Here is a 55,693-nt window from a genome sequence, read left to right as displayed (position 1 = left end):
CGTCACGGGCCGGGTTGTCCGGCCTGACAGACGTCATGTGCACGGCCTGCGTGTCGTCAGTCGCCGCGCGAGTGCCATGCGATCAGGCTGGCGATACTTCCCATATCCATCGCGAGGCTGCGCCGATGTCGCCCCACCTGATGAGCTACGCCATCATGGTCCCGCTGGTGCTGCTGATCCTGTGGCGTCGGATCAGCCGCCAGTTCGGGCGCCAGCCGATCCGGCGCAAGCGGATGATCGTGCGAGTCGCGATATTCGCCGTGATCGGCTGCGTGCTGTTGCTGAGCGGGCTGCGCGACGTGCGCCTGGCTGAAGGATTGGCCGGAGGGATCGTGCTGGGCGCGGGGCTGGGGCTGCTCGGCCTGCGCCTGACCCGCTTCGAGACCGACCCGGAGCGCGGCGACTGCTATGTGCCCAACCCGTGGATCGGCGCCGTGCTGGTGGCCCTGCTGCTGGGGCGGTTGATGTGGCGCTTCCTGGTGCTGTGGCCGCAGATGCAGCACGCCGAATCACTGGCCGCAGCCCAAGCCCCTGGAACAAGCATGACGATGGGCTATCAATCCAGCCCGCTCACCTTGCTGGTTTTCGGTTTGCTGATCGGCTACTACATCGCCTATTACGCCGGCCTGCTGATTCATCACCGGCGTTTTCAGCGCGCGCAGGCGCGCTGAAAACAAAGGAACAAGACCTGGTCTTGCGGTAGCGCCGTTTTCGCTTCCTCTCCCCTTTGGGGAGAGGATTGAGGTGAGGGGCGGGTGCTCGCGGGGACGTCCCATCAAAAGCGCGCTTCGAATGTACGGTCGTCGCGAGGTTGCCCCCTCACCCCGACCCTCTCCCCGCAGGGGAGAGGGAGAAGATGCCTACAGCGCGTCGCCGTCCAGCTCACCTGTGCGGATGCGGATCACCTGGTCCAGCGCGCTGACAAAGATCTTGCCGTCACCGATCTTGCCGGTGCGGGCCGATTGCGAGATCGCTTCCAGCACGCGATCCAGCTGGTCGTCGGCCACTGCCACTTCCAGCTTGATCTTCGGCAGAAAGTCGACCACGTATTCCGCGCCGCGGTACAGCTCGGTATGGCCTTTCTGGCGGCCGAAACCCTTGACCTCGGTCACCGTGATGCCCTGCACGCCGACTTCCGCCAGCGCTTCGCGCACATCGTCCAGCTTGAATGGCTTGATGATCGCCACCACCAGTTTCATGCATCTTCCTCGTCAGGTCGCGCGCCCGGCGACGCCGTAAGGCCCATTGTGCCCTTCGCGCGCCGGGCTGTCGCCATGGGCGGGGCATGATGTAGGAAAATACCTACACACTTCAGTGGAGCATGCCGATGGCGACCGCCCGTACCCCCTCCCTACACTTTGCCCTGACGAGTTCGAGGTGCCTTCCATGATGGAACGGCTGGACATCGACCAAATTGCCCTGCGACTTGCTTCGTTGGTACCGCCAGGATTGGCAGACGCCCAGAAGGATCTGAGCGCCAATTTTCGTGATGTCCTGGCACAGGGATTGCGCCGCCTTGAGCTGGTTACCCGTGAGGAATTCGACGTTCAGAGCCAGCTGCTGGCGCGCACCCGCGCCAAGGTCGACGAACTCGAAAAGCGTGTCGCCGAACTTGAGGCTGTCGCGCATTCTCGCGAGTCGTAGCAGCCGCCCCCGATCCGTCACCCTCACCCCGAGAACGATCGGGGGCGGTCATTTTTCCTCAGCAGTCCGATGGAGTCGCATGATGGATACATTGATCAGCGACGCCCTTGGGCCCCGTCACCACCGGGCATGAGTCTCGCTGTTACCCTCAGCCGCGCCCAGGAAGGCGTGGCCGCGCCGCAGGTGATGGTGGAGGTGCATCTTTCCGGCGGCCTGCCGGGCACCAGCATCGTCGGCCTGCCCGAAGCGGCCGTGCGCGAAGCACGCGATCGCGTGCGCGTGGCGATCCAGAACACCGCCTTCGAATACCCCAACCGCAAAGTCACCGTGAACCTGGCGCCGGCCGAACTGCCAAAGGACGGTGGCCGCTTCGACCTGGCCATTGCGCTGGGCATCCTCGCCGCCGGCAACCAGGTACCGCGCGAGCGGCTGGACGAATGCGAGTTCCTCGGCGAGCTGGCGCTATCGGGCGATCTGCGTGGCGTCTCCGGCGTGCTGCCGGCGCTGCTTCGCGCGCGAGCTCGCCGTCGGCGCGTGGTGGTCCCGCGTGCCAATGCGGCCGAGGCGGCGCTGGTCTCCGATGCCGACGTGCGCGTGGCCGATACCCTGGCCGAAGTCTGCGGCTGGTTGCGCGGCGGCCAGGACCTGGACACTCCGGAAACGGCCAGTGCCGGTGGCGACAGCACCTTCGGTCCCGACCTGATCGACGTGCGTGGCCAGTTGCAGGCGCGACGGGCACTGGAGATCGCCGCCACTGGCGGTCATCACCTGTTGATGTCCGGGCCGCCCGGTACCGGCAAGACCATGCTGGCCGAGCGCCTGCCGGGTATCCTGCCGCCCCTGACCGAATCGGAAGCGCTGGAAACCTGCGCGGTACGTTCGGTGGCGGGGCATGCGGTCGATCCGGCCCTGTGGCGGCGGCGTCCGTTTCGCGCGCCGCACCACACTGCCTCGGCGGTGGCGCTGGTCGGTGGTGGCTCGCAGCCGCGCCCCGGCGAAATTTCGCTGGCCCACAACGGCGTGCTGTTCCTCGACGAACTGCCCGAGTTCAGCCGCCACGTGCTCGACGTGCTGCGCGAACCGCTGGAGTCCGGCAGCATCGTGATCTCGCGCGCGGCGCGGCAGTGCACGTTCCCGGCGCAGTTCCAGCTGGTGGCGGCGATGAATCCGTGCCCCTGCGGCTATGCCGGCGACCCGCGCCCGCGTTGCCATTGCACGCCGGACCAGATCGCGCGCTACCGCAGCCGCATTTCCGGCCCGTTGCTGGACCGCATCGACCTGTGCGTGGAGGTGCCGCGCGTGCCGCTGGCCGACCTGGGCGCGCCGCGCAGCATCTATGACGAGGACTCGGCCACGGTGCGGGCGCGGGTGATCAAGGCGCGCACCCATGCCTTGATGCGGGCCGGGCGGCCGAACGGGGAGATCAGCACCCGCGAACTGGAGCGCGATTGCGCGCTCGGGGCCGCCGAGCGGCAGTGGTTCGAAGCCGCGCTTGAGCGGCTGGGGTTGTCCGCGCGCGCTTATCACCGCGTCCTGCGGGTTGCACGCACGATCGCCGACCTTGATGGTGGCGCCGCTGCGCTGGAGCGCTCGCACCTGGCCGAAGCGCTGCAATACCGCCGCTTCTGAGCCGCGTGGTTCACCGCCCAGGAGGCCTCGCGCCATCGCCCACGCGCGGGTACGCGGTCAGCGATGTGGGGCGTGGCGCGCGGCGAACGCGCGGCTGCGGCAGCCTTCGACCATGGTCTGATAATTATTGAACCGAAGAGTATTGACTTCGCCGTGGGCGAGGGTATTATTTGCACCGGCCAGTTCATTTAATTGAACCCGCCCTGCCGCCCCGGTATCGGTTCCCCTCCCCCCCGCACCGATACCGGGGCCTGGCCTTTTCCCCTTGATGCAGATGTGGCTGCCGCCGTTCGTCGGGTCGTCCGGGGCGGGCGGGGATTCCGCGTACGACGCCATCCAGGTCCGCCGGGTGGCATCGGCTGCGCACGCGTGGCTGGACGTACCGGGGCATGCATGCTCCGATAGGCGCTCCCCCGGCGCCTCGACAAGGATTGCGGATGACCATCGAACTGGGCCTGATGCTCACCGGCATGCTGGTGGTCGGTTTCCTCTCGCAATGGCTGGCGTGGCGGGTGAAGTTGCCCGCGATCCTGTTCCTGCTGCTGGCCGGCATCGTGCTGGGTCCGGTGACCGGATTGCTGCAGCCGGACAAGATGCTGGGCGAGCTGCTGTTCCCGCTGGTGTCGCTGGCGGTGGCGGTGATCCTGTTCGAGGGCAGCCTTACCCTGCGTTTCCACGAATTGCGCGGCATCGGCGGTGCCGTACGCGGCTTGGTCAGCTATGGCGCGGTGGTCGCGCTGCTGCTGCTGGCGCTTTGCGTGCACTGGATCGCCGGCGTGCGCTGGGAGATTGCGTGGCTGTTCGGCGCGTTGACCTGCGTGACCGGGCCCACGGTGATCGCGCCGATGCTGCGCACGCTTCGGCCCACCGAGCGCATCGCCAACACGTTGCGCTGGGAAGGCATCATCATCGACCCGCTGGGCGCGCTGTTCGCGGTGCTGATCTTCGAGGCGATCGTGTCGCGCCAGGAGGGGCACACCATCGGGGTCTTCGTGGTCACGGTGCTGTGCGGCGCGCTGATCGGCACGCTGGCGGCGCTGCTGCTGGGCTTCCTGCTGCGTCGCCAACTGGTGCCGGAATACCTGCAGAATTACGCCACCCTGGCGATGGTGCTGTTCGCCTTCAGCCTGTCCAACACGCTGACGCACGAGTCGGGCCTGCTGGCGGTAACCATCATGGGCATCGCGCTGGGCAACATGCGCAACGTGCACATGGACGACATTCTCGATTTCAAGGAAAACCTCACCACGCTGCTGGTGTCGGGTTTGTTCATCCTGCTGGCGGCACGGCTGCCATGGCCGTTGCCGCACGGCATGTTGTGGGCGGGCATCGTCGTGTTCCTGGTGGCGCAGTTTGCGATTCGGCCATTCACGGCGATGCTGGCCACGATGGGCAGCGGCTTGACCTGGCGCGAACGGGCGCTGATCGCCTGGGTGGCGCCGCGCGGCATCGTGGCGGCCTCGGTGTCGGCCTTGTTTGCGCTGCGTCTGGGTGAATTGGGCCTGGAAGGTGCCGAGGCGCTGGTGCCGCTGGTCTTCATCCTGATCATCGGCACCGTGGTGCTGCAGAGCGCCACCGCGCGACCATTGGCGATCTGGCTGAAGGTGGCCGAACCCGAGCCGCGTGGCGTGCTGGTGTTCGGCTCCGACGCGGTGGCGCGTGCGGTGGGCCAGGCGCTGAAAGAGGAGGACGTGCGCGTGATGCTGGCCGACGACGACTGGGACGGAATCCGCCGTGCGCGCATGGAGGGACTGCCCACCTTCTACGGCCATCCGGCTTCACCGCATGCCGAGCGTCATCTCGATCTCACTGGCCTGGGACGTCTGCTGGCGATGTCCACCCATCGCGAACGCAATACCCTGGCGTGCGTGCACTACCGGCAGGAGTTCGGCCGCGAGAAGGTCTACCGCCTGCGCAACCTGTCGCCGGACGAGAATACCGAGCGCGTCGCGCTGGCCGACAACCTGCTGGCGCCGCCGTTGTTCGACGAGCAGATGACCCATGCACGTTTCGCCGAGCTGCTGGCGCGCGGCTGGCGGATCAAATCCACCACGCTGAGCAGCACGTTCGACTGGCCGAACTTCATCGAGCAGTACGGCTCGGACAGCGTGTTGCTGTTTGGCGTGGAGGAGAAAGGCACGTTGCGCGTCGCCTCGGCCAAGCGCGAACTGGAGCCGCGCCCCGGTTGGACGGTGATCGTGCTGGTGCCGCCGGCGGGCAAGTAACCCGTTGGGGCGTGGTGGGGCGAAGCCATCGGCCGACCGGCTTGCCGGGTATATTGGATGGATGTCGGCTTGCGGCGGCTGATCGCAACAGCACGTGGCGGCAGATCACACCACCCTGGTCATCGGATATTTCTCATGAGCGCCTTGTCGATGCCGCCCCCTGCCATTTCCGAACAACGCGGCAGCATCGCCTGCGTGGGCCTGGGCATGACCCTGGGCTCACATCTCTCGCCGTTGGCGCGCAGTCACATCGAACAGTCCGATGTGGTTTTCGCCGCGCTTTCCGACGCCATCGTCGAGCTGTGGCTGGAACAGATGCATCCGGACGTGCGCAGCCTGCAGCCTTATTACGGCAAGGGTGACAAATCCCGGGCGATCACCTACCGCGAGTGGGTCGAGGTGATGATGGCCGAGGTGCGCGCCGGCAAGAAAGTCTGCGCGGTGTTCTATGGCCATCCCGGTATCTTCGCGTGGTCGCCGCACGAAGTGATCAAGGTGGCGCGTGCGGAAGGTTTCCATGCGCATATGGAGCCTGGCATCTCTGCCGAGGATTGCCTGTATGCCGACTTGGGTATCGATCCCGGCCGCTACGGTTGCCAGCACTACGAAGCCAGCCAACTGTTGTTCTACGAAACTCCGATCAATACCGGCGCCTGTCTGGTGCTGTGGCAGGTCGGCCTGGTCGGCGACCGTTCGATGAAACGCTTTGCCACCGGTCCCGAATATCGCCAGGTGCTGGTGGATGTACTGAGTCAGGATTATCCGCTGGACCACGAGCTGATCATTTATCGCGGCGCGACTTTGCCGATCGAGCAGCCGCGCATTCGCCGTGTGCTCTTGCGAGATCTGCCAGCCACGGACGTCGGTGCCGATGAAACCGTGGTCTTGTCGCCGGCGTCGCCATTACGCGTCAATGCCTCGGCAAGGCGGCGATTGGCGGCATTGGACCGGGCGCTGATGATGCCTTGAATCCCGGTCCATGGCCTCCGTGCATGACGCGCACCCGTTCGCGAGGAGTGCTAGGCTGCGGATTGGCGTTGGGGGCGCCGATGCGATGAAGGCACGGAGGGTGCACCCGCTGGCAAGTGGTGTCATTCATCCGGGCAAGGCACCGTCCTCCCCGGCTGGATGAGCAACTCATCCGCAAGGAAACAGGGGAAAACATGTCCAACACGATCGAACTGCTGGAAAGCATCGGGCGGAATGCTTCGCTGCGCCGAGCTTCCCCGGAAAGCCTGTCCCGGGCATTGGACGAGATGGGTGCCGTCGATAACCTCAAGTTGGCGGCGGCCACGGGCGACAGGAGTTACCTGGCGCAGGAGCTCGGCAACAAGAACAACGTGGTCAATCACAACGGCCACGACGGTGGTTGTGACCCCGGCGATGACGATGCGGAAAACGTGCCGGATCAGGACGGCGACGAAATGGATACTCCGGATAACCCGGCGCGTTAGTCCAACCGGACAGTCATGCAATGGAGCACGGCACGCTGATTTGCCTGGCCGGAATGATCCTGGCCACTGTTGCGCCGAATGTGCGTGCGCACTCGGCTGCTCCGGCGATTGCAGCGCCATCGGTTGCGGTGTTGCTGGCTCGGGCCGAAGGTGCCAAGTCGAACGATCAGGACCGCTATCGAAGCATCCTGGTGCAGCTTCACGAGCGCAGCGCCAGCCTGAGCGTCGCGCAACGGTGGCACCTGCGACTGCTGGACGCGCAGCAGCTTTCGTTTGATGGCAACTACGGCAAGGCGGATCCCTTGCTGTACGACATCGTCGCTCATTCCGGCGACCAGGCGCTGTCGATTCGTGCCATGGCGAGACTGGTCCAGAACAAATTCAACAGTCATCACTATGTGGACGCTTATACGCTGGCCAACACCTTGATGGTCGAGCTGCCCAAGGTTGCCGATCCGACGGCACGGCTGGAGGGCATGGATCGGGTCATCATCATGTTGAACGGCGCTGCGGTGGGGCAATATGAGCTGGCGCTGCAATATGCCCGGGAGATGAAGGCCACGCTTCCTTCGGCGGCAGCTCAGTGCACCGCCGAGATGGGGGAGACGAACTCGCTGCTGTATGAGGGCAAGCTTCTTTCGACCGATCCGAGGTTTCGGCAGGCGATCGATACGTGCCTTGCCGCCAAGCATCCGTTGAGCGCCGACTCGCTGCGCCTGAACCAGGCCAGCGCCATGATCGACGAGGGCCATGCGAAGCGGGCGATTGCCTTCTTGCATCGCATTGCCCCGGCGATCCGGAAGAACCGCTATCCGCCATATCTTGCCTCGTTGCAGGTCACGCAGGCGCAGGCGTATCTGAGCCTCGGCGATGCCGCCAATGCGCGGAAATTCGCGTTGACCACCACTGCCATGAGCGGTGCGAACAGCACGTTGTGGATACTGCAGGCTGCCTATGAAGTTCTCTACAAGGCGGAAAAGATGAGTGGTCATGCTGCCGCCGCGCTGGCCTATTACGAGAAGTATGTGGCGCTGGACAAGGCTGCCGTGGATCATGCCAAGGCGCGCGCGCTGGCCTACCAGATGGTCAAGCAGCAAGTGCAGTCCAAGAAGCTGAAGCTGGATGCGCTGGACAAGCAGAATCGGATTCTTCAGTTGCACCATGCGCTGGCCATCCAGTCACAAAAGGTCAGTCGGCTGTTCATCGCGTTGTTGTTGGTGGTGATTGCTTTCATCGCGATGGCGATGTTCTGGCTGCGGCGTTCCCAGTTGCATTTCCGCAAGATGGCCCGGTATGACGGGCTGACTGGCGTGTTCAACCGGGAACACTTTTTCGAAGAGGCGGGACACGCGTTGCGACGGTTGCACCGGGCGAAGGCGGGAGCCTGTCTGGTGATACTGGATCTCGATCACTTCAAGCAGGTCAATGACAGCTACGGACACGTGGCCGGTGACGTGGTCCTGCGACAGACCGTGGCGGTATGCCTGCGGGAGTTGCGCAAGTCGGACATGTTCGGGCGCTTGGGTGGCGAGGAGTTTGGCATCCTGATGCCGGTGGCTTCGCGCGAACAGGGTGTCGAGATCGCCTCGCGCATCCGCTGCGCATTGGCGGCGGAGCCGATGGTGGTGAAGGCCGGCATCACCATCACGGTGTCCGCCAGTTTCGGTGTTGCCTGGAGTGCGGACTCTGGCCGCAGCTTGCGGGATTTGCTGATCGATGCCGATGCCGCGCTTTATCGCGCCAAGGACGGGGGGCGCAACCGGGTGGCCGTGGATACGCGGGCTGACTTGCTGCCGGAAGATCCGGAGGATGCGCAGCTCACCTGTAATGCGTGATGCATGTGGGGCACGGGGTGGGCTGATGGCGTGCCCGCAGGGTGCGTAAACTGCCAGCACCACGATGAAGCTCGGGTCCGGTGTGTCCGCCTTGGTGGTGGTGACAACACCGGGGCTCCGCCTTCGTGAAATCCCAGCCCTTGCACGACGCTTCTTTCGTGAAGCGCCGTACAAGGGCGGGATCGATTGATCGCAATCCAGGCCAGCGGGAATGGACGGCTATTTGCCTACGCCGCCGAGGCCTGCTTGAACTGCGCTTCTTCGGTCGAGCCGGTCAGTGCGGTCGTGGACGACTGGCCCTGCTGGATCGCCTGGGTCACCGCGTCGAAGTAGCCGGTGCCCACTTCGCGCTGATGCTTCACTGCGGTGAAGCCACGATCGGCGGCGCCGAATTCCTTTTCCTGCAGGTCGACGAAGGCACTCATCTGGCGACGCGCGTAGTTGTGCGCCAGGTCGAACATGCCGTAGTTCAGGCTGTGGAAACCGGCCAGGGTGATGAACTGGAACTTGTAGCCCATCGCGCCCAGTTCCTTCTGGAAGTTGGCGATGGTGGTGTCGTCCAGGTTCTTCTTCCAGTTGAAGCTGGGCGAGCAGTTGTAGGCCAGCATCTTGCACGGGAACTTGGCGTGGATCGCCTCGGCGAAACGGCGCGCATCTTCCAGGTTCGGCTTGCTGGTCTCGCACCAGATCAGGTCGGCGTAGGGCGCGTAGGCCAGGCCGCGGCTGATCGCCTGGTCCAGGCCGGGCTTGACCCGGAAGAAGCCTTCGACGGTGCGCTCACCGGTGATGAACGGCTTGTCGTTGTCGTCGATGTCCGAGGTGAGCAGGTCGGCCGCGTCGGCGTCGGTGCGCGCCACGATCAGGGTCGGCACGCCGGCCACGTCGGCGGCCAGGCGCGCGGCGTTCAACTTGTCGACTGCTTCACGGGTCGGCACCAGCACCTTGCCGCCCATGTGGCCGCACTTCTTCACCGAGGCCAGCTGGTCCTCGAAGTGCACGCCGGCGGCACCAGCCTCGATCATCGCCTTCATCAGCTCGAACGCGTTCAGCACGCCACCGAAGCCGGCCTCGGCGTCGGCCACGATCGGTGCCAGCCAGTCGATCTCGTCCTTGCCTTCGGCGTGGTGCAATTGATCAGCGCGCAGCAGCGTGTTGTTGATGCGCTTGACCACCAGCGGCACCGAGTTGGCCGGATACAGCGACTGGTCGGGGTACATCTCGCCGGCGACATTGGCGTCGGCGGCGACCTGCCAGCCGCTCAGGTAGATCGCCTGCAGCCCGGCCTTGACCTGCTGCATCGCCTGGTTGCCGGTGAGTGCGCCCAGCGCGTTGACGAAATCTTCCTTGTGCAGCGACTTCCACAGGCGCTCGGCGCCGCGTTTGGCCAGCGAATGCTCGACCGGCACGGTGCCGCGCAGGCGCACCACGTCCTCGGCGGTGTAGTTGCGGCGGATGCCGGTCCAGCGCGGGTTGTTGCTCCAGTCCAGGCTGATCTGTTCGGCGGTGGGCATTGCGGTCTTCATGGCATGGCTCCGTGGTATGAGCCCCTCTCCCGTCGGGAGAGGGGTTGGGGTGAGGGTTCGGTGGTCGCGTGGCGTGTTGCTTCGTCCGGACCCTCATCCGCCCTTCGGGCACCTTCTCCCGGAGGGAGAAGGATCGGTGTCGTCAAAGTTGTTCGTAAGCCGGCAAAGTGAGGAAATCCCCCAGCGTGTCGGCGTGGGTCATCGTGGCGAGCAGCGCGGCGGCATCGTCCACGCGCGAGGCGCCGGGTACGTCGCTGTCGCGCAGGCGGTGGGCATGGGCGGCCAGGGCGTGGTCGAACAGCGCGAAGTCGATCGGCGCGTGATCGGGAAATTCCACGCCACCGTGATGCAGCCACTGCCAGATCTGCGAGCGGGCGATCTCGGCGGTGGCGGCGTCTTCCATCAGGTGATGGATCGGCACGCAGCCCAGCCCGTCCAGCCATGCGGCGGTGTAGCGCAGGCCCACCTCCACGTTGTTGTCGAAGCCGGCGCGGGTGATGGTGCCGGGGCAGGGCGCAAGCAGTTGCTCACGACTGACACGCACATCCTCGCGCTTCACGTCGAGCTGGTTCGGCGTGGGCATGTGTTCGTCGAATACCGCCTGCGCCACGGCGACCAGCGCCGGATGCGCCACCCAGGTGCCGTCGTGGCCGGCCTTCACTTCGCGCAGTTTGTCGGCGCGGACCTTGGCCAGCGCGGCGTCGTTGGCGGCCTGGTCGCCCTTGATCGGGATCTGCGCCGCCATGCCGCCCATGGCGAAGGCGTTGCGGCGATGGCAGGTCTGGATCAGCAGTTCCGAATAGGCCTTCAGGAACGGCACCGTCATCTGCACCTGGCCGCGTTCGGGCAGCAGGCGGTCACGGTGGCCGCGCAAGGTCTTCAGGTACGAGAAGATGTAGTCCCAGCGGCCGCAGTTGAGGCCGGCGGCGCGGCCGCGCAACGCATGCAGGATCTCGTGCATCTGGAACGCCGCAGGCAGCGTCTCGATCAGCACGGTGGCCTTCATGCAGCCGTTGGGCAGGTCCAGCTCATCCTCGGCGAATGCCATCACCTCGTCCCACAGCGCGGCCTCTTCCATCGCCTCCAGCTTGGGCAGGTAGAAGTAGGGGCCGAGGTCGCGCTGCTGCAGCGTCCGGGCGTTGTGGAACACGTACAGGCCGAAGTCCACCAGGGCGCCGGCCATCGGCTCGCCGTCCACGCTGAAATGGCGCTCCGGCAGATGCCAGCCGCGCGGGCGCACCACCAGCACCGCCGGGTTCGGGCCGACCTGGTAACGCTTGCCCTCCGGCGAAGTGAATTCGATGCGGCCATTCACCGCGTCGCGCAGGTTGATCTGGCCATCGAGCTGGTTGGCGAAGCTCGGCGTTGAGGAATCCTCGAAGTCGGCCATGAACACCTTGGCGCCGGAATTGAGCGCGTTGATGATCATCTTGCGCTCGACCGGACCGGTGATCTCGACGCGGCGGTCCTGCAGTGCGGCCGGAATCGGCGCCACCGTCCAGTCGCCCTCGCGGATCGCCACGGTATCGGCGCGGAAGTCCGGCAGCTCGCCGGCGTCATGACGGGCCTGGCGCTGCCGGCGTGCGGCCAGCAACTGCTGCCGGCGCGGCTCGGCCAGGCGATGCAGCCGGCCCAGAAAGGCCAGTGCTTCCGGGGTGAGGATGGCCTCGTAGCCGGTCGCGCCGGTTTCGACCCGGGCGGTGGCGGCAGCGAGGTGTTCCTGGGGGACGGCCATGAGCTTCTCCGTGATTCGGTGTGGGAACGAAGCTAGGCCATGAATCGACTATTTGACAAAGTGAATGTTTCAATCTTTTATATTGAGGACATAAATACATACTCCAACGTATTGAAAAAATAGCCCGGAAAAACCTGAACATGACGCCACGCAAGCCCAAAAAGGCACCCCGAAAAGCGTCGAAAAAGCGTACGGGGCAGGAACCGGCAACGGCGGAATCGGCCCGTTACTACTACAAGGGCAACCGTCACAAGCAGCTGCGCGCCTTCGTCGCCACGGTGAAACTGGGCACGCTGAGCCGTGCCGCCGAGTCGTTGTACCTGTCCCAGCCCACCATCAGCCTGCAGCTGCAGGCGCTGGAACGGGAGCTGGGCGCCACCCTGCTCGAACGCCGGCGTCGCCGCATCAACCTCACCGACGCGGGCGAGGCGCTGTACGAGCTGGCGCGGCCGCTGGTGGAAGGCTGGGAGAACCTGGATCGCGACTTCCAGGCCAAGGCCAAGGGCTTGCAGGCCGGCCGGCTGGTGGTGGCCGCCGGCACCTCCACCATCCAGTACCTGCTGCCCGAGCTGGTGCGCCGTTATCGCCAGCGCTATCCCGCAGTGCAGTTGCAACTGGCCAACGTCACCGGCAAGGACGGCCTGGCCATGCTGCGCGAAGACAAGGCCGACTTCGCCGTCGGCTCGATGCTGGACGTGCCCAACGACATCGCCTGGGCGCCGGTGCGGCACTACGACCCGATGTTGATCGCACCGCTGGACCATCCGCTGGCGCAGAAATCATCGATCACCTTGCAGGACCTGTCGCCGTACGGCCTGATCCTGCCGCCGCAGCGCCTGTCCACCTACCGGCTGGTGGACCTGGTGTTCCAGCAGCAACAGGTGCCGTACCACGTGGCGATCGAGGTGGGCGGCTGGGACGTGATCAAGGAATACGTGGCGATGGGCATGGGCATTTCCATCGTCACCGGCATCTGCATCACCGAAGTCGATCGCGCACGGCTGGCCGTGCACAACATGAAGCAGTACTTCCCGCAGCGCAGCTACGGCGTGGTGATGCGCAAGGGCAAGTTTCTCAGCGCCGAGGCGCGTGCCTTCATCGATTTGATCCGGCCCGGGCTGCTGAGCCGGGATTACGACGAACCGGGGCACTCGGGGCGGTAATGGTTACATCAGGTTTTGCCCGTTTGCTCGGTGATGAGGTTTTTGACCCATCTGCCAACCATGGAGCCATCGTGCGCTGAATGTGGACATGCAGGACATCGCTGTCCGGTCACACCCCGTGGTACTTGCCCTGAAATGGCGCATAGAAGGCGCGCAGCCGCGCCGTATCAGCGGCCATGTCGTCGGTGGTGTGCAGCAGTGGGCCTAGACGAATGGTCTTGTCGGGGTAGTTGAAGGCTGCCGGGAAGATCGGCACATCGGCATCATGGGCAATACGCCAGAAGCCGCTTTTCCATTGCGGCACGTGGCGGCGCGTGCCTTCCGGTGCGATGCCAAGCCACAAGGCTTGCGGCTGATCGAAACGAGCGGTCATCTGTTCCACCACGCCCATGGCCGCGCTGCGGTCGATGGGGATGCCGCCAAGCTTGCGCAGCAGTGCCCCAAGCGGGCCGCGGAACAGCTCGCGCTTGCCCATGAAATGCACGTCGGCGCCGATGGCAGTCTTCATCAGCAGCCCCCAGATGCCATCCCACCACGAGGAGTGGGGTGCCACGATCAACACCAGTTTCGGGGTGTCGGGAAATTCACCCACCAGGCTCCAGCCGCACAAATGCAGCACGCTGCGGCACAGGCGGCGACGCAGTCCGTCACGCAGATGCGGCATGTGGGGTGGCAGCGTGTCGGGCGACGGCAGGCGTCCGTTCATTCGAAATCCGGTTTGCGTGAGCGGGTCTGCTTGATCTTGCCACGTTGCTGCTTGCCGGCAAGACGGCGTTCCTTCGAGGCGCGCGTGGGCTTGGTCGCCACGCGCTTCTTCGGCGGTACCAGCACGCCGCGGATGATTTCCGCCAAGCGCTCGCGCACGTCATCGCGATTGCGCGCCTGGTCGCGGAAGCGGCGGCCCTGGATCACCAGCACGCCGTCGTCGGTGAGGCGGCGGTCGCGGCGCGCCAGCAGTCGTTCGCGCACCGCCTCCGGCAACGTCGGCGAATGCGCCACGTCGAAGCGCAGTTCCACCGCACTCTCGGTACGATTCACATGCTGCCCGCCCGGGCCATCGGCGCGCAGGAAGCGCTCGACCAGCTCGGATTCGGGCAGGGACAGGGTGCGGCTGATCGTCAGCATGCGGGAATGGTAAGCGAGAAGTGAGTGAAGAGGAGTGGGAAGTGAGAGAGAGCCAAACCTGAACCTCGCTTTCTCTCACTCCTCACTTCTCTCCACTCACTCCTGACACGGTCCAGCCAAAGCGTTCCAGCAGGTCTGCGTATGCTTCGTCCAACGGCGCTTCCAGCGTCATCGGCTCGCCACTCACCGGATGCCTGAAATCGATCCGCCACGCGTGCAGCAGCATGCGGTGGCAGCCGAAGTGCTGCTTGTACAGGCGGTTGTGATCGCCGCGGCCGTGCTGGCAGTCGCCGATGACCGGGTGGTGGATGTGTGCCAGATGTTTGCGGATCTGGCGGAAGCGGCCGCTTTCCGGCTCGGCCAGCAGCAAGGCGTAACGCTGTTGTGGGTAGCGGCCGAGTTCGATCGGCACCTCGACCGTGGCGAGTCGTCGGTAGCGCGTGCGCGCCTCGCGCCGCGGGCCGGTTTCGCGCGAGCCGGGCAGCGGGTAGTCGATGACGTCCTCGGTCGGCTCGGGCCAACCACGCACCACGACGAGGTACTGCTTGTGCACGTCGCGACCCATGAATTGCTCGCCCAGCGCCGCGGCCACTTCACTGGACCGGGCGACCAGCAGCACGCCGCTGGTGGCGCGATCCAGCCGATGCGCCAGGTAGACGTTGCCGCCGACCTGTTCGCGCAAGACGTCGACCAGGTAGTGCTCGGCGTCGTTGACCATTTTCGAGCGGTGCACGGGCAGGTCCGCGGGCTTGTTCACCGCGATCAGGGCGTCGTCCTGGTAGAGAATATCGATGGGCATGGGGGGGGGCGAGAAGTGAGTGAAGAGGAGTGAGAAGTGAGAGAGGGCAAGCCATCGCAGCCCGCTTTCTCTCACTTCTCACTCCTCTCAACTCACTCCTATCATGTCCGTCCTCGCGACCAGCCCCAGCCGAACGCCAGCAGGCCGGCCACGCCCATGCACAGCGGTGGCCACAGGCCGTGCTGCGGGGCCAGCGCCCACAACAGCGTGGCGCTGATGATCAGGGCTGCGCCGAGCAGGCCGCTGCCCATCATGTGCAGCATGCGATGTACGAGTTTGGTTTGGTGGCTGAGCGAGTCGGCATCGGCAAGCAGGCGCTGTTCGCCGCGTGCGGCACTTTGCAGGGCGTCGTGCACCAGGCCGGGCAACTTCGGCGCCATGTGGAACCACTCCGGCAGCCGCTTGCGCACTTCGCCCAGCGTGCGCAGCGGGCTGTAGCGTTCGCGCAGGATGCGTTTGAGTACCGGATGCGCCACCGCCCAGATGTCGATGTCCGGATCGAGCAGGCGACCGACGCCTTCGATGTTGAGCAGGGTCTTCTGCAGCAGGATCAGTTGCGGCTGCAGGGTCAATTCGAAACGGCGCGCGGTCTGGAACAGTTTCACCACCAGTTCGGCCAGCGAGATCTGCGACAACGGGCGGGTGAAGTAGGGCTCGCACACCGTGCGCACCGCCGCTTCCAGTTCGTCCAGGCGCACCGTTGACGGCATCCAGCCGGCATCCACGTGCAGCTTGGCGATGCGCGCGTAGTCGCGTTCGAACAGGGCGATGAAGTTCTGCGCCAGCCAGTACTGGTCGGCTTCGGGCAGCGAGCCCATGATGCCGAAATCCAGTGCGATGAAGCGCGGTTCGGCCAGCTCCAGCGGGTCGACCCAGATGTTGCCGGGGTGCGCGTCGGCATGGAAGAAATTGTCGCGGAACACCTGCTCGTAGAAGATCCGCACGCCCTTCGCCGCGAGCCGCTTGCGGTCGATGCCGGCGGCGTCGATGGCGGCGATGTCGTCGCTGCTCACGCCGTGCACGCGTTCCAGCGTGAGTACGCGGGCGCCGGTCAGTTCCCAGTGCACTTCGGGCACGTACAGGTCGACGCCGCTGGCGAAATTGCGCTTGAGCAGGCTGGCGCTGGCGCCTTCGCGCTGCAGGTCCAGTTCGTTTTCCAGCATCTTCTCGACTTCGCCGACCACGTCGAGCGGACGGATCTTGTCGGCGTTCGGATGCCAGCGCTGGGCCAGTTCGCCCAGCGAGTGCAGCAGCTTCACGTCGCGCGCGATCTGCATGTCGATGCGCGGACGCAGCACCTTCACCACCACCTCGCGGCCGTCGTGCAGGGTCGCAGCGTGGACTTGCGCGATCGAGGCGGAGGCCAGCGGTGTCTCGTCGAATTGGGCGTACAGACGATCGATCGGTGCCTTCAGTTCGGCTTCGATGATGGCCTTGGCGGCGGCGCCGGGAAACGGTGGAACCTGATCCTGCAACAGGGCCAGTTCGTCGGCGATGTCTTGCGGTACCAGGTCGCGGCGGGTGGACAGCACCTGGCCGGCCTTGACGAAGATCGGCCCGAGCTCGACCAGCGCCAGCCGCAGCCGCGCGCCGCGCGACAACGGACGTACATCCACCGATGGACGCCCCAGCAACGGACGCAAGAGTTTCAGCGGGCGGAACAGGTGGGTGGCGTCGACCAGCTCGTCGAGCCGGTAACGCAACAGCACGGCGGCAACCCGCAGCAGGCGCGGCACGATGGAAAGCGGTGTCATGCGGCGGATCCTTTCAGCCGGCGTTCCAGGCGGGCCAGCCGCGCTTCCAGCCGCTCACTGCGTTCGCGCAGATGATCCACGCCGTCGAGGAATCCTTCCACTTCACCGGGCGCCAGCGCCACGCGGGTTTCATCGCGCAGCCACGCGGCGCCGTCGTCGACCAGGTGCCCGGCGCTGTCCTTGGCGTGGACCAGCGCCTTGCGCATGGCCTTGGCCAGCGGCACGCCGAGCACGTCGCCGAAGGTGCGCGCGAAGGCTTCCTCGAAATCCGGGGCGAAGCGGCTGGCCAGTTTCTGCAACCGGCGCGCGAGATCGGCGTCGCCGGCGATCTCCACCTTGCCCGGGGCCACGCCGTCATCGTCGCGGCGCAACGCCATCGCCAGCAGGCTGCCGGGCGTGGCCGCCACGCGCAGGGTGTGACCGGTCGTCGCGTCGGCGCCTTCGAGCGGCCCGACGCGCAGACGCTCGCCGTCCACCGTGACCGCCAGTGCGATCTCCGGTCCGCGCAGATGCAACTGGATGTGGCGGCCGTCGAGTGCGCCGAGCGCGCGTTGCGTATCGGGGTCCAGCGACAGCGTGTGGTTCAGCGCGGTTTCGAGCGCGTGGCCGGCAAGTTTGCGCAGCGGCTGCGGGAGCCAGGCGTTGGGGGCGGGAGCGTTCATTCGTCGATTGTAGCGGTGCCGCGCTTGCCTGTAGGAGCGCACCCTGTGCGCGATGCCTTTCCGCCACGTGACGAGGAGCCTCGCGCACAGGGTGCGCTCCTACGAGGCAGCGCCAGCGAAACCCAGCTGCCGCCACGCCTCGTACACCGCCACGGCGACGGTGTTCGACAGGTTCAGGCTGCGACTGTCCGGCTGCATCGGCAGGCGCAGCCGCTGTGCGGGAGGAATCGCATCGAATACCGCCGCGGGCAGGCCGGCGGTTTCGCAGCCGAACAGCAGCGCGTCGCCGTCGGCGTAGCTCACGTCCACGTGCGCCACGCGGCCGCGGGTGGAAAACGCGAACACGCGTGGCTGGCCGATCGCGGCAAGACACTCGTCGAGGCTGTCGTGCACCGCCACGCGGGCGTACTCGTGATAGTCCAGGCCGGCACGGCGCAGGCGTGCATCGTCGAGCTCGAAGCCGAGCGGGCGAATCAGGTGCAGCGCCGCGCCGGTGTTGGCACACAGGCGGATCGCGTTGCCGGTGTTCGGCGGGATTTCGGGATTGAACAGGATGACATGCAGCATCCGGCCATTATCGCCTGATGCTGCGGCAAAGCGCTCAACCTGCCGGCTGCAGCGGGCACAGCACGCCATCGGCCGGCAGCGGGCAGACCGCCGGGGCTGCCGACAGCAAGGTGCCGACCGGCGTGGTCCCGGCCAACTGCACGCCCTGCGGCATCGGGTGGATCATGGCCAGCAAGGCCAGGCCGCTGGCCAGCACGGTGGCGAAGAACAGTCCGCGAAGCATCATGTTTTCGAATTTCATGTCCGTATCTCCGGTAGGGGGCCGAAAGGGCCTGCACGAGAGATATGGCAAGGGGCGTGCCAACCGCGAATTGGCAGTCAAGTCATTGATTGCATGTGATTTTAAAAATGCGTTCGCCCGGTGCTGGCTTGTCCGCGGACAGTGCCCGCCCGGCATCGGACAGTGCGGCGGACATCCTGGCGTGTCCGTTGCGGGCAGATTGTCACGAATGCGGTGCGCCACTAGTCTCGCTGGACCATTCGTGAACAGGAGGTTGACCATGGCTAGAAAACCGCTCGCCCTGCTTATTGCAGGCATGCTGACCCTGGGCGCCGGCGCGCTGCCCGTGATGGCCGCACCGGCCGCCGCCGCTGGCGATGCTGCCCAGGCGGCGCTCCCCGATATTCCGTACACCCGCTTCGTGCTGCCCAATGGCCTGACCGTGGTGGTCAGCGAAGACCACAAGGCGCCCGTGGTGGCGGTGGCGATGTGGTACCACGTCGGCTCGGCGCGCGAGCCCACCGGCAAGAGCGGTTACGCGCACCTGTTCGAGCACCTGATGTTCGAGCGCTCCGGCCACCATGACGGCAACTACTTCCAGCCGTTCGAGAAGGTGGGTGCCACCGGCATGAACGGCACCACCGCCAACGACCGCACCAATTATTTCGAGACCGTGCCCACCACCGCGCTGGACATGGCGCTGTGGATGGAATCGGACCGCATGGGCTGGTTGCTCGACGGCCTGGGCCAGGACGAGGTGAACCAGCAGCGCGGCGTGGTGCAGAACGAGAAGCGCCAGGACGAGAACCAGCCCTACGGCCTGCGCGTGCAGGAGAACATCGAGGCCAACGCCTATCCGCTGAACCATCCGTATCACCACGACACGATCGGTTCGATGAAGGACTTGAACGCCGCCTCGATCGACGACTTCAAGACCTGGTTCCGCACCTATTACGGCGCCGCCAATGCCACGCTGGTGATGGTAGGCGACATCACCCCGGCCGAAGCGAAGGCCAAGGCGCTGAAGTACTTCGGCGAGATTCCCTCCGGCCCGCCGGTGGCGAAGCTGCAGCCGTGGACTTTCCCGCGCAGCACCTCCACCCGCGGCACCATGCACATGGACGTACCGCAGGTGCACATCTATCGCGAATGGAACACCCCGCACGGCGGCACCGAGGCCGACAACCTGCTCAGCCTGGCGGCCACCGTGCTGGGCGATGGCAAAACCTCGCGCCTGTACCAGCGGCTGGTCTACCAGGACAAGCTGGCCGACGACGTGTCGGTGAGCCAGAACAGCGGCGAGCTGGCTTCGCAGTTCGAGCTGGAAGTGGACGTGAAGAATGGCGTCGACCCGGCCAAGGTCGAGGCGGCGGTCGCCGACGTGTGGAAGACCTTCCTCAAGGACGGCCCCACTGCCGACGAACTGGCGCGCGCCAAGACCGGCTTCCGCGCCGGCTACGTGCGTCGGCTGGAAAAGGTCGGCGGCTTCTCCGGCAAGGCCACCTTGCTGGCGGCGGGGCAGGTCTATCACGATGATCCCGGCGCCTGGCGCAAGGATCTGGCCGCGATGATGGCGGCTACGCCCGCGCAGGTGCGCGACGCGGCGCGCAAGTGGATCAGCAAGGGCGACTACACGCTCACCGTGCTGCCGCTGGCCAAGGGGCAGCAGGCCTCCACCGCCGACGTGGCCGAAACCGGTGGCCTTGGCACGGCGCCGGGCGCGCCCAAGCCGGTGCCGGCGGCGAAGCACGACTGGCATACGGTCAAGAGCGATGTGGACCGCAGCAAGGGCGTGCCCGAGGTCACCACCTTCCCCGACCTGAAGTTCCCGACCCTGGAGCACGCCAAGCTCGCCAACGGCATCGAAGTGACCCTGGCCGAGCGCCACGATGTGCCGCTGGTGCAGATGGAGCTGCTGTTCGACGCCGGCTACGCCGCCGACCAGGGCCGCAAGCTGGGCACTTCCAGCTTCACCATGTACATGCTCAACGAGGGCACCGAAGACCTGGATTCGGTCCAGATCGCCAAGCGCAAGCAGCGCCTGGGCAGCTACATCAACACCGGTTGCGGGCTGGACTACTGCAACATCTCGATGAACGCGCTGACCGACAAGGTGGTGCCGTCGTTGAAGCTGGTGGCCGACGTCGCGCGCAATCCCGCCTTCCGCGCCAGCGATATTGCGCGCCTGCGCGGCCAGTGGCTGGCCGGCATCGAGCAGGAGAAAGCACGGCCGATCACGATGGCCCTGCGCGTGCTGCCGCCGCTGCTATATGGCAAGGGCCACGCCTACGCGATCCCGTTCACCGGTTCGGGTACCACCGCCTCGATCAAGTCGCTGACCGCCGCCGACATGCGCAACTTCATGGGCGACTACATCCGGCCGGACAACGTGAAGATCCTGGTCGCCGGTGACACCACGCTGGCCAAGCTGGTGCCGGAGCTCAACGCCGTATTCGGCAACTGGAAGGCGCCTGCTAACGCCGTGCCGAAGAAGAACATCGCCAAGGTGAACTACCCCGGCCACGTGCGCGTGTTCCTGATGGATCGGCCCGGTTCGCTGCAGTCGGTGATCCTGGCCGGTGAAGTGGCGCCGTCAACCGAGGCGCCGAACAACCTCGAAATCGGCACCATGAACGGCGCCTTCGGCGGCAGCTTCACCTCACGCCTCAACATGAACCTGCGCGAGGGCAAGCACTGGGCCTACGGCGCCTTCAGCTTCCTGCAGAACGCGGTGGGACAACGTCCATTCATGATTTATGCGCCGGTGCAGACCGACAAGACCGCGCCGTCGATCAGCGAGGCGTTGAAAGAGGCGAAAGCCATCGTCGGGCCGAAGCCGCTCACCGATGCCGAGATCCAGAAGATCAAGGACAACGACGTGCGCGCCATGCCCGGCGAATACCAGACCGTCAGCGCGGTACTCGGCGCAATGCAGGGCATCGCGCTTTACCACCGTCCGGATGACTACGTGCAGACGCTGAAGTCGCGCATCGAATCGCAGAGCGACAAGGCGGTGCAGGCGGCGGCCGATGAGGTGATCAAGCCGGATGAGCTGACCTGGGTGATCGTTGGCGACCTGAAGAAGATCGGACCGTCGGTGCGCGCACTGCAGCTGGGCTCGGTGCAGGTGCTCGACACGGACGGCAAGCCGGTGGCGGCAAAGGATGGCGGCGCCACGAACGAAAAGTAAGCCCGCGTACAGGACGTGTTTGCGTTCGCAAGCTACGATAGAGGCCGGGCCGGTGACGGTCCGGCCTTTTCCATGTCCCTCCATCGCGGAGCTTTTCCATGCGCAAGACCTTGTTGCTGCTCGTCCCCGCCGTGCTGCTGAGTGGCTGCACCTGGGGCATTACCCCGACCCCGGCGTCGCAGAACGTGCGCACCGCATGGAACAGCGATGTTTCCGCCTGCCGCGACTTGGGCAAGATCACCGTGTCGGTGTTGAACCATGTGGGCCCGGTGGATCGCAACGACATCAAGGTGCGCGACGAATTGCAGGTGATGGCGCGCAACCAGGCCGCCACCATGCACGCCGACACCATCAAGCCGCTCGGCGAGCCCAGCAATGGCGAGCAGGCCTGGGGCGCCTATCAGTGCGGAACGCGCGCACTGGCGCCGGCGGCCGGTCACGCGCCGGCTGGCAATCCGCCCGATGCCTCGTCGGAAACCGGCGGAACGAAAACGTATCCGATCGGCGGCTGATCGCCGTCACGCAAGTCATCGACAGGGCGCCCTTGTGGCGCCCTTTTTCGTGGACGTGGCGCGGCGTGGCCGAGGATGTGATCCGGCATCCTCTTGCGCACCGCAGCACACAGGCATACAATTCACATGTTGATATTACATTTATGAAATAAATACACAACAATCAAGCCCGGTCATCCGCCCATGAACAGCTTCCAGCCTACCGAACAGCGCCTTGCCGTCACCCTGCGGCACTATCCCGCGTTTCCGCGCGAGCCGGCGATCCTGGTGCGGCTGGTCAAGCACATCTACAAGCGCGTGCATGACGATGCCAATGCCGTGCTCAAGCCGTGGGGCATCAGCCATCCCGAGTACAACATCCTGATGATGATGTACGGCACCGAGGGTTACACGCTGAACCCCTCGCAGCTGGCCGACGCGGCGGGCGAGAAGTCGGCCAACATCACGCGGCTTAGCAATCAGCTGTGCGACAAGGGCCTGATCGAACGCACCGCCAGCGACGAGGACCGGCGCAAGGTCACCCTGACCCTGAGCAAGGCCGGGCTGGCGATGATCGGTGAATTCCTGCCGGCGATCTGCGCGCTGCTGGAACGGCAGACCGCGACGTTGAAGGTCGCCGAGATGGCGCAGATGGAAAAATTGTTGAAGAAGTTCCTGGACCAGCTCGAGCAATCCTGAGATGTCCGCTTCGCTCAACCAGAACACGCAGGTGTTGCCGCGCTGGCCGCGGCTGGCCGAGGTCTTTGCCGGCGAGGGCCGCGCGTGGATCTTCATCGGCAAGTCGGTGCTGGCCTCCTGCGTGGCCGCGTGGCTGGCGATGTGGCTGCGGCTGGAGCAGCCGTCGACCACCATGATCACGGTAGCCATCGTGATGCATCCGCACAGCGGCATGGTGCTGGCCAAGAGTTTCTACCGTGGCATCGGCACGCTGGCCGGCAGCGTGTGTGGGCTGGCGCTGATGTGCAGCTTCCCGCAACAGCGCGAACTGTTCCTGCTCAGCCTGTCGCTGTGGGTGGCGCTGTGTGCCGGCGGCGCCATGCTGTACCGCAATTTCATGTCCTACGGTTTCGTGCTGGCCGGCTATACCGCGGCGATCGTGGTACTGCCGGTGGTGGGGAATCCACTGGATGTGTTCGATTCGGCCCTGATGCGCGTCAGCGAAGTGCTGCTGGGCATCGTGGTGGCCGGCGTGGTCAGCGACGTGGTGTTGCCCGAGCGGCTGCGCATGGTGCTGCGCAAGAATGCGCGGGCGCAGTTCGCACGCTTCATCGACTTCGCACGCGGCAGCACCGGCGGCGCGATCCCGCGCGCGGCGATGGAGCAGGCGCATCTGGAATTCGTGCGCGCCGCGGTGCAACTGGAAGACCTGCGTGCCTCGGTGATCTTCGAGGATCCGGAAGCGCGCGCCCGCAGTACCCGCATGCGCCTGCTCAACCAGCACTACATGGCGGCGTCCACCAGCTTCCAGTCGCTGCATCACCTGATCAACCGGCTGCAGCGACGTGGGCGCGACGCGGTGGCGGATGCCTTGATCGCACTGTATCGCCCGCTGGGCGTGGCGCTGACGCCGCCGCCCGCGCAACAGCATGATCCGGTGGTATTGATGCCGCGCCTGCGCACCTGCGTCGACGCGTTGCCCACGCAGGCCGAAGCGCTGCGCGCCGGTCTGGCGGATGAGCAGTCCCGGCTGGAATTCGACACCGGTGCCACGCTGCTGCGGCGCTTTGCCACCGAGCTGCGCGACTTCACCACGGTGGAGCATGCGTTGCGCGCCGGCACCTTGCACGGCAGCGTGGAACGCGTGCATTTTCGCCGCGGCAACGACCATGCCGGTGCGGCAGTCGCGGTGCTGCGCACCTTCCTCACCATGATCACGCTGAGTGCGTTCTGGGTGGTCAGCGGCTGGCCGTTCGGCGCCAGTGCGATGCTGCTGGCCACCATCTTCAGTGGCCTGTTCGCGGCCGCGCCGCGACCGTTCGCGATCGTTTTCGACATGCTGATCGGTTACGCCGCAGGCATGGCCATGGCCTTGGTGGTGGAGTTCTGGCTGCCGCCGGGCAGTGATGGATTCGTGATGCTGGTGGCGGTGATCGCCCCGTTCCTGATGATTGGCCCGTGGCTCGGCACGCGTCCGCGCCTGGCCGGGATGGGGCCGGGCTTTGCGATCGGTTTCGTCTATCTGCTCGCGCTGAAGAATCCGATGGTGTACGACCCGGTGCATGCGCTCAACGACAGCATCGCGCAGATGATTGGCGTGGGTCTGACCGGCGTGGCCTTCATCTTCGTGCCGGCAGTGGCCGGCAGCGGCTGGCAGCGCGCGCGGCAGATGCGCCGACTGCGCGAACAGGTGGTATTGGCCGCCACCGCCCCGTTGCGTGGGCTGGCATGGCGCTTCGAAAGCGTCAGCCGCGATCTGTTCCAGCAGGTGGCGGCGCATGCCGGCCCGGACAGCGCCGAGTCGCGCAGCCTGCTGGCCTGGGCGCTGGCGGTGCATGAATGCGGGCGCGCCCTGATCGAACTGCGTCGCGAGTTGCTGGACAGCGCAGCCTCCCCGGCGCTGCAGCAGGCGGTGGAAGCGGCAGTGCATCGCACGGCGCGGCTGTTCCGCCATCCCGACATGGCGCGCTGGCAAAGCGCGGACCACGCCGTGCAGCAGGCGCTCGATGCGTGCGCGCAGGCCGGTGTCGGCGCCGTGTCGATCAGGCCGTACCTGCACCAGTTGCGCGGTGCATTGCACGACGACGAATCCCCGATGGCCGCCTACCTGCCGCCCGATCCGCTGGAGCCTGCGCATGTTGCTTGACATCGTGCCACGTGAAATCGCCCTTTCCGATGTGCTGTTGCCCGGGCTGCTGCCGATTTTCGTCGGCTGCCTGCTGTTGCTGTGGTTGCTCGACAGCCTGATCGGCCGTTACGGCCTGTACCGCTTCGTGTGGCACCCGCCGCTATTCCGCCTCGCCCTGTTTGCTTGTCTGTTCGGCCTCGCCGGGCTGTTGCTGCTCCACTGAACATCCCCTTTCGCTTCACCGAATGCCCATCATGAACAAGACCTCATTGCTGCGTTTCCTGCTCACCGCCATCGTGGTGGTGATCGCCATCGTGCTTGGCCACGCGTTGTGGAAGCACTATCTGTATTCGCCGTGGACGCGCGATGGCCGCGTGCGCGCCGACGTGGTGCAGGTGGCGCCCGACGTGGCCGGCCTGGTGACCGAGGTGCCGGTCAAGGACAACCAGTTCGTGCACAAGGGCGACGTGCTGATGGTGATCGACCAGGATCGCTACATCCTCGCGTTGCAGCAGGCCGAGGCCAATCTTGCCGCGGCCGAGGCCAGCGCGCGTGCGGCAGGTGCCGGCACGGCGGCGGCGAACGCGGCGATCGCCGGCCGCAAGACCGAGTACGAGATGTACCAGGCACAGGCGCGCCGCCGCCTGCAGATGCCCGAGAAGAGCGTGATTTCCGAAGAGGCGCGACAGAACGCCGTGGCCACCGCGCGCAATGCGCAAGCCGACCTGCGTGCGGCGCAGGCCTCCAGCAAGCAGGCCAGTGCCGCCGCGCAACAGGCGCTGGCGGCGGTGCAGCAGGCGCAGGTCTCGGTGGACGTGGCCAAGCTCAACCTCAAGCGCACCGCGGTGCGCGCGCCGGCAGACGGCTACATCACCAACCTCGACGTGCGCGTGGGCGACTATGCCAACACCGGCGTCGCAAGCATGGCGCTGATCGACAGCCACAGCTATTACATCTACGGCTACTTCGAGGAAACCAAGCTGCCGCAGTTGCGCGTGGGCGACCCGGTGGACATCCGTCTGATGGCCGGTGGCGTGCGCCTGAAAGGCACCATTACCGGCATCGCGCGCGGCATCACCGACAGCGACAATCCCGCTGGCAGCAACCTGCTGGCCAACGTCAATCCCACCTTCAACTGGGTGCGCCTGGCGCAGCGCGTGCCGGTGCGCATCGCCATCGACGCCTCCTCGCTGCCCAAGGGCATGGTGCTCGCCGCCGGCATGACCGCAACCATCCAGGTGAAGCCGCACGCGGCGCACTGAGGACAGCCCCTCCCGTGCACCGGGGGAGAGGCAACGGCCGGTGGTGCTCCCCGCTCCAGACTTTCCGCGTCGCCCTGTAGGCTACGCGGCATGCTTGCCCTCGACGCCACGCACCAACTGCTCGCCATCCTCTGTGGCTCGCTGGTGGGCGCCTCGCTGGCGCTGATCGGTGGCGGCGGTTCCATTCTGGCGTTGCCCTTGCTGCTTTATGTCGTCGGCTTGCGCGATCCGCACCTGGCCATTGGTACCAGCGCGCTGGTGGTATCGATCAATGCGTTCGCTAACCTGATTCCGCATGCGCGGGCGGGGCATGTGCGTTGGCGCGAGGCGGCGGCATTCGCGCTGGCCGGCGTGCTCGGCGCGCTGGCCGGTTCCAGCCTCGGCAAATGGCTGGATGGCCAGCGTCTGCTGATGCTGTTTGCGGCGCTGATGCTGGTGGTGGCGGCGCTGATGTGGCGTCGGCGCCCCGTCGTCGCCCTGCCGCCGCCGGCACGTCGCTTCTCGCGCCTCGGCAGCGTGGGGGCACTCACTGGCGGGCTGGCCGGTTTCTTCGGCATCGGTGGCGGCTTCCTGGTCGTGCCGGGACTGATGTTCGCCGGCGGCCTGGACATCGTCGAGGCGATTGGTTCGGCGCTGTTGGCGGTGGGCGCGTTCGGCGCCACTACCGCGATCAACTACGCCGCTTCCGGCCTGATCGACTGGCGCATTGCCGTCGAGTTCATCGGCGGAGGCCTTGTCGGCGGGTGGCTGGGCGCGATGGGGGCGCATCGACTGGCGCGACGGCGCGGCGTGCTCAATCGCTTGCTTGCCGTGGTGATCGCCACGGTGGCGCTGCTGATGCTGTGGCGCGAGGTGGGACGACTGTAAGGTTTTGGCGAAGCGGGTGGACTAGTCAGTCGAACTGTGGCCGGCCGGGCTGCAATGCCGGTGTGTGATCCATCTTTCCGCTGTTTCCTGCCCCGTGGAACCGCCGTGGGACGCCGAACCGACGAAGATGCCTCCCACATGCCGGGTTGTTGTCTCGATCAGCCACGCCCGACGGGCTCCCAGAGGAAGCTCGTCATCGAAACGCGAGGTCGCCATCATGTCCGCCGTACCCCAAAGTCTGCCTGTTGCCATGTCATTGCCTGCCAGCCGCGGCTTGCGCTGGTGTGTCGATGGGCTGCGCTTGTGGCGGCGCGCGCCGATCAAGCTGCTGCTGCTGTGCTTCGTGCCATTGCTGGCGGAGAGCGTGTTGCAGCTGATCCCGTGGATGGGCGTGACCTTGTCCAAGCTGGTAGTGCCAATCGTGCTGATGGGCATTCTGCTCGGGCTGGATGAGCTGGCGCGGGGCGGACGGTTGCGCTGGTCGTGCCTGCCGGATGCGTTGCATCGGCGGCGCTTCCTGCCGTTGCTGGCACTGGCGGCGATGTGGGGCATGGGCGTGTTCGCGGTGCAGCAGGGCGTGGCGTGGGCCGTGTACGGCTGGCCGGCGCTGGATGCGGTGTGGCTGGGGCATGTCGTGGCCCATCGCGAGCTGATGACGATGACATTCGAACGCGTGCTGCTGATGTCGGGCATCCTGCCGTCGGTGCTGCTGTGGTTGGCGCCGTGCCTGTTCGTGCTGGATGGTTTGTCGCCATGGCAGTCGGTTTGCGCCAGCGTGCGCACGGTGTTGCGCTTCGCTGCGCCGTTCGGGGTGTTCCTGCTGGTGAATCTGGCGGCATTCGCGTTGATGCTGGCCGTGCACTGGGCGTTCGCGCTGGTGCTGTTGATCGGGCCGTGGTCGGTGGCATGCACGTACGCGGTGTGGCGTGAGGTGCGAGCCATGGTGCCCGCACCGATGGCGATGGACTGACGAGGCCGTGCGCGAGGGGGAATTCGCCGCGTTGCTGCACGAGCATGCCGGCTTGTTGTCGCGTATCGCGGCCAGTTACGAGGCCGATCCGTCACTGCGCGACGACTTGCTGCAGGATGTGGCACTGGCCTTGTGGAAGGCACTGCCAGCGTGGCGAGGCGACGCCTCGTTGAAGACCTTCGTGGCACGCGTGGCGCACAACCGTGGCGCCAGTCACGTGATTGGCCGCACGCGGCATCCGCGGGCTCAGGCGCTGGACGAGGCGCTGGCGGACCCGACGCGTGGTCCGGAATCGCATGCGCAACTCGAACAGAAGCGCCTGCGCCTGCAGGATGCGGTGCGCGCCTTGCCGCTGAATCTGCGCCAGACGGTGACGCTGGCGCTGGAAGGCTTCAGCCAGCAGGACATCGCCGAGGCGCTGGGCATCAGCGCCAACAACGTGGCGGTGCGCCTGAATCGGGCGCGCAAGGCACTCAAGACGGCATTGGGAGAACCCGCATGAATCCGCAGGACGACTGGGGTCGATGGGGCGATGACTGGCAGCAACAGCCGACGGTCGATGTGGAGCGCCTGCGTCGCCGGGTGCAACGCAAGCGGTGGCAGATGCGGGTGATGGTCGGCATCGAGATGGCGCTTGCGCTGTTTGCCGTGGGCCAGCTCGTGCGCCTGCTGCTGATGCCCGGTGTGGCCGAACGCTGGAAGATCTGGGCGGGGCTGGCGTTTCTGCTGATGGCGGCCACGGTGTACCTCGCGCTGCGCGCACGCCGGGGTACCTGGCGTTCGGCCACCGAGGACATCCCCGGCCTGCTGCGACTGACGGCGGAACGTGCGCGCGCCGGCATCCGCCTGGCGTGGATGAACATCCTCAGCGTACCGGTACTGCTGGCCATCTCGTTGCCGATTGCCGCGCCCTGGCTGGCGCCGTCGCGCTGGCGGCACGATCCCGTGCTCCAGCGCGTGTTGCTCTTCCAGTTGGTGATCAATGGCGTGGTGATCGGTGCCTTGCTGGTCTTTTTTGTTGCCTATATCCGGCGGCAGCGACGGCGTTTGCGCGAGGTGGAGGCCTTGCTGCGGGAGTATGCGGATTGATCCGGTGAAGATGAACCGGCACGGATTGCCGATGTGGAGTCAAACCCGCATGCTTGACGGCTTGCCAGGCCGTCTTTGCGTATCCTGTAAACCATGAACAAGTTGATCCAAGCCCCGCGCCGCCTCGCGCGTCGTCTCGTTTCGCCATTGCGCCGCCCGCAGGCCGAAGTCTGGCTGGAGTCGCAGCCCGGGTTTGCCGTGCCGGCCGACGCGATCGAGGCACTGCACGGCGCGCCGGCGTTCCGGCAGGCGTTGCTGGACGGCATTGCGCAGGCCACGCGGCGCATCGTGATCGTGGCGCTGTATCTGCAGGACGATGAGGCCGGTCGCGCGGTGATGGATGCGCTATACGCAGCGCAGGCGCAGCGCCCGCAGCTGGAAATCGATGTCTACGTGGATTGGCATCGCGCCCAGCGCGGCCTGATCGGCAAGCACAAGAGCCCGGGCAACGCGGCGATGTACCGCGAATACGCCGAACGTTTCGGCGATGGCGTGCGCGTGTGGGGTGTGCCGGTGCAAAACCGCGAGTTGTTCGGCGTGCTGCACCTGAAGGGTTTCGTATTCGACGACACCGTGTTGTACAGCGGCGCCAGCCTCAACGAGGTGTATCTCGGAACAGGCGGCCGCTACCGGCTCGATCGCTATCACCTGGTTCGTGATCGCGCGCTGGCTGACAGCATGGCTGGTTTCGTGCGGCAGTATTTCCAGGGCAGCGACGCGGTGCAACGCCTGGACGCGGCCGAAGTGCCGAGCACGCGCAGCCTGCTGCCGGCGATCCGCGGCTTTCGGCAGCAATTGCAGCAGGCCCGCTATGCGGTGCCGGCGGTGACGCTGGCGAAGGGCGAGGTGGCCATCACGCCGCTGCTCGGCTTCGGCCGCACCGACAACCAGCTCAACGAAGCGGTGCTGACGTTGCTGCGCGGCGCGAAGCGCAAGGTCGTGCTGCTGACGCCATACTTCAACCTGCCGCGGCCGGTGCGCGTGGTGCTGGGCCAGTTGCTGCGGCGTGGTTGCACCATCGAGATCATGGTGGGCGACAAGACCGCCAACGATTTCTACATTCCGCCATCGCAGCCGTTCCGTACCATCGGCCTGCTGCCGTATCTGTACGAAAACAACCTGCGTCGCTACGCGCGTGCACATCGCCGGCAACTGGCCAGTGGCCAGCTCACCCTGCGGTTGTGGCGCGACGACGGCAACAGCTATCACCTGAAAGGCCTGTTCGTCGACGACGAGGTGACCTTGCTCACCGGGCACAACCTCAACCCGCGGGCGTGGGCACTGGACCTGGAAAACGGCCTGCTGCTGCGCGACCCCGACCGGAAACTGTTGGCTCAACGCCATGCCGAATGGGCGGAGCTGTGCCGGCATGCGCAGAAGGTGGACGATTTCCACGCGCTGGAAAGCCCGCGCAGCTATCCGCCGGAAGTGCGCAAGCTGCTGCGCCGGTTGAGCCGGGTGCGACTGGACCGGCTGGTGAATCGTTTGCTCTGACGAGGAGCATCAGAGTTTCCCCCTCCGATCGTAATGAGCAGAGCGATTTCGCCCGTCTATTCGAGCGAGAGTGCTGTTTGGCTCCCTCTCCCCTTCGGAGAGAGGGTTGGGGTGAGGGGCGGGTGCTCGCCATAGACTTCATGGATTCGGCTTTGTACTTGCTTTTGTCGCAATTGACAGAGCCGTTTCGCCCGCCTGCCGGCAGCCAAGCCACCTTTCTCTGTGTGGACAGAGAAAGGTGGCCCAAAGAGAGGCCGCCCCGATCGCCCTTCGGGTGCGCGGGCGGGTTACGGGTCACAAGACTCCGTCCCTTGAAAGGAGCGCGAGAACGCCGGTCGCCGCTCAGGCGTCCAGATCAGGGATCAACTTGCTCTCGATGCGCGCGATGGCGTCCTTCAGCAGCAGGCGGCGTTTCTTCAGCCGGGTGAGTGCCAGCTCGTCGCGGCCGATGGCGGTGGCCAGCTGGTCGATGGCCAGGTCCAGGTCCCGGTGTTCCACGCGCAGGTCGGCCAGCAGGTGGGCGAGTTGGGCGGAATCCTGAACCTGCATGGCGAATCGCTGCGGCAGTGAAGACGGTCAAGTGTAGCGCTGCCGGAACGCGGCGGGCGAGCGGGCTACAATGGGCCCTCCCAGTACTGCCGTGAACCATGTCCGCCCCTTCCTTCGCCCCTTCCGTGCCGATTCGCGCTGTCGATGACCGGCTGGCCGCGCGCCTGCGTCGGCAGGTGGGGCAGGCGGTGGGCGATTTCCGCATGATCGCGGAGGGCGACAAGGTGATGGTATGCCTGTCCGGCGGCAAGGATTCCTACACCTTGCTGGACATGTTGCTGGCGCTGCAGGCTCGCGCGCCGGTGCGTTTCGAGCTGGTGGCGGTGAACCTGGACCAGAAACAGCCGGGTTTCCCGGCGCACGTGTTGCCGCAGTACCTGCGCGAGCGCGGCGTGCCGTTCCACGTGATCGAGCAGGACACCTACAGCACGGTGACGCGGGTGATTCCGCAAGGACGCACGATGTGCAGCCTGTGTTCGCGCCTGCGCCGTGGCGCGTTGTACCAGTGGGCCGCCGACAACGGCGTGACGAAGATTGCGCTGGGCCACCACCGCGACGACATCCTCGCCACCTTTTTCCTCAACCTGTTCCACCAGGCCAACCTGAAGGCGATGCCGCCGAAACTGCGTTCGGATGACGGCCGCCACATCGTGATCCGCCCGCTGGCCTATTGCCGCGAGGCCGATATCGCCGAATACGCCGCGCAGCGCGGTTTTCCGATCATTCCGTGCAACCTGTGCGGCTCGCAGGACAACCTGCAGCGCAAGGCCGTGTCGCGCATGCTGGCCGAGTGGGACGATCAGCATCCCGGGCGTTGCGAGAACATTTTCCGCGCGCTCGGCAATGTATCGCCATCGCACCTGGCGGATCGCAAGTTGTTCGACTTTGCCGGGCTGGGCAGGGAAGACGTGGAAAAGGAGTGGCCCGAGCAGGCCGAACCCGGTGATAATCGGACGTCCATACGTCCATCCATCCATTCATTTGAAAGTGAGTAGAAGCCGTGTCCCTTTTTGCATCCGTTGAAATGGCCCCTGGTGACCCGATCCTTGGCCTGACCGAGAAGTACCTGGCCGACCCGCGTTCGAACAAGGTCAACCTTGGCGTTGGCGTCTACAGCGACGACCAGGGCCGGCTGCCGGTGCTCAAGGCCGTGCAGCAGGTGGAACAGGCGCTGGTGCGCGATCAGTCGCCGCGTGGCTATTTGCCGATCGATGGCCTGCCGGCCTACACCGCAGCTACCCAGAAGCTGCTGTTCGGTGCCGGCTCGGCCGTGCTGGAAGCCGGTCGCGCGGCTACCGTGCAGACCATCGGCGGTAGCGGTGCGCTGCGCGTCGGCGCCGACATGCTCAAGCAGGTGCTGGGCGACAAGGCCACGCTGGCGATCAGCAACCCGAGCTGGGGCAACCATCATGCGGTGTTCCGCACCGCCGGTTTCAAGCTGATCGACTATCGCTACTACGACGCGCCGACGCGCGGCCTCGACTTCGCCGGCATGCTGGAAGACCTCGGCAAGCTGGAGCCGGGCACCGTGGTGCTGTTGCACGCGTGCTGTCACAACCCCACCGGCGTGGACCTGGATGTCGCGCAATGGGCGCAGGTGGTGGCGTTGCTGAAAGAGCGCAACCTGCTGCCGTTCGTCGACATGGCCTACCAGGGTTTCGACAAGGGCATCGACGCCGATGCCACCGCGGTGCGCCTGCTGGCGGACTCGGGCATCGAGAACTTCGTGGTGGCGAACTCGTACTCCAAGTCGTTCTCGCTGTATGGCGAGCGCGTGGGCGCGCTGTCCTTCGTGGGCGCCGATCGCGACGAGGCCGCGCGGCTGCGCTCGAAGATCAAGCAGACCATCCGCGCCAATTATTCCAGCCCGGCCGCGCATGGCGCCAAGCTGGTCGCCGGCGTGCTCGGCAGCCCGGAGTTGCGCACGCTGTGGGAACAGGAGCTGCGCGAGATGCGCGAACGCATCCACGCGATGCGCGCGGGTTTCGTGGACAAGCTGGCCGCGCTGGGTGCGCCGGATTTCGGCTTCATCAACCAGCAGGCCGGCATGTTCTCGTATTCGGGCCTGAGCAAGGAACAGGTGGACCGGCTGCGCGAGGAACATGCCATCTACGCGCTGTCCAGCGGGCGCATCTGCGTGGCCGCGCTGACCACGGGCAACCTGGACTACGTGGCACGCGCTGTCGCCGAGGTTTGTCGCTAAAGCGGCGTGCCCCTCGTCATTTCCGCCCCGGCGGCGTTACGCTTCACGTTCGTCATTCCGGCGCAGGCCGGAATCCAGCGCCTTTGGTCTGGATGCCCCTGACCCGGCATGGCCCCGTACCGCGGGGCCATGCCGGCTTTCGGGGCGTTCGTGTGCCGCGCGGGATTCCGGGCCACGCCGGGCATGGCTTCGCGGTCAGCGTGCTGGCCTGACTTTTCGTTTATTGCATCGGGCTACGCATGTTCTTTCGCAATCTCACGCTGTTCCGTTTTTCTCCCGCCGTTGCCGATGACCTGAAGCGCCTCGATGAGGCGCTGGGCGAGCATCGCCTGCGCTCGTGCGGGCCGCTGGAAATGTTCACCAAGGGCTTCGTGCCGCCGGTCGGGCGGGGCGACGACGCACCGCTCACCCACGCCGTGAAGCACTGCACCTGGCTCACCGTGGGCGGCGAGGACAAGATCCTGCCGGCGGCGGTGATCAACGACGAGTTGCAGCGCAAGGTGCGCAAGATCGCCGACGAGGAAGGCCGCAAGGTCGGTGGCCGCGAGCGCAAGCGGATGAAGGAAGACCTGCTCACCGAGCTGCTGCCGCGTGCGTTCGTGCGCAGCTCGCGCATGTCTGCCTACGTCGACGCCAGGCATGGCTGGCTGGTGCTGGATACCTCCAGCCGCAAGTCGGCCGAGAACGCCCTGAGTCAGGTGCGCGAAGCGCTGGGCAGCTTCCCCGCGGTGCCGCTGGCGCCGGAGGAAGGTCCGCGCGTGCTGATGACCGACTGGCTGGCCAACGGCAACCTGCCGGGCGGCCTGGCGCTGGGCGACGAATGCGAACTGCGCGATCCGGCCACCGCCACCGGCGCCATCGCGCGTTGCCGCCGGCAGGACCTGGACGCCGACGAGGTGAAGGAGCATCTGCGCAACGGCAAGCAGGTATTCCAGCTTGGCCTGGTCTTCGATGATCGCCTCAGTTTCGTGCTGGGCGAGGACCTGGTGGTGCGCAAGCTGAAATTCCTCGACGTGGTGATGGACGAGCTGGGCGACAGCCACGAAGACGCCAGCGCCGAGGCCGACGCCAGCTTCGCCCTGCTTACCGGCGAACTGGAGCGGCTGCTGGCCAAGCTGGAGGAATGGTTCGGCCTGCCGCGTCCCAGCGACGGTTGAGATCGTTGCTGGGCAAGGCTTGGCAAGGGCCGTCTGCGACGACCCTTGCGCAGGGGTAGTCGCTTCCCCACATACTGTCTGTCCGGATGCGCTGCCGGCCTCGCTGCGCACCGGAAAGACGGGTAGAGCAGGATCATGGCGCAGCATCTCGAAGGCGACTGGCTGGAACTGGCGACGGCAGGCGGCAACACCATCCGGGTGTTGAAGGCCGCGCACCCGCGCGCACGGCGCCTGCGCCTCACGGTGACGCCCAAGGGCGCACGCGTGTCCTACCCGCATGGCACCCATCCAGCGCAGATCAGCGCCTTCCTGCGCAGTCACGCGGAGTGGCTGGAGCAGAAGCTCGACGAGCTGAACCTGATCGTCAAGCCGTTGCCGCCGCTGCGCGTGGGCTATACCGCCGAATTCCCGTTGCGTGGTGAAACCGCCACGCTGGACTGGGCCGAAGGGCCGTACCCGCGCATCGAACCATTCGACGGCGGCCTGACCCTGGTGATCCCGCGCCCGCATTCGCGCGCCGTGCCGGTGGCGCGCGGCCTGCTTGCCTCGCACTTCGAGGCGCAGATGCGCCGCGACGTCTCGCGCTGGCTGGCCGGCTACGTGCCGAAGCTGGGTTTGGCGCCCACCGCGCTGAAGATCCGCCCGCTGAAAAGCCTGTGGGGCAGCCTGGATACGCGCGACCGCATCAACCTCGACCTGGCGCTGGCGCTGGCCCCGCCGGCCGCGCTGCGCTACGTGCTGGTGCACGAGTTGTGTCACCTCAAGGTACGCAGTCATGCCCCGCGTTTCTGGGCGCTGGTCGAAAGCCTCTACCCGGACTGGCACGAGCAACGCGACTGGCTGCGGGTCAATGGCGCCACGCTGAAAGCCGAGCTGGACCGGCTGGTCGCCGACGTGGCGGATTGATGCCACCTCGGCGCGGGTGCATGTGCGGCGGCTGACAGTTGTAACTGGGCGGAGCCGGTGACCTTGTCGCATCCTCGGCGCACCTTTTCGCTGCGGTGACCATGCCATGCATCTGTCTTTCGGCCTGCTGATCGAAGCCACCTGGCTTCTCTGGGCGCTGTACTGGGCGTGGGGCGCACGTGGCGTCAAGGCTGCCGTGCGCGAGGATGACTGGACTCGATTGCTGGCCTACCGGATCCCGGTGATGCTGGGTTTCGCGCTGCTGATCGCGCTGGGGCAGGGCGTGGGGCATCCGTGGCTGTACCGGCACGTGCCGTCGGCCGCAGCGTGGGCGCCCCCGTTGGGCTGGCTGTTGGTGTTGCTGGGTCTGGGCTTCGCCTGCTGGGCGCGGCGCACGCTGGGACGCAACTGGAGTGGTGCCGTGCAGCTCAAGCAGGACCATGAATTGATCATGGCGGGCCCGTACCGCTGGGTGCGTCATCCCATCTACACCGGCATGCTGCTGGCCATGCTCGGCACCATTCTGGCCGCGGGCAGCTGGCTGGGGTTGCTCGCGCTGGCGCTGGTCGGCGGCGGCTTCTGGTACAAGCTGCGCCACGAGGAACGCTGGATGCGCGAACAGTTCGGCACGGCCTACGTCGATTACATGCGGCGGGTGAAGGCGCTGGTGCCCGGCGTGCTGTGAAACCGGTCGCGACTTCGCTGTAGGAGCGCACCCTGTGCGCGAAAGGCTTTTCGCGATACCCCGCCAAAAGCATTCGCGCACAGGGTGCGCTCCTACAAAAGCTCAGAAATACAAAAGCTCGGAAATCAGGCGGCGGGCTTGCGCGGCTGGCGCACGTAGCGGGTGCCCAGCAGGTAGTCCCACAGCGGCGTGGTGACGCCGAAGTTGGTGCCCGGGTGGTAATGGTGCACGTGGTGGGCGCCGGCCCAGCGGCGCAGCAGCGGCCGCTTGAAGCGCACGTGGTGGATCACGAAGTGGCTGAGCCCGTAGGCCACGTAGCCGAAGGTGGCGGTGCCGGCCATCAACAGGGCGAAGCCGTCGGGCAGCACCAGCATGCACAGGCCGGTCAGCATCAACAGCGTTGCGGCGGGCAGGAAGAACGGCAGCGAGTCGTAACCCAGCGGTTCCCGGTGGTGCTTGTCGTGACCCTGGGTGAACAGCGGGATGCGGGTATGGAACATCCAGCGGTGGAAGAAGTATTCGATGAAGCTGAAGGCGAACAGGCCTATCGCAACGGCCAGCACGGTGCTTGCCGCACTGGTGCGGTGTTGCCAGCCAGCGGCCAGCAGGACGATGCCCAACGCGACATCCAGGACGACCTCGAACCAGTAGTTCGTGCGGGTCGAGGACATCCGGACAATGGCGTCCACGCCACTGCGCAGAAAATGGGGCTTGGTCGATTGCGATTGCTGCATAGTCCCGTCTTTATCGCCTCTGAAGCGCGCCAACCGTCGGGATCGTGCGTGGATGCCCTCGGTGCCGTCGTCCCTGAAACCGCCATGATGCACTGCGGGTGGCTGACTCCCGCATGACCGGGCTTCCACCGCCCGCGTCTGCGGTGGTCAGAATATCACGGCTTCCGTCGACTCAATGCGAAAGCGCGAATGCGGTAAGCACCTGCGCGGTCGCCTCCGGCTTCTCCAGCATCGGCATGTGGCCGCAGCCGTTCAGCGTGGTGGCGCTGATTGCCGCGGCATGGGTGAGGCCGTTGCGCAGGGAATCCATCGCGGAGATGTCGATGATGCGGTCGTCATGGCACCACAGGCCCAGCACCGGCATGTCCAGCTGCCCCAGCCGGTTCTGCACCGACAGCACCTGCGACGGCTGGCGCAGCGCATCGAAGGTGCGTTCGATGAAGGCCCGGTGCTCCACGTTCCACTTCACCAGCACGTCGACGAAGCGGCCGGGCAGATGCGGCGGCTTGTCGAACGCCAGCGCCAGCACGCGCTCGAAACCGGCGCGGTCGTTGTAGAGGAAGGGATCCTTGCCGGCCAGCGCGGCCTTGGCGAAGGCATTTTCCTTGAACTTCAGGCCGAAGCTGTCGAGCAGGGCCAGTTCGCCCACGTGCTCGGGGTGCTCGGCGGCGTACACCCCGGCAATCGCGCCGCCCATCGAATGGCCGACCAGCAGCACCTTGCCCAGCCCCAGCGCCTGCATGAAATCCTGCAGCCGCGCGGCCTGCGCATCGATGTCGTAATTGCCGCCGGCCACCTGCGAGGACTCGCCCCAGCCGGGCAGGTCGGGAATCACCACGTGGAAATGCGGCGTCAGCAGTTTCGCCACCGGCAGCCACACTTCCTTGCGCGAATCGAAGCCGTGCAGCAGCACGATGGTCGGCCCTTCGCCGCCCTCGTAATACACCCAGCGCGTGTCGCCGGCCTGGATCGATTTCTTCTCCAGGTGCGCGGCCATCGCCTTGCGCGCCACGTCTGCGCGCATCAGCCACTGCGGCGCGAACAGGTAGCTGCCGCCCAGCACCACTGCCAGCAGCACCGCCACCACGGCGAGGAATTTCAGGCGCCGGAACAGCAGGCGTTTCCAGAGCGGAGGGGCGGATGGGTTGGTGGCGGGCATAAACGTGTTCCAGATCAGTGGCGTGGCAAAAACTCCCTCCCCCTGCCAGCAGGGGGAGGAGAAGACCGTTATTTTGCGTCGGGCTGCTTGGCCTTTGCTTTGGCAAACAGCGCTTCCACCGCCTGCTGGGTCAGCGGGTGATAACCGGCCTTGGCCTTGGCGTAGACCTGCTCGGCGTAGGCCAAGCCGTCCGGGGTCTTGGCGAAGGCGGCGTACAGCGGCATGGTCAGATAGAGCCGGCCGATACGGGTCATGTGTTCGGCGGCGGCCGGCCACGCGGCCTTGTCGCCCGCGGCGATGGCATGGCTGTACCAGCGCATGCCGATCTCGGCGTTCGGCGTGCCGGTGAGGTGCCAGGCAGCATCAAGCTGCTGCATCTTCGCCAGCGGCGGCGCGTCGGGCAGGCGGTCCAGGAAGTACATCCATTCCTGGGTGTTCCAGCTCTTCGCGTCGAGTTTGGTGGCGGGCAGGGTACCGGCGAGGAAGGCCGTGCGTTCCTTGTCGATCGCGTCGAAGCGCGGCGAGTCCGGAATCGGCGCGTCCTTCGGAATGCCGGTGCCGTAGACCCAGTCCTTCACTTCGGCCCAGCGCATCTTGCCCGGGTACTTGTCGATCAGGTTGGGCTTGAGGAAGGCCAGCATCTGTTCGGTGGTGATGCTGTGCCAGGCGAAGTGGTTGAAGTAGCTCTTCAGGTAGGTGTCGAAGTCCTTGCGGCCGAACTTCTGCTCCAGCATGCGCATGAACCACGAGCCCTTGTCATAGGCCACGTCGGACAGCGAATCGTCGGCGCTGATGTCGCGCGGCTGGGGCGCCAGCCGCTGCGAGTTGGCGGACATCGAGCCGATGGATTTCTGCAGTGCGTGGATCGACAGCAGGGTTTCCTCGTCGGCCTGGCGCTTGCCGTACAGCGCTTCGGTAATGCGGCCCTGCACGTAGGTGGTGATGCCTTCGTTGAGCCAGATGTCGCGCCAGCTGGCGGCGGTGACCAGGTTGCCCGACCACGAGTGCGCCAGCTCGTGCGCCACCAGCGAGACCAGGCTCTTGTCGCCGACCAGCACGGTCGGCGTGGCGAAGGTCATGTTCGGGTTTTCCATGCCGCCGTAGGGGAACGACGGCGGCAGCACGAGGATGTCGTAGCGGCCCCAGCGGTACGGGCCGTACAGTTTCTCGGCGGTGGCGATCATCTTCTCGGTGTCTTCGAACTCGTGCGCGGCCTTGCCGACCACCGACGGTTCGGCGTACACCGCCGAACGCGGGCCGGTTTCCTTCACGTCGATGTCGCCGGCGGCGATCGCCAGCAGATAGGACGGCACCGGATGCGTCTGCTTGAAGTCGAACGTGCCGTCGAGCGGATGCTGCGGATTGTTCGGCGCGCTCATCAGCACGCGCAGGTTCTTCGGCGCGGTGACGTGGGCGTCCCAGGTGAAGCGGATCGCCGGCGAATCCTGCAGCGGCACCCACGAGCGCGCGTGGATCGACTCGGACTGCGAGAACATGAAAGGTTGCTTCTTGTCGGCCGTCTGCGCGGGCGGCAGCCACTGCAGGCCCGACGCGTCGGGCGAGGTGACGTAGGCGATGCGCACTTCGTGCGGTCGCTTCGGCGTCTGGATGGTGAGCTTGCTGCCGAGCTGCTTGTCGGCGGGCGCCAATACGTAGGTCAGCGCGCGGGTCTTGCCCTTCGCATCCACGGCCTCGATGCTGGCGATCTTCAGGTCGCGCGTATCCAGCACCAGCGTGGTGGCTTTCGGGTTCTTCCAGTCCAGCGTCAGCGTGGCCCGGCCATCGAGCTGGCGGTGCGGGAAATCGACCTTCAGGTTCAGGTCGAGATGGGTCACCACCACCTGATCGGGCTGCGCGTAGGAATGCGGTTCGTTGGCTTGGGCCGCCAGCGGCAGCATCAGCGTACCGAAGGCGAGGGCAGGAAGGAGTCGCATGAAGACACTCTCGGACCGGAAAACGCCGAGTATGCCATCGCCGCCGCCACGCCGGCCTGTGGCGAAAGCCGTGGAGGCGGCTGCACCGAGTTATCACGCGGATGCCGCCATGCTGGGCCGTGACCCTCGTGAACCGGCCCCGCATGCGTAACCTCCCCCCCAGCCTGCGGCGCCTGCTGTGGCTGTTCGGCGTGCTCTACGTGCTGTATCTGGTCGCCGGCAACGTGTTTCTCAACACGGCGGCGCTGGGGCAGGTCAATCGCAAGCCCGAAGCATTCAAGGCGCAGTGGGCGTGGGCCTGGACGGCATGGCCGGGTCAACTGCATGTGCACGATCTTACCCTCAGCGGCCACGTGCATCGCCTGTTGTGGAGTGCGCACGGCACGTCGGCCGGCGGGCGCATCGCGGTCTGGCCACTGTTCCGCCGCGAGCTGCGCTTTGTCTCGGTACGCGCGGCCGACATCAGCATCGACGTGCAACCGACCCCGGTCGATCACCAGCCGCCGCCGTTTCGCAGCGATGCCTGGCGCATCACGGCGGAAGGCGTGCATACCTCGTCCTTGCGGCAAATCCGCTGGGGGCGGTTGGTGCTCGATGGCGATGGCTCGGGCGAAGCCGGCTTCACCCACCAGTTGCGCGGGGGCGCGACACAGGTCTTTCCTTCGCACATCGAGATGCCCGCGGCGCGGCTGGACTATGGCTACTGGCCGTTGCTGCATGACGCCAAATTCTCGATACGCTTCGCCTTCGATGCGTTTACCCATGAACATCCGCCGGGCTGGCGCAAGGCCGGGCGGGCACACGGCCACCTGACGATCGAGTCGGCCACGATGGCACTGGCGCTGGGAGCGAGCCCCAAAGGCACGAAGGCCCTGGATACGTCGACGCTGGCGGGCCATGTGAGTGCCGACCTCGGTTTCGACGGTGGCAGCCTGCTGCCCGGCGGAACCTTGCAATGGAACGCGCCGGTGGCGATCACCGACGCCGACGGCACCCAGCAGCGCCGACGCGGGCAGTTCGACCTGGACGTGCAGCCACAGCGGATGAACGTGCACGTGCGGGTACCGCCGCCTGTCGGCGCGGATGCCCGCGGGACGAAGAACCAGCTCCAGGCGAATTTGCGCGTAGCCGGCCGCGAAGTGATTCCCGGCCCTCCCTATGCTGCGCAGTTGCGCCGGTTTTCCGGGAATGTCGAGGCGCGCTGGCACTTCGCCTCGCTGCAATGGCTGACCCCGTTGCTCGCCTCGAAGCCGTGGCTGCACCTGGATGGCGCCGGCGATATCGACGCCGCGCTGAAACTCGACGCGGGCCGCGTCGCCCCTGGCAGCACGCTCGACATACCACACGTGGCCTTGCGCGCCCATGTGCTCGACAACGTGTTCGCCGGCGATGCCCATGCGCATGCCGAGGTTGCCGGCAACGGCCAAGCCGCGCACATCGAGACGGTGCTGGACGTCGACCGCTTCACGGTGATGCCGGCGACGTCGGCGGCCCAGGTCTATCTGCGCGGCCGCAAGCTGAAGGTGACCACGCAGTCCGCGATCGACCTGACCCGGCAGCGCGACACGCTGGATGCGCACCTGCGCTTTGCCGATGCGAAGGTGCCCGACCTGCGCGCCTACAACCATTACCTGCCCGGCAAGAGTCTGGAATTCCTCGGCGGCAGCGGCACGCTGGATGCGGATCTGCACGTGAATGGCCATGGCGACATCAGCAACGGCAAGCTCAGGATGCGCAGCCAGGACGCGCGGTTGGCGCTGGGCGTGTCGCGCCTGAGTGGCCAGATCGACATGAACACCGACCTGGCGTTGGCGCAGCGGGGCGATGGGCATAGTTACGACCTGGACGAGTTCACGCTGGACTTGAACGGCGTGCGCGTCGAGGGCCGAAGCGACCCGCCGTGGTGGGGGCGCTTCACCGTCAAGCAGGGGCAACTGGACTGGAAGCGACCGATGCGCCTGCGCGGCAGCGTGGGCATGACCATGAAGGATGCCAGCCTGCTGCTGTCGCTGTACGCCGATCGCAGCGCGTTCCCGAAATGGATCGCCAGCGTGATCGACTCCGGCCAGGCCACCGCCACGGCGCAGGTGGAAGTGCAGAAGGGCGACTTTGTGCTCGACCACCTGGTGGCCCACAACAAGCGCATCGACCTGTTCGCGCATCTGCGTATTCGTGACGGCCAGCCGGCCGGCGACCTCTACGCGCGCTGGGGCATCTTCGGCCTGGGCGTGGCACTGGCCGACGGCAAGCGCCATTTCCACCTGCTGCATGCACGCGAGTGGTATCAATCGCAGCCCGACCTGATTCCGCCGCAGGCCACGGCCACGCCTTGATCGCGCGCTGCGGCGCCATCCACGCTCAGGAAGGTCTGAATAACCGGCTTTCTGCTCGTCATTCCGGCGAAAGCCGGAATCCAGTGCCTTTGCTTTCGAGGAGATACAGGCACTGGATCCCAGCTTTCGCCCACTGCTGTCCGGAATAACCCGGGCATGGCTCCGAGAAACGAAGGCGTGGCGATGTTTGCCCGGGACGCGGCAAAGAGGTGACTCCACATCGGCTGGCGATGACCTATCGTGCTCGTCATCCCGGCGAAGGCCGGGATCCAGTGACGACCACGCTTGCTCAAGCCACACAGTCACTGGATTCCGGCCTTCGCCGGAATGACGGGCAAAAACCGATTTCGGCATATGCCACCGCACGACTGCGGGTATTCGAAATTATTCCGGACAGCAGTGAGCTTTCGCCGGGATGACGAGCAAAATCGGAGTTTCCCTCAGGGCAGCTCGTTGCCGCTGAACGGATCTTCGCTGTACGGATGCATCTCGGCGAGGAAGCCGGGCTGCGCTTGCACCCGGGCGATCCATGCGCGGACATGCGGACAGGATGCCAATGAAAGTCCGGCCTCTTCGACGCGACTGCCGTAGGCGAACACCGCCATGTCGGCGATGCTGTAGCGGTCGCCGGCGAGGAACGGTCGGGTAGCCAGCTCGCGTTCGAGAATCGCCAGCGTGCGTTGCGCAGCGGCGCGTTTCATCTCGACCAATGCGGGCGCGCGGCGCGCCAGTTTGCCGGTAAGCGTCCAGTGGCGCAGCGTACCGATCACCGACTCCACGCGCTCCTGCTCGAAGTGCAGCCATTGCTGCACCTTGGCGCGGCCGAACGGATCGGCGGGCAGGTAGGGCGTGCCATCGGCGAGATAGGCGAGGATCGCGTTCGATTCGGCCAGCGTGCGGCCGTCGTCGAGACGGATCGCCGGCACCGTGCCGGTGGGGCTGATGCGCAGGTAATCCGCGTGCTGTCCCTCGCCTTCGAAGATGCTTACGTATTCCGTGCGGTACGGGCGGTCGAGATGGTTGAGCAGCAGGCGCACTTTCCATGCGTTCTGCGAGGGCAGGTAATCGAACAGGGTGAGCATGGCGGACTCCGCGGCAAGGTGCGGGCAGTGTCGGTGTGCGTTCACCGGGGCGCCATCCGCTTTTTGCGCGGCACAGGCAGGAGCCCGCTGGCGGGCGATGTTTTTGCTTCCCGCTTGCGGGAGCGCCAGAACAGAAGCATCGCCCGCGAGCGGGCTCCTACGAGCTGCGGTGGGCGTTCAGGTGTACCGATCGGCCAGCTTGTCGGTGGCCTGCACCAGTGCGTCGACGATCGCCGGATCGGCGGAGCTGTGGCCGGCCAGCACGATGTGCAGTTCCGCTTCGGGCAGGGCTCGGTGCAGGTCGAGCGCGGTTTTCACCGGGCAGATGATGTCGTAGCGGCCGTGCACGATGGTGGTGGGAATGTGGCGCAGCTTGCCCGCATCGCGCAGCAGCTGGTCCGGCTGCAGGAACATGCCGTGGCGGAAGTAGTGCGCTTCCAGCCGGGCCAGGCTCACCGCCCGGTGCGGCTCGTCGAAGTCGCCGGGGGCATCGGGATCGTGGACCAGCGTGGTGCTGCCGCCTTCGTAGGCGCTCCAGGCCTGTGCGGCGGCGAGCCGCGTGGCCTCGTCATCGCCATCGAGCCGGCGCCAGTACGCCTCGGTCATGTTGTCGCGTTCGGCTGCGGGGATGAAATCGCGAAAGCGCGCCCAGCGTTCGGGGAAGATGTACTGCGCGCCGCCGTCCATCTCGTTGAACCAGCGCAGTTCTTCGTCGCGGGCGAGGAAGATGCCGCGCAACACCAGGCCGAGTGTGCGCTCGGGATGGGCCTCGGCGTAGGCCAGCGCCAGCGTCGATCCCCACGAACCACCGAACACCACCCAGCGTTCGATCTGCACCAATTCGCGAATGGCCTCGATATCGGCGACCAGGTGTGCGGTGGTGTTGTCGGTGAGGTCGGCGAATGGCGTGGACTGGCCCGCGCCACGCTGGTCGAACAGCACGATGTGGTAGCGCGCCGGATCGAAGTAGCGCCGGTAATTCGGCGATATGCCCGCGCCCGGCCCGCCATGCAGGAACACCACCGGAACGCCGGCGGGATTGCCGCATTCCTCGATGTAGAGCGTGTGGCGATCGCTCACGGCGAGGCGGTGGGTGCGAAAGGGTTCGATCTCGGGGTACAGCTCGCGCATGGGAACTCCACGGATTCTTGTAGGAGCGCACCCTGTGCGCGAACGCTCTGGGCGTGATGCCATCGCGCACAGGGTGCGCTCCTACGGGTTTTGATGGACGGGTGGTCAGCCGAACTGCAGTGTTTCGGTCAGGTCGCCCGGTGCCTTGCCGCCGGCGGCGATCATCGCCTTGTCGCGCATCACGATGCCAGGCAACGGCTCCAGGTTGAAGCGGCGGTTGAGGAAGCGCTGGATCGAACCGGTGTCGTAAATGGTGTGCTCGACGTGGCCCTTCTTCGCGTGTGGCGAGACGACCAGGGCGGGGATGCGCGTGCCCGGTCCCCAGCGGTCGCCCTTGGGCGGCGCCACGTGATCCCACCAGCCGCCGTTTTCATCCACGGTGATGATCACCATGGCGTGCTGCCACAGCGGACTTTTCTGCAGCGCGGCGACGACCTGCGTGATGTGGCGATCGCCGGCTTCCACGTCGGAGTAGCCGGCGTGCATGTTGAGGTTGCCCTGCGGCTTGTAGAAGGTGACCGTGGGCAGTTCGCCGGCTTCGATGGCAGCGAGCAGGCGGTTGGTTTTCGGTGTTTCGCCGGTGCCGCCGTCGCGCAGGTGTTCGCCACGCGCGGCGGTGCCGGGGGCGAGGTTCTTGAAGTAGTTCAGCGGCTGGTGGTGGTTCTGGAAGTTGGGACTTTCCGGGAAGCTGGCGCGGATGCCGTGGTCGCCGTTGCCGTCCAGCGCCATCTGCCATGCGCCGGCATACCAGGCCCAGTCCACGCCGCCGGCGCTGAGCCGGTCGCCGATGTTCGCGTGTACTTGCGGTGGCAGGGTGCCGTAGTCATTCGGATCGGCCAGCAGCGGATGGGCCGGGTCTTTCGTCCATGCCGGCTGGTAGGGTGGGCCCATGGTGTTCACCGCCCAGAAGTCAGGCGTGAGCGCGTTGGGTCCCAGCGGCTTGGCGCGGCCCTGCATGGCGCTGGCGGGAGAATCGGGCGTGAGCTTCAGCACCAGCCCCGTGGGGTCGTCGCCTTCGATGCGCGCGATCTGCAGCTTCGCCGGGCTGGTGTCGGCGTGCGGGTAGTAGGGCGGTTGGGCGGCGACCAGGTACTGGTGGTTGAGGAAGGAGCCGCCAAAGGCGCCCATGAAGAAGTTGTCGCACAAGGTGTACTGCTCGGCCAGCCGCCACAGGCGCAGGTTGCTGGCGCTGTCGGCGTAGTGGCCCATTACCAGTGCGCCGCTGTCGCCCCAGGCCACGAAGCCGTCGTTCTTGCCGCCGTTGATCTGCTGCTGGTTCTGGTAGAAGGCGTGGATCAGATCACGCGTGACCACGCCATGCGGCAGCGGCGTGCCGTCGGGCGCGGCCAGTGCGAACGGCGCGTTGGGCAAGCCGGTGATGGCATCCTCGTCGATCTTCCACGTGCGGTGGTTCACCACCTGCTCGTGCTTGACCAGACCGTGCCAGATCGGCGGCAGCGTGGTCAGCTCACTGCCGTCGCGGTCGCGCTGGCGGTACTGCTCGGGCTTCAGTGCGGCGAGTGGATTCTGTAATCCGGGAAAGTCGGCAAACAGATTGTTGAAGGCGCGATTCTCGGCGTAGATCACCACCACGTGCCGGATGTGTTCGCGCAGCGCGGCGTCGAGGGCGGTGGCGTCGCGCGGGCCGGAGCCTGCCGCCGTGGCTGGCTTGCCGGCAGCGGGCTTCGTGCTGCTTTGTGGCTGGCAACCGGTGGTGGCCAGCGCCGCACCAGCCAGCGCCATGCCACCCAGCAGGCGCCGGCGGCCGGGATCGGCGGGGGCGTCGGCGGATTCGACGGTGGGAACGGACGGTTGCTTGTCGATCGTGCTCTTGTCAGGCCTGCTTTTGTCGGGCCTGCTCTTGTCAGGCGTGTTCTTGTGAGTCATGGCGAACCGTTGGCGATGGCGGTAGGAGACAGTCAGTGAACGAGTATGCGCCGCAAGGGCGAATGGCGTGCCCGGCAAAGGTCACGCATGTCGTTTCGGCATGCATTCAGTCATGCGACAACGCACACGCCGCATCCCACATCGCGCGCGTGATGGGGCGGTCGGCATGTGGCGTCTGCAACACCACCAGCGTGGTGGTGCTGACGCTGGGATGGATCTTCAGCAAGCGATCAAGCACGGTTTCCAGATGCGCCACGGACATCGCCACCACGTGCAGCAGGGCCGAGTCCTCGCCGGCAAGGCGGCGGCAGTCGAGCACTTCGTGGATGTCCGCCACGTGCTGGCCGATGCGCGCGCAGATGCCGCCGTCGCAGCGCAGCCGGATCATCGCGTCGATGCTGTAGCCCAATCGCTTCGGCACGACCACCGCGCGATAGCCGCTGATCACGCCGGCTTCCTCCAGCCGTTTCACGCGCTCGGCCACCGCCGGCGCGGACAGTCGCACCGTGCGGCCCAGTTCGGCATAGCCCTGCCGGGCGTCGCGTTGCAGCGCTTCCAGCAGTTGCCAGTCCTTGTGGTCGAGTTCGGGTTTCGAAGCCAAGGTCGGAATCCTCGATGATGTTTCGATCGACGGTGAAACAAGGCGTCGACGTATCGATCCATTATTCCGCAGTGGCCGCGGCAGGACTAGGATGCGCACTTCCCCACCCCTGTGGAAACCGGATTCATGAGTACCTCCGAACGTCTCGGTGGCGGCGCGCTGTTCGCGATTGCCGTTGCCCTGTTCACCTGGTCGTCGGCGTATGCCGCGATCGCCTATGCCTTGCCTTCGTTCACGCCTGGCGAGGTGGCGCTGGCGCGGTTGCTGATCGCCTCGCTGTGCTTTGCGGTGTTGCTGGCGATCCGGCGCCAGCCGCTGCCGCCCGTGCGCGACTGGCCGCAACTGGCGCTGCTGGGCGTGATCGGTCTGACCACCTACCACGTCTGCCTCAACTACGCGGAAACACGCATTGCCAGCGGTACCGCGTCGATCATCATTTCGCTGGTGCCGGCGGCGACGGCTGCCGTCTCGGCGTTCTGGCTGCGCGAGCGTTTGAGCTTGCGCACCTGGCTGGGTCTGGCCGTGGCGCTGGTGGGGACGGTGCTGGTGGTGCTGGCCAGCGGGCAGCGCGTGGAGGCCGATCCGAAGGCGTTGCTGGTGCTGGTCTGCGTGCTGGTGTCGGCGATCTTCTTCGTGGGGCAAAAGCCGCTGTTCGCGCGCCACGGCACGCTCAGCGTCACCGCGTCCACTTTCTTCGCCGGCACGCTGGGCGCGCTGCCATTTGGCTGGCACCTGCCGTGGGCGCTGGCCGCGGCACCGTGGCCGCACATGGCTTCGCTGCTGTGGCTGGGCATCGCGCCCAGCTTCCTTGGTTACCTGGCGTGGAGTTTCGCGATACACCGCGCCAGTGCCTCGCGCGTGTCCAGCTTCATCTACCTGTCGCCACCGATTGCCATCGTCATCGGCTGGCTGTGGCTGCATGAGATTCCGGGGCCGATGGTGCTGGTCGGCGGCGTCATCGTCATCGCCGGTGTGGTGCTGGCGAATGCGCGGCGGCGAGTCGTGCCGGCACCTGCCGTCGAGGTCTGCGAACAAGCCTGACATCGTTTCCTGCACTGGAGCATGCCATGTACACGCTTTACATCGCCAACAAGAATTACTCCTCGTGGTCGCTGCGGCCGTGGGTGCTGATGCGCGAGCTGGACATTCCGTTCGAGGAGGAATTGGTGCCGTTCGCGCCCGGCACGTCATCAAGCTGGAGTGTGTTCCGGGCATTTTCGCCCACCGGCAAGGTGCCGTGCCTGCGTGACGCCGACACCACAGTATGGGATTCGCTGGCCATCGCCGAATACCTGGCCGAGCAGCATCCCGGCGTGTGGCCGGCCGATCCGGCGGCGCGGGCGTGGGCGCGCTCGGCCACGGCCGAGATGCACTCCGGGTTCCCCGCGTTGCGCACTGTGTGCACGATGAATTGCGGCATCCGCGTGCGCATCGATGCGCCGGACGAAGCGCTTCGCAAGGACATCGCTCGGCTCGGCGAATTGTGGAACGAGGGGCTGACGCGTTTCGGCGGTCCGTTCCTTGCTGGCGCCACGTTCGGTGCGGTCGATGCGTTCTACGCGCCCGTGGCGTTTCGCATCCAGAGCTACGGCTTGTCGCTGGATACGGCCTCGATGGCCTACGCACAACGCCTGCTCGAACGGCCCGCGATGCGCGACTGGTACGCCGCGGCACTGGCCGAAACCTGGCGCGACCCGGACCACGAGGACGAGGCGCGCCGAGTCGGTACCTGGCTGCAGGACCTGCGCACGGCCTGAGGCGCCGCAGCGCGCGGCGACGCCCGATGGCGGCCAGCGTCGCCGTGGTGGCTGCCGTGGACAGGGCCGGCGCGTGCCAGTGCGCCGCGCCCACCTGCTCTGGCGGAACCGCGGCGTACACCCGGGATCTTCGGCCCCTTATCGATAAAGATGTGCCTGGATCGCGACGAAGGCCTCGCGTATCGCGGGTACCGGGCCCAGCGCGCGTTTTGCGTCATTGGTGCCGCCATAGCGGATGCGCAGGAAGTCGGCGATCTTGCGTGAGGCCAGTTCGTCCGCACCATGCCTTTCGTAGGCGTCGAGCACGTAGTCGAGGAACGCCCGCATCTCGCGTTGGTAGCCGCCCAGCCCGGTCGCGCGTGCGGCACCGGCACGCTCGGTGCGCGACAGCGGCGCCAGCGTGAAGCGGACATAGGCCAGCACGTCGAAGATGTCGCTGTCGGGCGCGTCGATCAGTCGCCGCATGTCGTCCAGCCGGTCGGCGTCGTAGCCGAGTTCCGCCAGGCGCTGCCGGAAGGCCTCGCGCCGGTCGGGGTCGCTCCATACGGCGCGCAGCTCATCTTCCGAGGCGACCAGGTTGCCAAGGTCGCCGAACAGTTGCTGCATGAATTCCTGCGCGGTGATCTGCCGGCCCTCGTGCCAGTAGGTGGTGGCGGCGAGGTAGCGGATCGAGCGTTCCTTGCCGTCGGCCAGCTTCACCACGATCTTCGCCACGGGCTCTGGCGTTTCCATTACCTCGCCGGGCTGCGGCGGGACTTCACCGGTACTCCCGGAATCCTTCGGACGGCGCGGTTCGTCCGGCGGCAGCGGCTCGCCATCCCACTCCGGATCGTTGAAGTGCTCGTAGCCCTTCACGAAATCGTAGATGGTGAAGAAGTCCTTGCCGTCGAAGGTTCGGGTGCCGCGGCCGATGATCTGCTTGAACTCGATCATCGAGGTGATCGGGCGCAGCAGCACGATATTGCGCACGTTGCGTGCGTCGACACCGGTCGAAAGTTTTCTCGACGTGGTCAGAATCGTCGGCAGCGTCTTCTCGTTGTCCTGAAACTCGCGCAGGTGCTGCTCGCCGAGTTTGCCGTCGTCGGCGGTCACCCGTTCGCAGTAATGCGGGTCGGGGTTGTCCTTGATCTGGTTGATCGCGTTGCGCACACGGGCGGCGTGATCCTGGGTGGCGCAGAACACCAGCGATTTCTGGCGCTGGTCGATCTGGTCCATGAACTCGTGCACGCGACTTTCCTCGCGCGCGTCGATGATGATCTTCGTGTTGAAGTCGGCCTCGGTGTATTCCTTGTCCGGGTCGATCTCGCCGCCGATCACCTCGTCCTCGTCGGAGTACGTGTAGCTGTCCAGCGTGCTGGCCATCTGGCGCACCTTGAACGGGGTGAGGAAGCCGTCGCCGATGCCTTCCTTGAGCGCATAGCTGTAAACGGGATCGCCGAAGTAACGATAGGTGTCGGTGTTCGCGTCACGCTTGGGCGTGGCGGTCATGCCCAGCTGCACGGCGGGTGCAAAGTATTCCAGGATGCCGCGCCACGCGCTCTCGTCCTTCGCGCCGCCGCGATGGCATTCGTCGATGACGATGAAGTCGAAGAAATCCGCCGGATAGCCTTCGAAGGTGAACTGCGGTTCGCCGTTCTTGTCCGTGCCGGTCATGAAGGTCTGGAAGATGGTGAAGAACACGCTGGCGTTCTTCGGAATCCGGCCCTGCTTGCGGATCTCGTCCGGGCTGATGCGGCACAGCGCATCGGGCGCGAACGCGCTGAACGCGTTGTAGGCCTGGTCGGCGAGGATGTTGCGGTCGGCCAGGAACAGGATGCGCGGACGCCGCACCGGATCTCGGCTCAGGTTCCAGCTCGACTCGAACAATTTCCACGCGATCTGGAAGGCGATGGATGTCTTGCCGGTACCCGTCGCCAGCGTCAGCAGGATGCGCTGCTCGCCCTTGGCGATGGCCTCCAGCACCGCAGTGATCGCGTTGTGCTGGTAGTAGCGCGGCTGCCACTTGCCGCCGCCGGTCTCGAACGGCACCGCACCGAAGCGGTCGCGCCAGTCGTTGCCTTCGGGGAAACAGCGCGCCCACAGTTCCTGCGGCGTGGGAAACGGCAAGGCGATATCGCCCTCGGTGCCGGTCTGCATGTCGATGCCGTACCAGCCGATGCCGTTGCTGGCGTAGGCAAAGCGCGCCTGCAGTCGCGTGGCGTAATCCTTGGCCTGACCCACGCCCGCGGTATGGCCAAGGCCGGCACGCTTCGCCTCGATCACCGCCAGCTTGCGGTCGCGGTAACTCAGCACGTAGTCGGCCGAGAGCGGGTTGGCGCGCCCGCCGCCACCGGTGATCCGGCCTGGGCAGATCATCTCGCGATTGACCTTCGATCCCTCGACCACGCCCCAGCCGGCGTCACGCAGCACCGGGTCGATGCGGTTGGCGCGGGTATCGGCTTCGGTTTCATTCATGCCGTGCGTAGCCCCCTTCGCGTTGCGCACGTATGGCCAGTACAAATACAGTATCGATCGGCGGCACGTAGCGGTACAGCGCCACGTAACCGTTCAAACCCCGGCCCACCACCAATTCGCATTTGTCGCTGCCCATCGGGCGACCGATCAGTGGATTGTTCGCCAACACCTGAATCGCGCTGACGATTTCGTGGCCCCGTGCTAGCGCCTGCTCGACGTCGTGCTGCAGCAGTTGGTCGACGATGCGCTTCAGGTCGTCGAACACGCCGGGCAGCAGCTCGATGCGTGTCACCCGTGTCGATCCAGCTTGCGTGCCGAAGGGCGCGTGGCCGGCTTGCCGGCAAGGCGATCCTCCAGATACCGGCGCATGTCGTCCCACGGGATGCTTTCGCCGGTTTTCAGGAATTCCGCATAGCGTCGGTCCGCTTCGGTGTGGAAGTCGGCTCGGCGCTCAGCCGCGTCCGCCTTTTCCGCGATCGCCTCCAGGATGAAATTGTGCGACGTCGTGCCCGCCTGCGCTGCCGCCTCGGCAACGCGGGCCTTCAGCTCATCGGGCAGGCGGATGGTCGTGGTGCTCATGGAAACGCTCAGGCGGAGGTATCTTGCGCAAATGTAGCACGTCTGTGTCACAGGATGCCGGCAACGCCACTGGTCGCAACCGCCTTGATATTTCCGGGGCCGAAGCTCACGGCGGCGACAGTTTCGCCGCACTCGTTGGTCAACGAGGCATGATCAGCTCTATTGATTTGAAGTTCGTTAAAGCGTACATTTTATAACATAAATTCATATATGTTCGATTGAACGAACATGACTGCCATCATTTTGAATGCACGCGAGCTTGGTCAGGCCCTTCGGGCAGAGCGCAAGGCGTTGGGTCGGAGTCAGCATGATCTGGCTCTCGGCGCGGACTGCCGTCGTCAGACCATCCTGGACCTGGAGGCGGGCAAAAACGTTTCGCTCAACACCCTGATGGCCACCCTGGCCGCGCTTGGAAAGGGTCTTGCCATCATCGACGCCCGTCCGGATATCGATCAGATCAGCTCTCTGCTGGATCCAGCCGATGAAGATTAAGCAGCTCAGCGTCGCCACCCCCCAAGGCGAGGCCGGCGACATCTATCGCCAGTCGCAGTACGCCTTCAATTACAGCACCAAGGATCCTTCGGCCGCGGTCTCCTTGCTGATGCCGCTGCGGGCCGCGAGCTACAGCGGCAACCAGCTGCCCCCCGTGTTTTCGATGTCGCTCCCCGAAGGGTTCCTGCATGAGCGGATCATTCGGCGCCTGGCCAAGTTCGAGAAGATCGACGACATGCGCCTGCTGGGCATCACCGGGCAGCAAACCATTGGTCGGCTGACGTACACCATCCCGGGGCAGACCAGCACCGGAAAACCGGCGGAAATCGGACTCAGGCGCCTCCTGTCCGAACGGGCGAGCAACGAGATGTTCGAGCACCTGGTGGACATGTATTTCGACTCGGGCATCTCGGGCGCACAGCCCAAAGTCATGCTGCCGGACGCCGACAAGCCGATGAGCGATCGGGCCACCATGCTGCATTCCGATCTGATCGTGAAGTCCGGTGGCGAGGACTACCCCCACCTGTCGGCCAACGAATTCCTGTGCATGGATGCCGCGCGACGCGCCGGCATCAGTGTCCCGGAATTCTGGCTGACCGACGACAGCTCGCTCTTCGTCATGAAGCGCTTCGATCTCGATGGCGACAAGCCCATGGGTTTCGAAGACATGACCGTGCTCATGAACCTGCCTCGCGAGCCGACCGGCCACTACAAGTACACCCAGAGTTACGAGGCGGTTACGCGCTTCATTCGAGCCTTCTGCCGCGAGAATGCCCTTGAAAGCCTGCAGCGATTCTATGCGTGCTTCGTGCTCTGTGTCGCTGTTCGAAACGGCGACGCACACCTGAAAAACTTCGGACTCTTGTACGAACACCCGGCCGCCGCCGCGCCGCGCCTGTCACCCCTCTATGACGTGGTGACCACGGCAGCCTACGACGACATCAACGTCAGGACGGGACAGATGCAGACGGACCGCACGCTGGCATTGAAACTCAACAAGAGCACGCGCTACCCCAACCGAGAGCAGCTGGTCGAATTCGGGAAAACGTTTTGTCTTGTGCGCTCGCCTGAAAAAGTGATTGATCGCGTCTGCGAGGCCATGACGGATTCGCTCTCGGCCAACCGGGACCGGGTGGATGACACTTTCTTCCGGCGGCTTCAGGACGAATGGGACCGTGGTCGCGAGTCGATCAGCCCACCTCGGGCACCCATGTGACACCGGCCCCTCGAACCAGCCGAATCATCGCGCTTCGTGCTCGTCAACCTGATGGCGCTCAACCGCCGGACGACTGATCAAGCCCGGACCCGGCAGCGATGCGGCTTCGTCTGCGCGAGCCAAATCAGTCGGCCGGGGTGAGGCCGTTGTCCGCGCACCATTCGCGCAGCGCCTGGCGGGTCTGCTCCGCCTCCCACTGATGCCAGGCGTCGAGGCTCTGGTGGCGCTCCAGCAGATCCTTGAAGCGGGCATAGGCGCCGCGGTGCGCGAAGATCGCGCAGACCTGTTCGTAGCATGCCGGCAGGTGCGTGCGGGTGAACTCCAGCGCCAGCGGTTTGCCCAGCCCGAATTCGCGTTTGTCCGGCACCGGCACATGGCGCTCTGTGTCGTCGATATCCTCCGGCAACGGTTCGAGCTCGTCGGAGTCGCCGCCGTGCCACAGCACGGCGCCCGTTTCCCGGCAGACCCAGGCTGCGGTGTCAAAGCCGTTTCCCACATCCACGAACAACAGGGCGTCTTCGAGGTCGCTCAGCTTGACGGGGGATTGCTTGCTCATGCGAAGTTCGAATAACCCGGCTTTCTGTAGGAGCGCACCCTGTGCGCGAATGGCCTACGACGTCGCAAGGGAATTTCGCGCACAGGGTGCGCTCCTACCGATGACGCCGGCGAGATTTTTCCAGCTTGCTTCATGTCAGCTCTCCGGAGAAGGCCTTTTGCAGGAGGGATTGGCGGAGGTTGGCGAGGTCGGAGATCTTGGCTTCTGCTTGTTCTACCAAGAGTTCTATTTTTGCGCTCAGGTTGTTCATTGAACTTACGAACTCCCTCTGCTTCTCGGCGGATGGGATCGCGACCGGCAAGCTGGAAAGGATTCCTTGGTTGAGGTTGCTGATGTTTGCGCCACCCCCGCCAGCCAGCAGATGAGCTACTGCAGCCTGTGATTTCATGAAGTGGCACAAATATTCCGGATCAACATCGGCAGACTGCACGCGAATGCGGATCACAAACCCAGAGAAGGACAGACTTTCTTCAGTCTCACCTACCAGCATCACTCGGCCAATCAAGTCTTTGTTGCCGTTCGAGCGGACTGTGAGGATATCGCCAGCACAGAGACTGTCGATCTCACTCAATCGACCTTCGATGCAGATCGTTTTCAGATCCTCAATAGGCAACCAAAAATTTCGCTGAAAGTCGCCTACGCCCGCAACCTTGACTGTTTCGCCATTGCTATGCCGTGAGAAATTCAGGCCGTTGCGAAACTCAGCCAACTCACCCAAGTGCCTCGTGGGTGAGTTAGCTGCTACGCGACTCAGAAGCTGGTCCGCGCCGCGCTCCTTAAGAAGTTTCGCATCCGCCAGATTGGCCTCGACATGGGCGCGGGCGCGGTCGAGGGCGGCGAAGGCCTGATCGAGCACCGCAATGATCCGTGTTTGCTCCTCCAGCGGCGGAACGATTACCCGAAGCGCCTTCAACTTAGCCTTGTTTAGCGTTTTGCCTTTGATCTTGTGATCACCAGCGGCAGCCGCATCCCAATCGAAGTAGGTCAAGTACCAGTAAAGGAACGGCAGCATGATCCGCGACTCATCAAGATCAAATATCGCTGCGATCGCCTCATTCGTGAACAGGTCTCGTCCCGCGTAGCACAGCCGACCTAGCAGGCTGTTGAGAAGCACCGTCCTGCGTCAGGTTTCATAGCCATGATCTATGGATGGTTGGCGTTGCAGTGGCTGCAGGACAGGATTTTCCGCCCTTCGGACGCACGTCTCCTGTCGTCGCTCACGTCGGCGACGGCTCCCACCACTCGCCGATACCGCCGAGCCGGATCAGGTTATAAGCGGCGAACGTCCAGGTCACCCAACCGCGCACCGCGGCGATGCCCACCATCGGCAGCTTGCGCAGACCACCGATGGTCTTGATCCAGCCGAAGCCCTGTTCGATCCGCTTGCGCACCTTCTGACTGATGCCATAGCCGCGGGTGCGCGCTGCGGCAGCCGGCACGGCACTCCTGCGGCCGTTGCCGGTGTTGCGCGCGATGTGCGGCACGATCTGGCGGGTCTTCAATGCCGCGACGAAGTCCTGCGTGTCGTAGCCCTTGTCGGCACCCAGCGTTGCTCCTTGCCTGATACCAGCGGCGGTGAGCAGATCCAGTGCACCGTCCCGTTCGCCGGTGCCGCTGGCGTGGCGGACGTCCACGCCAATGACCAGGCCATGACGGTTCTCCATCAGGCTGTTGGCCAGGTAGCTCAGCTTGGCTTCCTTGCCTTTGCCCTTGCGGATCAAACGCGCATCCGGATCGGTGGTGGAGGCATGGGTGTCGTTGCTGCGCTTGTGCC

The 55,693-nt window shown here is 65.6% G+C and carries 53 protein-coding genes; 29 read left to right on the top strand and 24 right to left on the bottom strand.

Annotation, left to right across the window (positions count from 1 at the left end; all coding sequences use genetic code 11):
- The first annotated feature begins 125 nt into the window (after window positions 1–125).
- Entirely contained in the window at window positions 126–671 is a 546-nt protein-coding gene (locus AB7849_RS15960) for a hypothetical protein (protein WP_008212728.1), read from the top strand.
- Between the two features lie 189 nt (window positions 672–860).
- On the opposite strand, the gene glnK is transcribed toward AB7849_RS15960, so the two are convergent.
- Complete coding sequence (gene glnK, locus AB7849_RS15955; RefSeq protein ID WP_008212730.1) at window positions 861–1,199, bottom strand: P-II family nitrogen regulator; 339 nt, start codon at window positions 1,197–1,199, stop codon at window positions 861–863.
- A gap of 187 nt (window positions 1,200–1,386) precedes the next feature.
- Here glnK and AB7849_RS15950 point away from each other — a divergent pair, with 187 nt between their 5' ends.
- The 6 genes from AB7849_RS15950 (at window position 1,387) to AB7849_RS15925 (ending at window position 8,787) form a co-directional block, all read left to right on the top strand.
- Entirely contained in the window at window positions 1,387–1,644 is a 258-nt protein-coding gene (locus AB7849_RS15950) for an accessory factor UbiK family protein (RefSeq protein ID WP_008212732.1), read from the top strand.
- A 129-nt stretch (window positions 1,645–1,773) separates the two neighbouring features.
- Window positions 1,774–3,273, top strand: a complete 1,500-nt coding sequence (locus tag AB7849_RS15945) for a YifB family Mg chelatase-like AAA ATPase (protein ID WP_081491789.1) — start codon at window positions 1,774–1,776, stop codon at window positions 3,271–3,273.
- A gap of 437 nt (window positions 3,274–3,710) precedes the next feature.
- Window positions 3,711–5,498 carry a cation:proton antiporter gene (locus AB7849_RS15940; RefSeq protein ID WP_008212736.1) on the top strand — a complete coding sequence of 596 codons (1,788 nt, stop codon included), beginning with the start codon at window positions 3,711–3,713 and terminating at the stop codon, window positions 5,496–5,498.
- A gap of 135 nt (window positions 5,499–5,633) precedes the next feature.
- On the top strand, window positions 5,634–6,467 hold the full coding sequence (locus AB7849_RS15935) for an SAM-dependent methyltransferase (RefSeq protein ID WP_008212739.1): 834 nt from the start codon (window positions 5,634–5,636) through the stop codon (window positions 6,465–6,467).
- Between the two features lie 194 nt (window positions 6,468–6,661).
- The gene (locus AB7849_RS15930) at window positions 6,662–6,952 is read left to right on the top strand and encodes a hypothetical protein (RefSeq protein WP_008212741.1); all 291 of its coding nucleotides are present in this window, start codon (window positions 6,662–6,664) and stop codon (window positions 6,950–6,952) included.
- A gap of 20 nt (window positions 6,953–6,972) precedes the next feature.
- On the top strand, window positions 6,973–8,787 hold the full coding sequence (locus AB7849_RS15925) for a tetratricopeptide repeat-containing diguanylate cyclase (protein ID WP_008212743.1): 1,815 nt from the start codon (window positions 6,973–6,975) through the stop codon (window positions 8,785–8,787).
- Between the two features lie 227 nt (window positions 8,788–9,014).
- Here the strand turns inward: AB7849_RS15925 and aceA are convergent, their stop codons facing one another.
- Both aceA and aceB read right to left on the bottom strand, forming a co-directional pair.
- Window positions 9,015–10,310 carry an isocitrate lyase gene (aceA, locus tag AB7849_RS15920; RefSeq protein ID WP_008208050.1) on the bottom strand — a complete coding sequence of 432 codons (1,296 nt, stop codon included), beginning with the start codon at window positions 10,308–10,310 and terminating at the stop codon, window positions 9,015–9,017.
- A 142-nt stretch (window positions 10,311–10,452) separates the two neighbouring features.
- Window positions 10,453–12,045, bottom strand: coding sequence for a malate synthase A (gene aceB / locus AB7849_RS15915; protein ID WP_008208053.1), 1,593 nt, complete (start codon window positions 12,043–12,045; stop codon window positions 10,453–10,455).
- 140 nt (window positions 12,046–12,185) lie between these two features.
- Here aceB and AB7849_RS15910 point away from each other — a divergent pair, with 140 nt between their 5' ends.
- The gene (locus AB7849_RS15910; protein WP_008208055.1) at window positions 12,186–13,208 is read left to right on the top strand and encodes a LysR family transcriptional regulator; all 1,023 of its coding nucleotides are present in this window, start codon (window positions 12,186–12,188) and stop codon (window positions 13,206–13,208) included.
- A gap of 109 nt (window positions 13,209–13,317) precedes the next feature.
- Here AB7849_RS15910 and AB7849_RS15905 read toward each other — a convergent pair whose 3' ends face one another.
- From AB7849_RS15905 to AB7849_RS15875, 7 genes are all read right to left on the bottom strand, one after another.
- Entirely contained in the window at window positions 13,318–13,914 is a 597-nt protein-coding gene (locus tag AB7849_RS15905; protein WP_369501383.1) for a lysophospholipid acyltransferase family protein, read from the bottom strand.
- The gene (arfB, locus tag AB7849_RS15900; RefSeq protein WP_092702668.1) at window positions 13,911–14,333 is read right to left on the bottom strand and encodes an alternative ribosome rescue aminoacyl-tRNA hydrolase ArfB; all 423 of its coding nucleotides are present in this window, start codon (window positions 14,331–14,333) and stop codon (window positions 13,911–13,913) included. The genes AB7849_RS15905 and arfB overlap by 4 nt, the downstream gene beginning before the upstream one ends.
- An 82-nt stretch (window positions 14,334–14,415) precedes the next feature.
- Complete coding sequence (locus tag AB7849_RS15895) at window positions 14,416–15,132, bottom strand: pseudouridine synthase (protein ID WP_008208062.1); 717 nt, start codon at window positions 15,130–15,132, stop codon at window positions 14,416–14,418.
- A gap of 101 nt (window positions 15,133–15,233) precedes the next feature.
- Window positions 15,234–16,886 carry a ubiquinone biosynthesis regulatory protein kinase UbiB gene (ubiB, locus tag AB7849_RS15890; RefSeq protein WP_369501382.1) on the bottom strand — a complete coding sequence of 551 codons (1,653 nt, stop codon included), beginning with the start codon at window positions 16,884–16,886 and terminating at the stop codon, window positions 15,234–15,236.
- A complete protein-coding gene (locus tag AB7849_RS15885) occupies window positions 16,883–17,548 on the bottom strand; it encodes a ubiquinone biosynthesis accessory factor UbiJ (protein ID WP_369501381.1) in 666 nt (221 codons plus the stop codon). The genes ubiB and AB7849_RS15885 overlap by 4 nt, the downstream gene beginning before the upstream one ends.
- Before the next feature lie 99 nt (window positions 17,549–17,647).
- Window positions 17,648–18,115 carry a tRNA (uridine(34)/cytosine(34)/5-carboxymethylaminomethyluridine(34)-2'-O)-methyltransferase TrmL gene (gene trmL, locus AB7849_RS15880; protein WP_008214731.1) on the bottom strand — a complete coding sequence of 156 codons (468 nt, stop codon included), beginning with the start codon at window positions 18,113–18,115 and terminating at the stop codon, window positions 17,648–17,650.
- Window positions 18,116–18,149: 34 nt separating this feature from the next.
- Window positions 18,150–18,356 carry a hypothetical protein gene (locus tag AB7849_RS15875; RefSeq protein WP_008214735.1) on the bottom strand — a complete coding sequence of 69 codons (207 nt, stop codon included), beginning with the start codon at window positions 18,354–18,356 and terminating at the stop codon, window positions 18,150–18,152.
- A 259-nt stretch (window positions 18,357–18,615) separates the two neighbouring features.
- Between AB7849_RS15875 and AB7849_RS15870 the strand changes: the two genes are divergently transcribed.
- The 11 genes from AB7849_RS15870 to pssA all read left to right on the top strand — a co-directional run bounded on the left by AB7849_RS15870 (window position 18,616) and on the right by pssA (window position 30,504).
- Window positions 18,616–21,525 (top strand): M16 family metallopeptidase, encoded by a 2,910-nt coding sequence (locus AB7849_RS15870; RefSeq protein WP_037101663.1) that lies wholly within the window; start codon window positions 18,616–18,618, stop codon window positions 21,523–21,525.
- Between the two features lie 98 nt (window positions 21,526–21,623).
- Window positions 21,624–22,037 carry a DUF4156 domain-containing protein gene (locus AB7849_RS15865; protein ID WP_008214739.1) on the top strand — a complete coding sequence of 138 codons (414 nt, stop codon included), beginning with the start codon at window positions 21,624–21,626 and terminating at the stop codon, window positions 22,035–22,037.
- Between the two features lie 183 nt (window positions 22,038–22,220).
- On the top strand, window positions 22,221–22,715 hold the full coding sequence (locus AB7849_RS15860; protein ID WP_008214741.1) for a MarR family winged helix-turn-helix transcriptional regulator: 495 nt from the start codon (window positions 22,221–22,223) through the stop codon (window positions 22,713–22,715).
- Between the two features lies 1 nt (window position 22,716).
- Window positions 22,717–24,840, top strand: coding sequence for an FUSC family protein (locus tag AB7849_RS15855; RefSeq protein WP_369501380.1), 2,124 nt, complete (start codon window positions 22,717–22,719; stop codon window positions 24,838–24,840).
- Window positions 24,830–25,045: a DUF1656 domain-containing protein gene (locus AB7849_RS15850; protein ID WP_008214748.1), complete on the top strand. Its 216-nt coding sequence runs from the start codon at window positions 24,830–24,832 to the stop codon at window positions 25,043–25,045. Before AB7849_RS15855 ends, AB7849_RS15850 begins: the two co-directional genes overlap by 11 nt.
- 31 nt (window positions 25,046–25,076) lie before the next feature.
- Window positions 25,077–26,084: a biotin/lipoyl-binding protein gene (locus AB7849_RS15845; protein ID WP_008214751.1), complete on the top strand. Its 1,008-nt coding sequence runs from the start codon at window positions 25,077–25,079 to the stop codon at window positions 26,082–26,084.
- A gap of 90 nt (window positions 26,085–26,174) precedes the next feature.
- Window positions 26,175–26,951, top strand: coding sequence for a sulfite exporter TauE/SafE family protein (locus tag AB7849_RS15840; RefSeq protein WP_008211479.1), 777 nt, complete (start codon window positions 26,175–26,177; stop codon window positions 26,949–26,951).
- Between the two features lie 217 nt (window positions 26,952–27,168).
- Window positions 27,169–27,921, top strand: a complete 753-nt coding sequence (locus AB7849_RS15835; protein WP_369501379.1) for a hypothetical protein — start codon at window positions 27,169–27,171, stop codon at window positions 27,919–27,921.
- A gap of 7 nt (window positions 27,922–27,928) precedes the next feature.
- Complete coding sequence (locus AB7849_RS15830; protein WP_037099818.1) at window positions 27,929–28,423, top strand: RNA polymerase sigma factor; 495 nt, start codon at window positions 27,929–27,931, stop codon at window positions 28,421–28,423.
- On the top strand, window positions 28,420–29,010 hold the full coding sequence (locus tag AB7849_RS15825; protein ID WP_008211481.1) for a hypothetical protein: 591 nt from the start codon (window positions 28,420–28,422) through the stop codon (window positions 29,008–29,010). Before AB7849_RS15830 ends, AB7849_RS15825 begins: the two co-directional genes overlap by 4 nt.
- Window positions 29,011–29,103: 93 nt before the next feature.
- On the top strand, window positions 29,104–30,504 hold the full coding sequence (pssA, locus tag AB7849_RS15820; protein WP_369501378.1) for a CDP-diacylglycerol--serine O-phosphatidyltransferase: 1,401 nt from the start codon (window positions 29,104–29,106) through the stop codon (window positions 30,502–30,504).
- Window positions 30,505–30,846: 342 nt separating this feature from the next.
- Here the strand turns inward: pssA and AB7849_RS15815 are convergent, their stop codons facing one another.
- Window positions 30,847–31,053 (bottom strand): YdcH family protein, encoded by a 207-nt coding sequence (locus tag AB7849_RS15815; protein WP_008211484.1) that lies wholly within the window; start codon window positions 31,051–31,053, stop codon window positions 30,847–30,849.
- A gap of 98 nt (window positions 31,054–31,151) precedes the next feature.
- Between AB7849_RS15815 and ttcA the strand changes: the two genes are divergently transcribed.
- The 5 genes from ttcA to AB7849_RS15790 all read left to right on the top strand — a co-directional run bounded on the left by ttcA (window position 31,152) and on the right by AB7849_RS15790 (window position 36,004).
- Entirely contained in the window at window positions 31,152–32,048 is an 897-nt protein-coding gene (gene ttcA / locus AB7849_RS15810) for a tRNA 2-thiocytidine(32) synthetase TtcA (RefSeq protein WP_008211485.1), read from the top strand.
- Between the two features lie 5 nt (window positions 32,049–32,053).
- Entirely contained in the window at window positions 32,054–33,256 is a 1,203-nt protein-coding gene (locus AB7849_RS15805; protein ID WP_008211487.1) for an amino acid aminotransferase, read from the top strand.
- A gap of 239 nt (window positions 33,257–33,495) precedes the next feature.
- On the top strand, window positions 33,496–34,413 hold the full coding sequence (locus tag AB7849_RS15800; RefSeq protein WP_008211489.1) for a recombination-associated protein RdgC: 918 nt from the start codon (window positions 33,496–33,498) through the stop codon (window positions 34,411–34,413).
- 135 nt (window positions 34,414–34,548) lie between these two features.
- Window positions 34,549–35,319 carry a M48 family metallopeptidase gene (locus AB7849_RS15795; protein ID WP_092702640.1) on the top strand — a complete coding sequence of 257 codons (771 nt, stop codon included), beginning with the start codon at window positions 34,549–34,551 and terminating at the stop codon, window positions 35,317–35,319.
- A 106-nt stretch (window positions 35,320–35,425) separates the two neighbouring features.
- The gene (locus tag AB7849_RS15790) at window positions 35,426–36,004 is read left to right on the top strand and encodes a methyltransferase family protein (RefSeq protein WP_008211347.1); all 579 of its coding nucleotides are present in this window, start codon (window positions 35,426–35,428) and stop codon (window positions 36,002–36,004) included.
- A 125-nt stretch (window positions 36,005–36,129) separates the two neighbouring features.
- On the opposite strand, the gene AB7849_RS15785 is transcribed toward AB7849_RS15790, so the two are convergent.
- From AB7849_RS15785 to AB7849_RS15775, 3 genes are all read right to left on the bottom strand, one after another.
- On the bottom strand, window positions 36,130–36,738 hold the full coding sequence (locus AB7849_RS15785) for a sterol desaturase family protein (RefSeq protein WP_008215172.1): 609 nt from the start codon (window positions 36,736–36,738) through the stop codon (window positions 36,130–36,132).
- 172 nt (window positions 36,739–36,910) lie between these two features.
- Window positions 36,911–37,897, bottom strand: coding sequence for an alpha/beta fold hydrolase (locus AB7849_RS15780; RefSeq protein ID WP_008215185.1), 987 nt, complete (start codon window positions 37,895–37,897; stop codon window positions 36,911–36,913).
- Window positions 37,898–37,965: 68 nt separating this feature from the next.
- Window positions 37,966–39,831, bottom strand: coding sequence for a M1 family metallopeptidase (locus tag AB7849_RS15775; RefSeq protein ID WP_369501377.1), 1,866 nt, complete (start codon window positions 39,829–39,831; stop codon window positions 37,966–37,968).
- A gap of 143 nt (window positions 39,832–39,974) precedes the next feature.
- Here AB7849_RS15775 and AB7849_RS15770 point away from each other — a divergent pair, with 143 nt between their 5' ends.
- Entirely contained in the window at window positions 39,975–42,164 is a 2,190-nt protein-coding gene (locus AB7849_RS15770; RefSeq protein WP_037101828.1) for a hypothetical protein, read from the top strand.
- A gap of 440 nt (window positions 42,165–42,604) precedes the next feature.
- Here the strand turns inward: AB7849_RS15770 and AB7849_RS15765 are convergent, their stop codons facing one another.
- From AB7849_RS15765 to AB7849_RS15750, 4 genes are all read right to left on the bottom strand, one after another.
- Window positions 42,605–43,246, bottom strand: coding sequence for a glutathione S-transferase family protein (locus tag AB7849_RS15765; RefSeq protein ID WP_008217092.1), 642 nt, complete (start codon window positions 43,244–43,246; stop codon window positions 42,605–42,607).
- 177 nt (window positions 43,247–43,423) lie between these two features.
- The gene (pip, locus tag AB7849_RS15760) at window positions 43,424–44,377 is read right to left on the bottom strand and encodes a prolyl aminopeptidase (RefSeq protein WP_008217093.1); all 954 of its coding nucleotides are present in this window, start codon (window positions 44,375–44,377) and stop codon (window positions 43,424–43,426) included.
- 105 nt (window positions 44,378–44,482) lie between these two features.
- Window positions 44,483–46,264 (bottom strand): acid phosphatase, encoded by a 1,782-nt coding sequence (gene acpA, locus AB7849_RS15755; RefSeq protein WP_369501376.1) that lies wholly within the window; start codon window positions 46,262–46,264, stop codon window positions 44,483–44,485.
- Window positions 46,265–46,370: 106 nt separating this feature from the next.
- Window positions 46,371–46,865, bottom strand: coding sequence for an Lrp/AsnC family transcriptional regulator (locus AB7849_RS15750; RefSeq protein ID WP_369501375.1), 495 nt, complete (start codon window positions 46,863–46,865; stop codon window positions 46,371–46,373).
- A 126-nt stretch (window positions 46,866–46,991) separates the two neighbouring features.
- On the opposite strand from AB7849_RS15750, the gene AB7849_RS15745 reads away from it, so the two are divergent.
- Both AB7849_RS15745 and AB7849_RS15740 read left to right on the top strand, forming a co-directional pair.
- On the top strand, window positions 46,992–47,906 hold the full coding sequence (locus AB7849_RS15745; RefSeq protein WP_008209124.1) for a DMT family transporter: 915 nt from the start codon (window positions 46,992–46,994) through the stop codon (window positions 47,904–47,906).
- A 26-nt stretch (window positions 47,907–47,932) separates the two neighbouring features.
- A complete protein-coding gene (locus AB7849_RS15740; RefSeq protein WP_369501374.1) occupies window positions 47,933–48,622 on the top strand; it encodes a glutathione S-transferase family protein in 690 nt (229 codons plus the stop codon).
- Window positions 48,623–48,760: 138 nt separating this feature from the next.
- Here the strand turns inward: AB7849_RS15740 and hsdR are convergent, their stop codons facing one another.
- The 3 genes from hsdR to AB7849_RS15725 are packed head-to-tail and all read right to left on the bottom strand — an operon-like array spanning window position 48,761 to window position 51,655.
- Window positions 48,761–51,076 carry an EcoAI/FtnUII family type I restriction enzme subunit R gene (gene hsdR / locus AB7849_RS15735; RefSeq protein WP_369501373.1) on the bottom strand — a complete coding sequence of 772 codons (2,316 nt, stop codon included), beginning with the start codon at window positions 51,074–51,076 and terminating at the stop codon, window positions 48,761–48,763.
- Window positions 51,069–51,368 (bottom strand): type II toxin-antitoxin system RelE/ParE family toxin, encoded by a 300-nt coding sequence (locus tag AB7849_RS15730; protein WP_008213688.1) that lies wholly within the window; start codon window positions 51,366–51,368, stop codon window positions 51,069–51,071. Before AB7849_RS15730 ends, hsdR begins: the two co-directional genes overlap by 8 nt.
- Entirely contained in the window at window positions 51,365–51,655 is a 291-nt protein-coding gene (locus AB7849_RS15725) for a ribbon-helix-helix protein, CopG family (protein WP_008213687.1), read from the bottom strand. Before AB7849_RS15725 ends, AB7849_RS15730 begins: the two co-directional genes overlap by 4 nt.
- Window positions 51,656–51,883: 228 nt before the next feature.
- On the opposite strand from AB7849_RS15725, the gene AB7849_RS15720 reads away from it, so the two are divergent.
- Entirely contained in the window at window positions 51,884–52,147 is a 264-nt protein-coding gene (locus AB7849_RS15720; protein WP_008213686.1) for a helix-turn-helix domain-containing protein, read from the top strand.
- Window positions 52,137–53,363, top strand: a complete 1,227-nt coding sequence (locus AB7849_RS15715; protein WP_008213685.1) for a type II toxin-antitoxin system HipA family toxin — start codon at window positions 52,137–52,139, stop codon at window positions 53,361–53,363. The genes AB7849_RS15720 and AB7849_RS15715 overlap by 11 nt, the downstream gene beginning before the upstream one ends.
- 124 nt (window positions 53,364–53,487) lie before the next feature.
- Here the strand turns inward: AB7849_RS15715 and AB7849_RS15710 are convergent, their stop codons facing one another.
- From AB7849_RS15710 to AB7849_RS15700, 3 genes are all read right to left on the bottom strand, one after another.
- Window positions 53,488–53,919: a UPF0158 family protein gene (locus tag AB7849_RS15710; RefSeq protein WP_008213684.1), complete on the bottom strand. Its 432-nt coding sequence runs from the start codon at window positions 53,917–53,919 to the stop codon at window positions 53,488–53,490.
- A 130-nt stretch (window positions 53,920–54,049) separates the two neighbouring features.
- Window positions 54,050–55,033, bottom strand: coding sequence for a restriction endonuclease subunit S (locus AB7849_RS15705; protein WP_369501372.1), 984 nt, complete (start codon window positions 55,031–55,033; stop codon window positions 54,050–54,052).
- 103 nt (window positions 55,034–55,136) lie between these two features.
- Window positions 55,137–55,693, bottom strand: a 557-nt coding sequence (locus AB7849_RS15700) for a transposase (RefSeq protein ID WP_369501371.1), incomplete at its 5' end; no start/stop codon positions are given.

Origin of the sequence: Rhodanobacter sp. FW021-MT20, assembly GCF_041107475.1 — a bacterium.
In the GTDB taxonomy this organism is placed as follows: Bacteria; Pseudomonadota; Gammaproteobacteria; order Xanthomonadales; family Rhodanobacteraceae; genus Rhodanobacter_A; species Rhodanobacter_A glycinis.
The sequence above is the reverse complement of the archived record's forward strand: the minus strand, read 5'-3'. Positions and strand labels throughout refer to the sequence as shown.

What these genes read in the sequence shown, in the direction of transcription:
- AB7849_RS15960 (WP_008212728.1), top strand. Translation starts at nt 126, where the DNA reads ATGTCGCCCCACCTGATGAGCTACGCCATCATGGTCCCGCTGGTGCTG.
- glnK (WP_008212730.1), bottom strand. Translation starts at nt 1,199, where the DNA reads ATGAAACTGGTGGTGGCGATCATCAAGCCATTCAAGCTGGACGATGTG.
- AB7849_RS15950 (WP_008212732.1), top strand. Translation starts at nt 1,387, where the DNA reads ATGATGGAACGGCTGGACATCGACCAAATTGCCCTGCGACTTGCTTCG.
- AB7849_RS15945 (WP_081491789.1), top strand. Translation starts at nt 1,774, where the DNA reads ATGAGTCTCGCTGTTACCCTCAGCCGCGCCCAGGAAGGCGTGGCCGCG.
- AB7849_RS15940 (WP_008212736.1), top strand. Translation starts at nt 3,711, where the DNA reads ATGACCATCGAACTGGGCCTGATGCTCACCGGCATGCTGGTGGTCGGT.
- AB7849_RS15935 (WP_008212739.1), top strand. Translation starts at nt 5,634, where the DNA reads ATGAGCGCCTTGTCGATGCCGCCCCCTGCCATTTCCGAACAACGCGGC.
- AB7849_RS15930 (WP_008212741.1), top strand. Translation starts at nt 6,662, where the DNA reads ATGTCCAACACGATCGAACTGCTGGAAAGCATCGGGCGGAATGCTTCG.
- AB7849_RS15925 (WP_008212743.1), top strand. Translation starts at nt 6,973, where the DNA reads ATGGAGCACGGCACGCTGATTTGCCTGGCCGGAATGATCCTGGCCACT.
- aceA (WP_008208050.1), bottom strand. Translation starts at nt 10,310, where the DNA reads ATGAAGACCGCAATGCCCACCGCCGAACAGATCAGCCTGGACTGGAGC.
- aceB (WP_008208053.1), bottom strand. Translation starts at nt 12,045, where the DNA reads ATGGCCGTCCCCCAGGAACACCTCGCTGCCGCCACCGCCCGGGTCGAA.
- AB7849_RS15910 (WP_008208055.1), top strand. Translation starts at nt 12,186, where the DNA reads ATGACGCCACGCAAGCCCAAAAAGGCACCCCGAAAAGCGTCGAAAAAG.
- AB7849_RS15905 (WP_369501383.1), bottom strand. Translation starts at nt 13,914, where the DNA reads ATGAACGGACGCCTGCCGTCGCCCGACACGCTGCCACCCCACATGCCG.
- arfB (WP_092702668.1), bottom strand. Translation starts at nt 14,333, where the DNA reads ATGCTGACGATCAGCCGCACCCTGTCCCTGCCCGAATCCGAGCTGGTC.
- AB7849_RS15895 (WP_008208062.1), bottom strand. Translation starts at nt 15,132, where the DNA reads ATGCCCATCGATATTCTCTACCAGGACGACGCCCTGATCGCGGTGAAC.
- ubiB (WP_369501382.1), bottom strand. Translation starts at nt 16,886, where the DNA reads ATGACACCGCTTTCCATCGTGCCGCGCCTGCTGCGGGTTGCCGCCGTG.
- AB7849_RS15885 (WP_369501381.1), bottom strand. Translation starts at nt 17,548, where the DNA reads ATGAACGCTCCCGCCCCCAACGCCTGGCTCCCGCAGCCGCTGCGCAAA.
- trmL (WP_008214731.1), bottom strand. Translation starts at nt 18,115, where the DNA reads ATGCTGCATGTCATCCTGTTCAATCCCGAAATCCCGCCGAACACCGGC.
- AB7849_RS15875 (WP_008214735.1), bottom strand. Translation starts at nt 18,356, where the DNA reads ATGAAATTCGAAAACATGATGCTTCGCGGACTGTTCTTCGCCACCGTG.
- AB7849_RS15870 (WP_037101663.1), top strand. Translation starts at nt 18,616, where the DNA reads ATGGCTAGAAAACCGCTCGCCCTGCTTATTGCAGGCATGCTGACCCTG.
- AB7849_RS15865 (WP_008214739.1), top strand. Translation starts at nt 21,624, where the DNA reads ATGCGCAAGACCTTGTTGCTGCTCGTCCCCGCCGTGCTGCTGAGTGGC.
- AB7849_RS15860 (WP_008214741.1), top strand. Translation starts at nt 22,221, where the DNA reads ATGAACAGCTTCCAGCCTACCGAACAGCGCCTTGCCGTCACCCTGCGG.
- AB7849_RS15855 (WP_369501380.1), top strand. Translation starts at nt 22,717, where the DNA reads ATGTCCGCTTCGCTCAACCAGAACACGCAGGTGTTGCCGCGCTGGCCG.
- AB7849_RS15850 (WP_008214748.1), top strand. Translation starts at nt 24,830, where the DNA reads ATGTTGCTTGACATCGTGCCACGTGAAATCGCCCTTTCCGATGTGCTG.
- AB7849_RS15845 (WP_008214751.1), top strand. Translation starts at nt 25,077, where the DNA reads ATGAACAAGACCTCATTGCTGCGTTTCCTGCTCACCGCCATCGTGGTG.
- AB7849_RS15840 (WP_008211479.1), top strand. Translation starts at nt 26,175, where the DNA reads ATGCTTGCCCTCGACGCCACGCACCAACTGCTCGCCATCCTCTGTGGC.
- AB7849_RS15835 (WP_369501379.1), top strand. Translation starts at nt 27,169, where the DNA reads ATGTCCGCCGTACCCCAAAGTCTGCCTGTTGCCATGTCATTGCCTGCC.
- AB7849_RS15825 (WP_008211481.1), top strand. Translation starts at nt 28,420, where the DNA reads ATGAATCCGCAGGACGACTGGGGTCGATGGGGCGATGACTGGCAGCAA.
- pssA (WP_369501378.1), top strand. Translation starts at nt 29,104, where the DNA reads ATGAACAAGTTGATCCAAGCCCCGCGCCGCCTCGCGCGTCGTCTCGTT.
- AB7849_RS15815 (WP_008211484.1), bottom strand. Translation starts at nt 31,053, where the DNA reads ATGCAGGTTCAGGATTCCGCCCAACTCGCCCACCTGCTGGCCGACCTG.
- ttcA (WP_008211485.1), top strand. Translation starts at nt 31,152, where the DNA reads ATGTCCGCCCCTTCCTTCGCCCCTTCCGTGCCGATTCGCGCTGTCGAT.
- AB7849_RS15800 (WP_008211489.1), top strand. Translation starts at nt 33,496, where the DNA reads ATGTTCTTTCGCAATCTCACGCTGTTCCGTTTTTCTCCCGCCGTTGCC.
- AB7849_RS15795 (WP_092702640.1), top strand. Translation starts at nt 34,549, where the DNA reads ATGGCGCAGCATCTCGAAGGCGACTGGCTGGAACTGGCGACGGCAGGC.
- AB7849_RS15790 (WP_008211347.1), top strand. Translation starts at nt 35,426, where the DNA reads ATGCATCTGTCTTTCGGCCTGCTGATCGAAGCCACCTGGCTTCTCTGG.
- AB7849_RS15785 (WP_008215172.1), bottom strand. Translation starts at nt 36,738, where the DNA reads ATGCAGCAATCGCAATCGACCAAGCCCCATTTTCTGCGCAGTGGCGTG.
- AB7849_RS15780 (WP_008215185.1), bottom strand. Translation starts at nt 37,897, where the DNA reads ATGCCCGCCACCAACCCATCCGCCCCTCCGCTCTGGAAACGCCTGCTG.
- AB7849_RS15775 (WP_369501377.1), bottom strand. Translation starts at nt 39,831, where the DNA reads ATGCGACTCCTTCCTGCCCTCGCCTTCGGTACGCTGATGCTGCCGCTG.
- AB7849_RS15770 (WP_037101828.1), top strand. Translation starts at nt 39,975, where the DNA reads ATGCGTAACCTCCCCCCCAGCCTGCGGCGCCTGCTGTGGCTGTTCGGC.
- AB7849_RS15765 (WP_008217092.1), bottom strand. Translation starts at nt 43,246, where the DNA reads ATGCTCACCCTGTTCGATTACCTGCCCTCGCAGAACGCATGGAAAGTG.
- pip (WP_008217093.1), bottom strand. Translation starts at nt 44,377, where the DNA reads ATGCGCGAGCTGTACCCCGAGATCGAACCCTTTCGCACCCACCGCCTC.
- acpA (WP_369501376.1), bottom strand. Translation starts at nt 46,264, where the DNA reads ATGACTCACAAGAACACGCCTGACAAGAGCAGGCCCGACAAAAGCAGG.
- AB7849_RS15745 (WP_008209124.1), top strand. Translation starts at nt 46,992, where the DNA reads ATGAGTACCTCCGAACGTCTCGGTGGCGGCGCGCTGTTCGCGATTGCC.
- AB7849_RS15740 (WP_369501374.1), top strand. Translation starts at nt 47,933, where the DNA reads ATGTACACGCTTTACATCGCCAACAAGAATTACTCCTCGTGGTCGCTG.
- hsdR (WP_369501373.1), bottom strand. Translation starts at nt 51,076, where the DNA reads ATGAATGAAACCGAAGCCGATACCCGCGCCAACCGCATCGACCCGGTG.
- AB7849_RS15725 (WP_008213687.1), bottom strand. Translation starts at nt 51,655, where the DNA reads ATGAGCACCACGACCATCCGCCTGCCCGATGAGCTGAAGGCCCGCGTT.
- AB7849_RS15720 (WP_008213686.1), top strand. Translation starts at nt 51,884, where the DNA reads ATGACTGCCATCATTTTGAATGCACGCGAGCTTGGTCAGGCCCTTCGG.
- AB7849_RS15715 (WP_008213685.1), top strand. Translation starts at nt 52,137, where the DNA reads ATGAAGATTAAGCAGCTCAGCGTCGCCACCCCCCAAGGCGAGGCCGGC.
- AB7849_RS15710 (WP_008213684.1), bottom strand. Translation starts at nt 53,919, where the DNA reads ATGAGCAAGCAATCCCCCGTCAAGCTGAGCGACCTCGAAGACGCCCTG.